At 45.3% G+C, this 57,671-nt stretch carries 50 protein-coding genes and 4 tRNA genes (1 of these 54 cut by a window edge); 24 read left to right on the top strand and 30 right to left on the bottom strand.

The features are described from left to right. From aat to infA, 3 genes are all read left to right on the top strand, one after another. Positions 1–260, top strand: the 3' portion of a protein-coding gene (gene aat, locus DN599_RS03080) for a leucyl/phenylalanyl-tRNA--protein transferase (protein WP_110456172.1). It extends 451 nt beyond the left edge of the window; 260 of the gene's 711 nt are visible here — the last part of the coding sequence; its start codon lies beyond the left edge, outside the window; the stop codon is at positions 258–260. Beyond that, entirely contained in the window at positions 250–972 is a 723-nt protein-coding gene (locus DN599_RS03085; protein WP_110456173.1) for an arginyltransferase, read from the top strand. The genes aat and DN599_RS03085 overlap by 11 nt, the downstream gene beginning before the upstream one ends. Before the next feature lie 114 nt (positions 973–1,086). After that, a complete protein-coding gene (infA, locus tag DN599_RS03090) occupies positions 1,087–1,305 on the top strand; it encodes a translation initiation factor IF-1 (RefSeq protein ID WP_005500725.1) in 219 nt (72 codons plus the stop codon). 183 nt (positions 1,306–1,488) lie between these two features. Here infA and clpA read toward each other — a convergent pair whose 3' ends face one another. Next, a complete protein-coding gene (clpA, locus tag DN599_RS03095) occupies positions 1,489–3,744 on the bottom strand; it encodes an ATP-dependent Clp protease ATP-binding subunit ClpA (protein WP_110456174.1) in 2,256 nt (751 codons plus the stop codon). A gap of 34 nt (positions 3,745–3,778) precedes the next feature. Beyond that, the gene (gene clpS, locus DN599_RS03100; protein WP_110456175.1) at positions 3,779–4,087 is read right to left on the bottom strand and encodes an ATP-dependent Clp protease adapter ClpS; all 309 of its coding nucleotides are present in this window, start codon (positions 4,085–4,087) and stop codon (positions 3,779–3,781) included. Between the two features lie 244 nt (positions 4,088–4,331). Between clpS and cspD the strand changes: the two genes are divergently transcribed. After that, entirely contained in the window at positions 4,332–4,538 is a 207-nt protein-coding gene (gene cspD, locus DN599_RS03105) for a cold shock domain-containing protein CspD (RefSeq protein WP_028764803.1), read from the top strand. A gap of 110 nt (positions 4,539–4,648) precedes the next feature. Here the strand turns inward: cspD and DN599_RS03110 are convergent, their stop codons facing one another. Further along, complete coding sequence (locus tag DN599_RS03110) at positions 4,649–6,868, bottom strand: NADP-dependent isocitrate dehydrogenase (RefSeq protein ID WP_110456176.1); 2,220 nt, start codon at positions 6,866–6,868, stop codon at positions 4,649–4,651. 435 nt (positions 6,869–7,303) lie between these two features. Here DN599_RS03110 and DN599_RS03115 point away from each other — a divergent pair, with 435 nt between their 5' ends. From DN599_RS03115 to DN599_RS03140, 6 genes are all read left to right on the top strand, one after another. Next, complete coding sequence (locus DN599_RS03115; RefSeq protein WP_110456774.1) at positions 7,304–7,918, top strand: pseudouridine synthase; 615 nt, start codon at positions 7,304–7,306, stop codon at positions 7,916–7,918. Positions 7,919–7,946: 28 nt separating this feature from the next. Next, positions 7,947–8,396, top strand: a complete 450-nt coding sequence (locus tag DN599_RS03120) for an NUDIX hydrolase (RefSeq protein WP_110456177.1) — start codon at positions 7,947–7,949, stop codon at positions 8,394–8,396. Positions 8,397–8,576: 180 nt separating this feature from the next. Next, positions 8,577–9,692: a tRNA 2-thiouridine(34) synthase MnmA gene (mnmA, locus tag DN599_RS03125; protein WP_110456178.1), complete on the top strand. Its 1,116-nt coding sequence runs from the start codon at positions 8,577–8,579 to the stop codon at positions 9,690–9,692. A gap of 3 nt (positions 9,693–9,695) precedes the next feature. Continuing rightward, positions 9,696–10,313 (top strand): high frequency lysogenization protein HflD, encoded by a 618-nt coding sequence (gene hflD / locus DN599_RS03130; protein ID WP_110456179.1) that lies wholly within the window; start codon positions 9,696–9,698, stop codon positions 10,311–10,313. A gap of 32 nt (positions 10,314–10,345) precedes the next feature. Continuing rightward, positions 10,346–11,716, top strand: coding sequence for an adenylosuccinate lyase (gene purB, locus DN599_RS03135; RefSeq protein WP_110456180.1), 1,371 nt, complete (start codon positions 10,346–10,348; stop codon positions 11,714–11,716). Between the two features lie 148 nt (positions 11,717–11,864). Further along, positions 11,865–12,992 carry a ribosomal protein uL16 3-hydroxylase gene (locus tag DN599_RS03140; RefSeq protein WP_110456181.1) on the top strand — a complete coding sequence of 376 codons (1,128 nt, stop codon included), beginning with the start codon at positions 11,865–11,867 and terminating at the stop codon, positions 12,990–12,992. Between the two features lie 88 nt (positions 12,993–13,080). Here DN599_RS03140 and DN599_RS03145 read toward each other — a convergent pair whose 3' ends face one another. Further along, the gene (locus DN599_RS03145) at positions 13,081–13,530 is read right to left on the bottom strand and encodes a DUF4826 family protein (protein WP_110456182.1); all 450 of its coding nucleotides are present in this window, start codon (positions 13,528–13,530) and stop codon (positions 13,081–13,083) included. Positions 13,531–13,843: 313 nt separating this feature from the next. Here DN599_RS03145 and DN599_RS03150 point away from each other — a divergent pair, with 313 nt between their 5' ends. Continuing rightward, entirely contained in the window at positions 13,844–14,881 is a 1,038-nt protein-coding gene (locus DN599_RS03150) for a Glu/Leu/Phe/Val dehydrogenase dimerization domain-containing protein (protein ID WP_110456183.1), read from the top strand. 311 nt (positions 14,882–15,192) lie between these two features. Next, entirely contained in the window at positions 15,193–15,537 is a 345-nt protein-coding gene (locus tag DN599_RS03155; protein WP_110456184.1) for a hypothetical protein, read from the top strand. Positions 15,538–15,695: 158 nt separating this feature from the next. On the opposite strand, the gene DN599_RS03160 is transcribed toward DN599_RS03155, so the two are convergent. From DN599_RS03160 to ppsA, 5 genes are all read right to left on the bottom strand, one after another. Further along, positions 15,696–16,127 carry a PliI family lysozyme inhibitor of I-type lysozyme gene (locus tag DN599_RS03160; protein WP_110456185.1) on the bottom strand — a complete coding sequence of 144 codons (432 nt, stop codon included), beginning with the start codon at positions 16,125–16,127 and terminating at the stop codon, positions 15,696–15,698. A 69-nt stretch (positions 16,128–16,196) separates the two neighbouring features. Then, positions 16,197–16,613: a MarR family winged helix-turn-helix transcriptional regulator gene (locus tag DN599_RS03165; protein ID WP_110456186.1), complete on the bottom strand. Its 417-nt coding sequence runs from the start codon at positions 16,611–16,613 to the stop codon at positions 16,197–16,199. 142 nt (positions 16,614–16,755) lie between these two features. Then, positions 16,756–17,205: a DUF1285 domain-containing protein gene (locus DN599_RS03170; protein ID WP_110456187.1), complete on the bottom strand. Its 450-nt coding sequence runs from the start codon at positions 17,203–17,205 to the stop codon at positions 16,756–16,758. A gap of 9 nt (positions 17,206–17,214) precedes the next feature. Then, positions 17,215–20,259 carry a D-2-hydroxyglutarate dehydrogenase YdiJ gene (gene ydiJ, locus DN599_RS03175; protein WP_110456775.1) on the bottom strand — a complete coding sequence of 1,015 codons (3,045 nt, stop codon included), beginning with the start codon at positions 20,257–20,259 and terminating at the stop codon, positions 17,215–17,217. 103 nt (positions 20,260–20,362) lie between these two features. Next, positions 20,363–22,732, bottom strand: a complete 2,370-nt coding sequence (ppsA, locus tag DN599_RS03180; RefSeq protein ID WP_110456188.1) for a phosphoenolpyruvate synthase — start codon at positions 22,730–22,732, stop codon at positions 20,363–20,365. Between the two features lie 126 nt (positions 22,733–22,858). Between ppsA and ppsR the strand changes: the two genes are divergently transcribed. The 4 genes from ppsR to DN599_RS03200 all read left to right on the top strand — a co-directional run bounded on the left by ppsR (position 22,859) and on the right by DN599_RS03200 (position 26,386). Continuing rightward, complete coding sequence (gene ppsR, locus DN599_RS03185) at positions 22,859–23,671, top strand: posphoenolpyruvate synthetase regulatory kinase/phosphorylase PpsR (RefSeq protein ID WP_110456189.1); 813 nt, start codon at positions 22,859–22,861, stop codon at positions 23,669–23,671. Between the two features lie 177 nt (positions 23,672–23,848). After that, positions 23,849–24,916 carry a 3-deoxy-7-phosphoheptulonate synthase gene (locus tag DN599_RS03190; protein ID WP_110456190.1) on the top strand — a complete coding sequence of 356 codons (1,068 nt, stop codon included), beginning with the start codon at positions 23,849–23,851 and terminating at the stop codon, positions 24,914–24,916. Between the two features lie 164 nt (positions 24,917–25,080). After that, complete coding sequence (locus DN599_RS03195; protein ID WP_110456191.1) at positions 25,081–25,509, top strand: acyl-CoA thioesterase; 429 nt, start codon at positions 25,081–25,083, stop codon at positions 25,507–25,509. A gap of 217 nt (positions 25,510–25,726) precedes the next feature. After that, positions 25,727–26,386, top strand: coding sequence for a response regulator transcription factor (locus tag DN599_RS03200; protein WP_110456192.1), 660 nt, complete (start codon positions 25,727–25,729; stop codon positions 26,384–26,386). 340 nt (positions 26,387–26,726) lie between these two features. On the opposite strand, the gene fghA is transcribed toward DN599_RS03200, so the two are convergent. Together fghA and DN599_RS03210 are read right to left on the bottom strand one after the other, a co-directional pair. Beyond that, the gene (gene fghA / locus DN599_RS03205; RefSeq protein ID WP_110456193.1) at positions 26,727–27,569 is read right to left on the bottom strand and encodes an S-formylglutathione hydrolase; all 843 of its coding nucleotides are present in this window, start codon (positions 27,567–27,569) and stop codon (positions 26,727–26,729) included. Positions 27,570–27,683: 114 nt separating this feature from the next. Then, on the bottom strand, positions 27,684–28,814 hold the full coding sequence (locus tag DN599_RS03210) for an S-(hydroxymethyl)glutathione dehydrogenase/class III alcohol dehydrogenase (RefSeq protein WP_110456194.1): 1,131 nt from the start codon (positions 28,812–28,814) through the stop codon (positions 27,684–27,686). Positions 28,815–28,990: 176 nt separating this feature from the next. Here DN599_RS03210 and DN599_RS03215 point away from each other — a divergent pair, with 176 nt between their 5' ends. Further along, a complete protein-coding gene (locus DN599_RS03215; protein ID WP_110456195.1) occupies positions 28,991–29,860 on the top strand; it encodes a LysR family transcriptional regulator in 870 nt (289 codons plus the stop codon). Positions 29,861–30,178: 318 nt separating this feature from the next. Here the strand turns inward: DN599_RS03215 and DN599_RS03220 are convergent, their stop codons facing one another. Continuing rightward, a complete protein-coding gene (locus DN599_RS03220) occupies positions 30,179–30,712 on the bottom strand; it encodes a protein tyrosine phosphatase family protein (protein WP_110456196.1) in 534 nt (177 codons plus the stop codon). 490 nt (positions 30,713–31,202) lie between these two features. Here DN599_RS03220 and DN599_RS03225 point away from each other — a divergent pair, with 490 nt between their 5' ends. The 3 genes from DN599_RS03225 (at position 31,203) to DN599_RS03230 (ending at position 34,026) form a co-directional block, all read left to right on the top strand. After that, a complete protein-coding gene (locus DN599_RS03225; RefSeq protein ID WP_110456197.1) occupies positions 31,203–33,251 on the top strand; it encodes an Ig-like domain-containing protein in 2,049 nt (682 codons plus the stop codon). A gap of 239 nt (positions 33,252–33,490) precedes the next feature. After that, on the top strand, positions 33,491–33,649 hold the full coding sequence (locus DN599_RS18610; protein WP_162599138.1) for a hypothetical protein: 159 nt from the start codon (positions 33,491–33,493) through the stop codon (positions 33,647–33,649). 8 nt (positions 33,650–33,657) lie between these two features. Next, entirely contained in the window at positions 33,658–34,026 is a 369-nt protein-coding gene (locus tag DN599_RS03230; RefSeq protein WP_162599139.1) for an outer membrane protein, read from the top strand. 152 nt (positions 34,027–34,178) lie between these two features. Here DN599_RS03230 and DN599_RS03235 read toward each other — a convergent pair whose 3' ends face one another. From DN599_RS03235 to DN599_RS03245, 3 genes are all read right to left on the bottom strand, one after another. After that, positions 34,179–35,468 carry an NAD(P)/FAD-dependent oxidoreductase gene (locus tag DN599_RS03235; RefSeq protein ID WP_110456199.1) on the bottom strand — a complete coding sequence of 430 codons (1,290 nt, stop codon included), beginning with the start codon at positions 35,466–35,468 and terminating at the stop codon, positions 34,179–34,181. A gap of 190 nt (positions 35,469–35,658) precedes the next feature. Then, the gene (locus DN599_RS03240; RefSeq protein WP_110456200.1) at positions 35,659–36,270 is read right to left on the bottom strand and encodes a fumarylacetoacetate hydrolase family protein; all 612 of its coding nucleotides are present in this window, start codon (positions 36,268–36,270) and stop codon (positions 35,659–35,661) included. A 56-nt stretch (positions 36,271–36,326) separates the two neighbouring features. Next, on the bottom strand, positions 36,327–39,749 hold the full coding sequence (locus tag DN599_RS03245) for a hybrid sensor histidine kinase/response regulator (RefSeq protein WP_110456201.1): 3,423 nt from the start codon (positions 39,747–39,749) through the stop codon (positions 36,327–36,329). Positions 39,750–39,927: 178 nt separating this feature from the next. Between DN599_RS03245 and acs the strand changes: the two genes are divergently transcribed. The 3 genes from acs to DN599_RS03260 all read left to right on the top strand — a co-directional run bounded on the left by acs (position 39,928) and on the right by DN599_RS03260 (position 44,116). Beyond that, on the top strand, positions 39,928–41,880 hold the full coding sequence (gene acs, locus DN599_RS03250) for an acetate--CoA ligase (protein ID WP_110456202.1): 1,953 nt from the start codon (positions 39,928–39,930) through the stop codon (positions 41,878–41,880). Positions 41,881–42,053: 173 nt separating this feature from the next. After that, entirely contained in the window at positions 42,054–43,793 is a 1,740-nt protein-coding gene (radD, locus tag DN599_RS03255) for a DNA repair helicase RadD (RefSeq protein ID WP_110456203.1), read from the top strand. Positions 43,794–43,858: 65 nt separating this feature from the next. Next, positions 43,859–44,116 (top strand): GrxA family glutaredoxin, encoded by a 258-nt coding sequence (locus DN599_RS03260; RefSeq protein ID WP_110456204.1) that lies wholly within the window; start codon positions 43,859–43,861, stop codon positions 44,114–44,116. Between the two features lie 691 nt (positions 44,117–44,807). Here DN599_RS03260 and DN599_RS03265 read toward each other — a convergent pair. From DN599_RS03265 to DN599_RS03325, 13 genes are all read right to left on the bottom strand, one after another. Beyond that, positions 44,808–44,883: transfer RNA gene (locus tag DN599_RS03265), tRNA-Lys, on the bottom strand. A 277-nt stretch (positions 44,884–45,160) separates the two neighbouring features. After that, positions 45,161–45,236: transfer RNA gene (locus DN599_RS03270), tRNA-Lys, on the bottom strand. A 171-nt stretch (positions 45,237–45,407) separates the two neighbouring features. After that, positions 45,408–45,483 (bottom strand) — tRNA-Lys (locus tag DN599_RS03275). A 37-nt stretch (positions 45,484–45,520) separates the two neighbouring features. Continuing rightward, positions 45,521–45,596 (bottom strand) — tRNA-Lys (locus tag DN599_RS03280). 252 nt (positions 45,597–45,848) lie between these two features. Further along, on the bottom strand, positions 45,849–46,568 hold the full coding sequence (gene ybgF, locus DN599_RS03285) for a tol-pal system protein YbgF (protein ID WP_110456205.1): 720 nt from the start codon (positions 46,566–46,568) through the stop codon (positions 45,849–45,851). A 24-nt stretch (positions 46,569–46,592) separates the two neighbouring features. Next, the gene (gene pal, locus DN599_RS03290; protein WP_110456206.1) at positions 46,593–47,135 is read right to left on the bottom strand and encodes a peptidoglycan-associated lipoprotein Pal; all 543 of its coding nucleotides are present in this window, start codon (positions 47,133–47,135) and stop codon (positions 46,593–46,595) included. Between the two features lie 32 nt (positions 47,136–47,167). Further along, positions 47,168–48,493: a Tol-Pal system beta propeller repeat protein TolB gene (tolB, locus tag DN599_RS03295; protein ID WP_110456207.1), complete on the bottom strand. Its 1,326-nt coding sequence runs from the start codon at positions 48,491–48,493 to the stop codon at positions 47,168–47,170. A 9-nt stretch (positions 48,494–48,502) separates the two neighbouring features. Further along, positions 48,503–49,438, bottom strand: coding sequence for a cell envelope integrity protein TolA (gene tolA, locus DN599_RS03300; RefSeq protein WP_110456208.1), 936 nt, complete (start codon positions 49,436–49,438; stop codon positions 48,503–48,505). A 3-nt stretch (positions 49,439–49,441) separates the two neighbouring features. Further along, entirely contained in the window at positions 49,442–49,876 is a 435-nt protein-coding gene (gene tolR / locus DN599_RS03305) for a protein TolR (protein WP_110456209.1), read from the bottom strand. After that, positions 49,876–50,565 (bottom strand): protein TolQ, encoded by a 690-nt coding sequence (tolQ, locus tag DN599_RS03310; RefSeq protein WP_110456210.1) that lies wholly within the window; start codon positions 50,563–50,565, stop codon positions 49,876–49,878. Before tolQ ends, tolR begins: the two co-directional genes overlap by 1 nt. After that, positions 50,555–50,953 carry a tol-pal system-associated acyl-CoA thioesterase gene (gene ybgC / locus DN599_RS03315; RefSeq protein ID WP_110456211.1) on the bottom strand — a complete coding sequence of 133 codons (399 nt, stop codon included), beginning with the start codon at positions 50,951–50,953 and terminating at the stop codon, positions 50,555–50,557. The genes tolQ and ybgC overlap by 11 nt, the downstream gene beginning before the upstream one ends. A gap of 168 nt (positions 50,954–51,121) precedes the next feature. Further along, on the bottom strand, positions 51,122–53,275 hold the full coding sequence (locus DN599_RS03320) for a prolyl oligopeptidase family serine peptidase (protein WP_110456212.1): 2,154 nt from the start codon (positions 53,273–53,275) through the stop codon (positions 51,122–51,124). A 591-nt stretch (positions 53,276–53,866) separates the two neighbouring features. After that, positions 53,867–54,700: a flagellar protein MotY gene (locus DN599_RS03325; RefSeq protein ID WP_373317413.1), complete on the bottom strand. Its 834-nt coding sequence runs from the start codon at positions 54,698–54,700 to the stop codon at positions 53,867–53,869. Positions 54,701–54,891: 191 nt separating this feature from the next. Between DN599_RS03325 and rnt the strand changes: the two genes are divergently transcribed. Further along, positions 54,892–55,596 (top strand): ribonuclease T, encoded by a 705-nt coding sequence (gene rnt, locus DN599_RS03330; RefSeq protein ID WP_110456214.1) that lies wholly within the window; start codon positions 54,892–54,894, stop codon positions 55,594–55,596. A gap of 117 nt (positions 55,597–55,713) precedes the next feature. On the opposite strand, the gene DN599_RS03335 is transcribed toward rnt, so the two are convergent. Both DN599_RS03335 and DN599_RS03340 read right to left on the bottom strand, forming a co-directional pair. Then, on the bottom strand, positions 55,714–56,730 hold the full coding sequence (locus tag DN599_RS03335) for a DUF3137 domain-containing protein (protein WP_110456215.1): 1,017 nt from the start codon (positions 56,728–56,730) through the stop codon (positions 55,714–55,716). A 151-nt stretch (positions 56,731–56,881) separates the two neighbouring features. Further along, entirely contained in the window at positions 56,882–57,487 is a 606-nt protein-coding gene (locus DN599_RS03340; RefSeq protein ID WP_110456216.1) for a peroxiredoxin, read from the bottom strand. Between the last annotated feature and the right edge of the window lie 184 nt (positions 57,488–57,671).

Here is a 57,671-nt window from a genome sequence, read left to right on the forward strand (position 1 = left end):
CTATCGGCCAAGTCTTTTGTGGCGAGTCGATGTTTCATCTGCAGAGCAATGCTTCAAAGGCGGCCATGATGATGCTACATCAACACCTTTTAGCTCACCAATTTAAGCTAATCGACGCCCAAGTAGTCAACCCACACTTGGTGTCACTTGGTGCTAAAGCTCTTAAACGCAGTGATTTTATCAACTTGTTAAAACGCTTTCGGGATACCGAAGTCGACCCACTAACTTGGCAACCAAAACAGGTGCACCTTGACCTCTAAATCCGACACCATTCAAGTGGGCCTGACCAATACGTTTGCCTGCAGTTATTTACCCGAGCGGCAAGAACAATTAATGGTGCTGCAAGAGGATAGCTTTAATATCAACCTATTTGAGCAACTACTTGGACTGGGGTTTCGCCGCAGTGGTGATACTTTGTATAAACCCCATTGCCCACATTGCTCAGCCTGCATGCCAATTCGCATCCCAGTTAAGCAGTTTAGCCTGTCGAGACGGCAAAAACGGACCTTAAAAAATAACCGCGATCTCAGTTGGACAATCGTCACCACTACCACTGACGAACACTACCAGCTATATCACGATTATATAGCGCAGCGGCACAGTGACGGCCCCATGTACCCGCCATCGAGGGAGCAATATGATCATTTTATTCATTGCGCTTGGCATCAACCTCTGTTGATTGAAGTTCATCATAATCACACGCTTATCGGCGTTGCTGTCACCGATATCCTGCCAAACAGCCTGTCGGCAATTTACAGTTTTTTCTCACCCGATGAAGACAAACGTTCCTTGGGTGCCTTAATGATCCTAATCCAATGTCGCTTAGCTAAGTTAATGAACAAAGAGTTTGTCTATTTAGGTTATCAAATAGATGAGTCACGAAAGATGAATTACAAAAAAGCTTACCAACCTTATGAGATATTGACCGCAACGGGTTGGCAGCAAAGTGGATCTTGTCATACAAAACCGTAAAATAACGGTCAATTGTTATTTACTAGGATAACGAAGCACCTCTTTACAGCAGACCGATTTTGCGGCATGATACGCCCGTTTTTAATATTTGAAGGCTAACAGGATAACTGATTAATGGCGAAAGAAGACAACATTGAAATGCAGGGCACTATTCTTGAAACCTTGCCAAATACAATGTTTCGAGTAGAGCTAGAGAATGGTCACGTAGTAACGGCCCATATCTCAGGCAAAATGCGTAAAAACTACATTCGTATTCTTACGGGTGACAAGGTCACAGTTCAGCTGACCCCTTATGATTTGAGCAAAGGGCGCATCGTCTTCCGTTCACGCTAAAGTTAGCTAACGAGTTATTAAAAGCCGGCAAAGCCGGTTTTTTGGTTTACTAGATTTAGTTTCATATTGTAGTTTTACACAACTAAAGTCAGTGGACTCTGCATTATCTATGCATATTTTACCGAACGATAGATAGCAAAAAGGCTGCAATTGCAGCCTTTTTTAATGGATGGTTAATCCACTTTAGTGGGTCACTTTTTCGAGGCGCTCAACCTTGATAGTCAACTTATCACCATCAACATCTACCCGAGCAGTTCCCCCCTTCTCTAGCTGGCCGAATAAGATTTCATCGGCAAGTGGCCGCTTGATAAGTTCTGTGACCACACGCGCCATTGGGCGAGCCCCCATCGATTTATCATAGCCTTTTTCAGCCAGTAAGGTTCTGGCTTCATCGCTCACTTCCAGTGTGACAGCTTTGTCGTCTAGCTGGGCTTGCAGCTCAACTAAGAACTTATCGACCACTTTAGCGATAACCGTCATATCTAAGTGATTAAACCAAATAATCTCATCTAAGCGATTTCTAAACTCAGGTGAGAACACGCGATTGATCTCTGACAGTGCATCTTGACTATGATCTTGTTGCTTAAAGCCAATGGATTTACGCACCGTCTCCTGCACACCGGCGTTAGTGGTCATCACCAAGGTTACATGCCTAAAGTCAGCTTTGCGGCCATTATTATCGGTTAGGGTGCCGTGATCCATCACCTGTAACAGCAAGTTATACACATCGGGATGTGCTTTTTCTATCTCATCAAGCAAGACTACGCAGTGAGGATTTTTGATCACAGCATCGGTTAACAAGCCCCCTTGATCGTAACCCACATACCCTGGAGGCGCACCGATGAGCCGCGACACTGTATGGCTCTCCATATATTCGGACATATCAAAGCGCACTAGGTTAAGCCCTAAACATGCCGCGAGTTGACTGGTCACCTCGGTTTTACCCACCCCGGTCGGACCGGCAAATAGGAAGCTACCAACAGGTTTGCCTTCGCCGCTAAGCCCACTTCGAGACAAGCGGATAGCTGCACTCAGGGCTTCAATAGCCTTGTCTTGGCCAAACACCACCATCTTCAGGTTGCGTTCAAGGTTTTTGAGCATATCCTTGTCAGTGGCCGATACGGACTTCTCAGGGATACGTGCAATTTTAGCGATGATCGCCTCAATCTCACTTTGACCTATGGTTTTTTTACGTTTGCTCGCAGGCAACATCGCCATTCTGGCGCCTGCTTCGTCGATCACATCAATGGCTTTATCGGGTAGGTGCCTGTCGTTAATGTGCTTATCAGACAAGCGCGCCGCCACGCTCAGTGCAGCTAAGGTATAGCGCACCCCATGATGCTCTTCATATTTTGACTTAAGCCCTTGCAAAATCTTAGTGGTTTCAGCCACCGAAGGCTCATTAATGTCCACTTTTTGGAAACGTCTGGCCAGTGCGCGATCTTTCTCAAAAATACTCTGATATTCTTGAAACGTGGTCGAGCCCATACAGCGTAAGTTACCGCTTGAGAGCAGAGGTTTTAGTAAGTTTGAGGCATCCATCACACCACCAGATGCCGCGCCAGCTCCTATGATGGTATGAATTTCATCGATAAACAAAATCGCATGTTCATCTTGCGTCAACTCTTTTAATAACCCTTTAAATCGCTTCTCGAAATCGCCTCTATACTTTGTGCCCGCAAGTAAGGCGCCTAGATCGAGCGAGTATACCGTCGCACTCGCCATCACTTCGGGTACCTGTTCATTAACGATACGATAGGCTAACCCTTCGGCGATGGCTGTTTTACCAACGCCCGCCTCGCCGACCAATAACGGATTATTTTTGCGGCGGCGACATAAAATCTGAATCGAGCGTTCGATCTCTTCTGTTCGCCCAATCAGGGGATCGATATTCCCTTTACGCGCTTCTTCGTTAAGATTAGCGGTAAATTGGGTTAACTTGCTGCGCTCTTCAGTTTCTGCATGTTCTTCTGCCTGCTCTGGCTCCTGAGCATTGTCCATATCGTCTCTACCAACCCCATGAGAGATGTAATTGACCACATCTAAACGGGTCACTTCGCTGTTACGCAAGAGATAGACGGCTTGCGACTCTTGCTCACTGAAGATGGCCACCAGCACATTGGCGCCTGTGACTTCGTTTCGACCAGAGGATTGCACATGAAACACAGCACGTTGCAGTACGCGTTGAAAACCGAGTGTCGGTTGAGTTTCTCGCTCGTCTGCAGGATCGGAGATGACCGGCGTGGTTTGTTCGATGAAGCTAGACACCTCTTCTCTGAGTTTATCGAGGTTAGCGCCACAGGCCAATAACGCCTCTTGTGCAGCCGGATTATCGATTAAAGCCAGTAACAGATGCTCTACGGTCATATATTCGTGACGTGCGTCTCTGGCTTGTTGAAACGCCAGATTCAGTGTCACTTCAAGATCTTTATTTAGCATAAGCACCCCCTAAATTAATCACACACTTCGAGATTCAGGCTTTCTCTAATGAACACAGTAACGGATGTTGGTTTTGTCTTGCAAACTGGTTTACTTGAGCAACCTTAGTTTCTGCAATACCAAACGGAAAAATGCCACAGATCCCCTTACCTTGGTGATGTATCGCTAACATAATATCTGTGGCTTCTTGTTCGTTTTTTCTGAAAAAGAGTTGTAAAACCTCAATCACAAAATCCATTGGGGTGTAATCATCATTATTTAAAATGACTTTATACATTGATGGCGGTGAGATCTCAGCTTCAACACGCTCTTCAATGTGTTCGATATTTCCTGCTTTACCCATCTTTAAATATTAGCCTCTAGTTTTGGCTTCTACCAAATGTTGATATTTTACTTTCACTCACCATAACAGTCATCCGACCAATAGCCCAATGATCACTATTTTTTACCTATATGTTGATTTATTGTTAAATTAATCTTGACATCCGCTTTTACTGATTACATTCTGTTCATTGAGCGGTGAATTCTCCCCGCATCATTAGTTTTACTATCTTACTGGTCAGTAAACAACAGAAGGAAGTGGAAGTATGGCAAACGGAACTGTTAAATGGTTCAACAACGCCAAAGGATTCGGGTTTATCTGCCCTGAAGCTGGTGGTGAAGACGTCTTCGCACACTATTCTACCATCGAAATGGAAGGCTATCGAACTCTAAAAGCAGGCCAACCCGTCCAATTCGAGGTCGAACAAGGGCCAAAAGGGATGCACGCATCGGCAATATCACCGACTAAATAAGCGGGTGATACAACAAAAAAAGGCAGGATATTCCTGCCTTTTTTATTGGCTAATTAGGTCGACAAAAAGGGAAGCCTATTGGCTTCCCTTTGCTCACCACAATGACTGTCTTAGCTTAATAAACTATTTAACGTCGCACTAGGGCGCATGGCTGCCTCGGCTTTGGCCGCATCTAAGCGGTAATAGCCGCCTAAATCCACTGGCGCGCCTTGAGCCGCATTTAACTCGGCAACAATTTTAGCTTCATTGTCACTTAATGCTTGAGCCAATGGAGTAAAGTAAGCCTTGATGTCAGCATCGTTATCTTGAGTTGCTAACGCCTTAGCCCAATACAGCGCAAGATAGAAATGGCTGCCACGGTTGTCTAACTCACCCACACGGCGTGAAGGCGAGCGATTTTCATCTAAGAATTGACCGATAGCAATATCGAGTGCATCGGCTAACACTTGCGCCTTAGGGTTATTGTAGTTCTGGCTTAAGTGCTCTAATGATGCCGCTAATGCCAAAAACTCGCCTAATGAATCCCAGCGCAGATGCCCCTCTTTTTCGACCTGTTGCACATGCTTAGGAGCACTACCACCCGCCCCCGTTTCAAACAGTCCACCGCCGCTCATTAACGGTACGATAGACAACATTTTAGCACTGGTGCCAAGTTCTAAAATGGGGAAAAGATCGGTGAGGTAATCACGCAGTACGTTACCAGTGACCGAGATGGTGTCTAGGCCAGCTTTAATACGCTTGAGTGAAAAACGAGTCGCTTCAATCGGCGACATAATGTGGATCTCAAGCCCATCGGTATCATGCTCTGCAAGATATTTGTTCACCTTGGCAATAAGCTGCGCATCATGGGCACGAGCTGCGTCCAACCAAAATACCGCTGGCGTCGCTGATAAACGAGCACGGTTAACAGCCAATTTCACCCAATCGCGAATAGGCGCATCTTTAACCTGACACATTCTCCACACATCACCGGCTTCCACTGTATGCGCCAGTAACACATGACCGTCGGTATCAACTACCTTAACCACACCATCGGCTTGAATTTCGAAAGTTTTATCGTGGCTACCATACTCTTCAGCTTTTTGAGCCATCAAGCCAACGTTGGGGACACTGCCCATAGTGGTTGGATCGAATGCGCCATGTTCTTTACAAAATTGAATGGTCTCTTGATATACACCGGCATAACAGCGATCTGGGATCAGCGCCTTGGTGTCTTTAAGCTTACCATCGGGGCCCCACATTTGGCCTGAAGAACGAATAGCAGCTGGCATAGAGGCATCGATAATCACATCACTTGGCACATGTAAGTTAGTGATACCACGGTCAGAATCAACCATAGCCAATGCGGGACGCTGGGCATAAATTGCGGCGATATCTGCCTCTATTTCAGCTTGTTTTTCAGCTGGGAGTGTCGCGATTTTGGCATACACATCACCAAAACCGTTATTCACATCAACCCCAATCTCTTCAAACAACTCACCGTATTTAGCAAACAGCTCTTTGTAGTAAACCTTGACTGCATGACCGAATAAAATCGGATCAGACACTTTCATCATGGTGGCTTTAAGGTGCAACGATAACAGTACGTCCTCTTCTTTTGCCGCCTCAATTTCACGTTCAAGATAAGTGACCAATGCTTTCTTGTTCATGGTTGACGCATCAACCACTTCACCGGCCTGTAACGCTAAACCTGACTTAAGAACCTTGTGCGAGCCATCGACACCTTCGAACACGATATCCACAGAAGTAGCGGCTTCAAGGGTCACTGATTGTTCTGTACCATAAAAATCGCCCCCCTCCATATGAGCAACGTGTGACTTAGAGTCACGGCTCCATGCACCCATTGAATGAGGATTTTTCTTGGCATAATTTTTAACTGATGTGGGTGCACGGCGATCTGAGTTGCCTTCACGTAGCACAGGGTTTACGGCACTCCCCTTAATCTTGTCGTAACGGGTTTTGATTTCAACTTCGGTGTCATTTTTAGGTTCATCAGGATAATTAGGTAGCGCATACCCTTTATCTTGTAGCTCTTTGATACAGGCTTTTAACTGTGGGATCGAGGCACTGATATTAGGCAATTTGATGATATTGGCTTCAGGCTTAGTGGCTAATTCACCCAACTCTGCTAGTGCATCGGATATCTGTTGCTCAGGTGTCAAATAATCAGGGAAGTTGGCAATGATACGGCCTGATAATGAAATATCACGGGTTTCGACACCGACACCCGCCGCAGCGGTAAAGTTTTTAATAATAGGTAGTAGAGATAAAGTAGCTAATGCGGGGGCTTCATCGGTCTCGGTATAGATAATCGTTGGATTGTCGTTCATGTTATGTCCTACGTTTTAGTAAAATAAAGCGTTAATAAATCAAGTGACTGTTCTATGTTCTATGTTCTATGTTCTATTTTTTCATATGACGAGAGTCAAACTCGTCATGAGTACGCAGATAACCTAGGTAGAGGAGCCAATCAACTTCACCACATAAACCCGAATGGCGCATGGGCTTTCGCAGCGAGCCGAGTCAATGCAACACCACTCGCACCAACCTCTCAAAAAGCAACTACGTTTTGCTATCGATCACATTTTAATGGCCGACATCATAAATCATTCACCACAATATTCAAATTCCACTAATGGCGAATGCACAGTACAATGTCACGAATCGAATACACTACGCCAGAAGTTTTCCTTGTGAGTTCATCAAAATCAGTAAAAGCCAAACCTTATCCTCGTCGCGGCCAATCCGCACTATCGCCAACCAAGATGGCAACGGGTAAAGCAGCGGCTAGCTCAAAATTTAAAAGAGCCAAAAAAACCAGTAAGCCACGGGCAGAAAACCCAGTTATCGTACTGTTTAATAAGCCATTTGATGTATTGTGCCAGTTTACAGATGAGCAAGGCCGCCAAACCCTTAAGGATTTCATTCCCATAAAAGAGGTCTACGCCGCAGGTCGATTAGATAGAGACAGTGAAGGGCTACTGCTACTGACCAATGACGGCCAACTGCAGGCGAGCATCACCGAACCTAAAAAGCAAACTTACAAAACCTATTGGGTGCAAGTAGAAGGCGCCCCTACCGCAGAGGCATTACAAGCACTGCGTCAAGGGGTGCAATTAAAAGATGGCTTAACCCTACCCGCTAAGGTTGAAATCATGACTGCGCCTGATGTCTGGCCTCGACATCCGCCCATTAGAGAGCGGCAAAACATCCCGACGACCTGGCTCAGCATTGAGATCTGCGAGGGGCGTAATCGGCAAGTCAGGCGCATGACCGCCCATGTAGGTTACCCGACACTCAGATTAATTCGTTATAAAATAGGCCAATGGAGCCTAGATGGAATTGCTAACGGTGAATATAAAGTGCTGCCACAAACCTAAGCCTGTTGATAACGACTAAAGGACCGCGATGTATCGTTATAAACCTAATGTCACCGTTGCCTGTATCATAAAGTGCAAGGATAAATATTTGATGGTCGAAGAGTCTATCGATGGCCAGCTGCGTTATAACCAGCCCGCGGGCCATCTTGAAGCTCATGAAAGCCTACTCGAAGCTTGCCAACGAGAGGTACAAGAGGAAACTGGGCTCAAGGTGACCCCGCAATCTTTAATTGGCGTTTATCAATTTCAGGCAAGTTCTGAACTCGCCTTCCTGCGTTTTACCTATTTCTGCCAACTCGATAGCCAACGTACGCCGCATCCCCAAGATAGCACCATCAATCGCGCCTTATGGCTGAGTCTTGCAGAGATCCAAGCACTTAATCACCAGCTGCGTAGCCCATTAGTTCTCCAATGTATTGAAGATCAGCTACAAGGAAAACAATTTTCGACTGACGTGGTTAATTGTCAGTTTCTCTAGTTAGCTACCGCGCATAATGCGTGATAGAATATGCCCCCGCATATACGGCGTTGAGTGTGCATTTGTGGCTCCTGATCTCTTGTTTATCAAGATGCGGTTGAGCGCAACGACACTCGACAGTAAAGCGGCATTAACCGCTGCGCCGTAGCAACACAATTTTTTAAACGGTTTTTAGGATCTATGGCACTAATCGAACCCAATCCAAACGCAAAAAAAGTCATCGTCGGTATGTCTGGTGGTGTTGATTCATCTGTTTCAGCTTATTTGCTGCTTAAACAGGGCTATCAAGTCGAAGGCCTGTTTATGAAAAACTGGGAAGAGGATGATACCGACGAATATTGCGCTGCCGCCGATGACCTAAAAGATGCACAAGCAGTATGCGATAAGCTGGGCATCACCTTGCATACGGTCAACTTTGCCGCAGAATACTGGGATAATGTATTTGAGTACTTTTTAGCCGAATACAAGGCTGGCCGTACCCCAAACCCGGATATCATGTGCAATAAAGAGATTAAATTCAAAGCGTTTTTAGAATTTGCCGATGAAATTTTAGACGCCGACTATATCGCCATGGGCCATTATGTGCGCCGCAGCGATGCCTCAGGCCAAAGCCAAATGCTACGTGGTGTCGACAGCAATAAAGATCAAAGCTACTTCCTCTATACCTTAAGCCATGAGCAAATTGCTCGCTCGCTGTTCCCAGTCGGTGAGTTGCAAAAAAGTGAAGTACGCGACATCGCTAAAGAGATGGGGCTTATCACCCATGACAAAAAAGACAGCACTGGAATCTGCTTTATCGGCGAGCGCAAATTTACCGACTTCTTGCAAACCTTCCTGCCTGCACAGCCCGGTAAAATCGAGACAGCTGAAGGTGAAGTGATTGGCGAGCACCAAGGCTTGATGTACCACACCTTAGGCCAGCGTAAAGGCTTGGGTATTGGCGGCATGAAAAACAGTGGCGACGATCCTTGGTATGTGGTTGATAAAGATCTCGAGCGTAATGTGTTAATTGTCGGTCAAGGCGGTCAACACCCAAGATTGATGTCGGTTGGCTTCTATGCCGATCAGCTGCATTGGGTTGACAGAAAAGGCCCACAAGATGGTGCCAAGATCACCGTCAAAACCCGCTATCGTCAGCGCGATGTAGCTTGTAGCCTCACCTATGAAGGTGAAGATCGCATTAAAGTGATTTTTGATGAACCCGTTGCCGCAGTGACTCCTGGGCAGTCGGCCGTATTTTATGACGGTGAAGTCTGCCTCGGCGGCGGTATCATAGATTCGTTAATAAGAGAGTAAAACGTGAGTGAGCCTATTTTCGATCGGACCATGGCTTTTGCCGGCATTTTGCAAGCCATTTCGCTAGTTCAGCGAGTGGCTCGCCATGGTCAAGCAGACAATGATGCCATCGCGGCCAGCCTTAATAGTATTTTGGTTACCAATCCTGACAGTACTAGCGAGGTCTATGCCGATAAAGTGGCTCTCAACCAAGGCTATCAGTTGATCCTCAATCAACTGGGTGATGACAAGCAAAAAGATGTCGAGATCACCCGTTATTTAATCGGCATTTTGGCCCTTGAGCGCAAACTGGCACGCTCATCGAATGCCATGGGCATGCTGGCTGAGCGCATCAATCAGGTGCACCGCCAGCTGCACCACTTCTCGATAAAAGACGATCAAGTGATTGGTAACTTTGCCGGTATTTATAGCGATATTATCAGTGATTTGGGGCCAAAAATTCAGATCTCCGGCAATCCTGAGTTTCTGAAACAGCCACTCGTTCAGCAAAAAATTCGTGCCCTGCTGCTCGCCGCCATTCGCAGCGCAGTATTATGGCGCCAACTGGGAGGCAAGCGCAGACACCTTGTCTTCTCGCGTAAAGCAATAGTTGATACAGCAAAGAAAAGCCTCACCCTATAAATAATAAGCTAAGTTCATTAAAGGAGCTTCTAATGGAACTTTCCGCACTAACTGCTATCTCTCCGGTAGACGGTCGTTATGGTAGTAAAACCGCCTCATTACGAGGGATTTTCAGCGAGTACGGCCTGACCAAATACCGTGTTCAAGTCGAAATAAACTGGCTAAAGCTGCTTTCTAGCTGTCCAGAAATTGAAGAAGTTCCACCATTTAGCGAAGCGGCATTAGCACTGCTCGATCAAATCAAAGATAACTTCAGTGAAGAGGACGCGCTACGGGTCAAGGCCATTGAAGCCACCACCAACCATGACGTCAAAGCGGTTGAGTACTTTATCAAAGAGAAAATCGCCGATAACGCCGAATTAGTCGCTATCGATGAGTTTGTACACTTTGCCTGTACCTCTGAAGATATTAACAATCTGTCGCATGGTTTAATGTTAACCGATGCTCGCGAGCAGGTGCTTGTACCTTACTGTCAGCAAATCGTCGATAGTATCAAAAAGCTAGCAGCTGAATATCGCTCAGTCCCATTGATGTCACGTACCCACGGTCAACCTGCGTCACCTTCGACTCTGGGTAAAGAGATGGCTAACGTTGCCGTACGTCTTGAACGCCAACTTAAACAAATTCAAGCTGTTGAGATCATGGGTAAAATCAATGGTGCAGTGGGTAACTATAACGCCCACCTATCGGCTTACCCCGAAGTGGATTGGCACACGCTGTCACAGCGTTTTGTGACCAGCCTTGGCCTTAACTGGAACCCATACACCACCCAGATTGAGCCACACGATTATATCGCTGAACTGTTCGATGCTGTTGCGCGTTTTAACACGGTCCTGATTGACTTTGACCGCGACATTTGGGGTTACATTGCCTTAGGTCACTTTAAACAAAAAACCATTGCTGGCGAAATTGGTTCATCAACCATGCCGCATAAAGTTAACCCTATCGACTTTGAAAACTCAGAGGGTAACTTAGGTATTGCTAATGCCATCATGGCGCACCTTGCAGCAAAACTACCAGTATCAAGATGGCAACGTGATCTGACTGACTCTACGGTTCTGCGTAACCTAGGTGTCGGCATGGCGCATGCGCTGATAGCTTACCAAGCAACCTTAAAAGGGATCAGCAAGCTTGAAGTTAACGAAACCCACCTGCGTGACGAGCTTAATCAAAACTGGGAAGTACTAGCAGAGCCGGTACAAACAGTGATGCGCCGCTACGGTATTGAAAAGCCATACGAAAAGCTCAAAGAGCTAACCCGTGGTAAACGTATCGATGGTGAGCAGCTCGCACAATTTATTGATAATCTCGAGCTACCAGCAGAAGTTAAAGTTGAGCTGAAAAAAATGACGCCAGCTAACTACATTGGCCGCGCCGAAACTTTTGTCGACGAACTAAAGTAAGCGACTAACATTAGCGTTTATAAAGGCGGTGAGCTAATGCTTACCGCCTTTATTGTTTTAAGCCCTTTCGATACACACTAGTCGCTATACTGGACTGTTATTGAATAGGCTATTTTATTGCCTCTCCTTCAACTAAGGTTATTACGCCATGTATACACTCAATTTCGATCTGCAAGATTTTCTCAACCACTACTGGCAGAAACAACCATTAGTGATTAAAGCCGCCTTTAAGGATTTTAACGATCCTATTTCGGCTGATGAGCTGGCTGGATTGGCCTGTGAAGAGGAGATTGCTTCTCGCATTATTTTAACCAAACCCGATAATTGGGAAATCATTCAAGGCCCTATCGAAGATTACGCCCCCTTTGGCGAAGATAACTGGCAGCTGTTGGTACAAGCAGTTAATCACTGGTATCCAGACGCACAACCGCTAGTCGAGGCATTTAGATTCATTCCTGACTGGCGCTTTGATGACTTAATGGTGTCATTTGCCACTCCAGGGGGTGGCGTTGGCCCACATATTGATAATTATGATGTGTTCTTATTGCAGGGCGAAGGCAAGCGCCGCTGGAAAGTGGGCCCGCAAGGCACTTATTCCCCCAGAGGTGGCGATACTCACACGGCTCTTATCGATGATTTTGAGCCCATTATTGATGTGGTTCTCGAAGCGGGGGATATGCTCTATATTCCACCCGGTTTTCCGCACCGTGGAGAAACGCTTGAAACGGCACTGAGTTACTCTATCGGTTTTCGAGCCCCAAGCCAGCAAGAGTTAATCAGTGGTATTGCCGATCACCTGATCGACACCAATAGTGGTAATAAACGCTTTACCTCTAACCAAGAGCCTAACAGTCCAGGGTTATTGCCCACAGCGCAACAGACCCAAATGCTGGCACTACTAAGCGAACTCTTAACCCAGCCAGAACATTATCAGCAAGTGTTAGGACAACTACTGAGCCAAAATCGCTTTGAGCTGGATATATGCGATCCCGATGGCCAGCATACTAATGATGAGCTGATCGAAGCCTTACAAGATGGTGCAACGATCCAGCGAATTGGCGGGCTAAAAGTGATCCGTTTAGAAGATGACAATCAACTAAGGTTATTCATTAATGGTGAGATCTATCGATTCGATAGCATTGAGCTCAGCATCCTAGATACCCTAGCCAACCAGTTTAGCTTCGATAACGACACCGCATTAGCGCTATGTAAACAAACGACGGTAGCCGATTATTTTATCTGGTTACTGGATCAAGGTTACGCATACCTCGCCTAGTGGACTTAGATCACTGCTATATAGGCACAAAAAAGCCGTTTGCTCTTTATTAGGCTAAACGGCTTTTTATCGTTTCGCGTTTAAAACGCTATGCGCTTTGCCATAATTTATCATCGTTATGGATCTGATATAGACTCTCAGCACGGGAGATCAACAACTGTGCAAATTTAGCTTGAGTTGGATCTTTTGTCGCACCAGAATTTTTCAAGTTTTCCGCTTTTAACTGCCATATCATCGAAAAATGACGGATCGCATCACGCGCCGATGTGGCCACCTTTACGTCCACATAATCTGACGGTAAATCGCCCGACATCACCCAAAAAGTTTGTGGCTTAGGTTGCTTAGACTCCATCTTCCACACCGCTAAATAAGGTGCAAGGTAGCGACTCTCGGCAGCGATCACCTTACTGGGGATCACCCCTTTTTCGGCTAAAAAACGATTGGCTTTTTGAAAGTGTTCCCTAATCCACTGCTGGGTAAGTGCTTCTTGCTCTTGTTCACTCAAAGGTTGAGTTTGATCGACTGCTTGTTCCGTCATACTGCTTCCTATTGTTGTTATAATATTGGCGTCATTGTCTGTGCATCGGCTATCTACACCGGTAGGCTAAACCTTATAGCCACTGGCGATGAGATCACTACCATTATCTTGATATCAGGTAAAAATAACCGCCAAGCTTACGTTAACGTAAAGTGGAAAGCTAAATTGCCACCTACATCACGATAATAACTCATCTTTAGCTTTGTTGAGAGTATCGCTAAATGTTATCGTTCTGCAATAAATATAACAAGCCGCCGAAGTCGCCTATTTGTTGTACCTCGGCGTTTTAATTCCCAAGTGGAGAACACCTAAAGTGGCAGTATTCAATCATATCTCATTTGACGATCATGAACAGATCGTATTTTGTCATGACAAAGAAAGTGGCTTACGCGCCATTATTGCAATTCATAACACTAACCTTGGCCCTGCAGTCGGTGGCTGTAGAATGTGGAATTATGAGTCAGACGATGAAGCCTTAACAGACGTTTTGCGTCTATCACGCGGTATGACTTATAAAAATGCACTGGCTGGATTAGCCATGGGTGGCGGAAAAGCGGTTATCATCGCCGATCCAAAAATGGAAAACCGTGAAGCCTTGTTCAGAGCCTTTGGTCGTTGTGTTCACAGCTTAGGCGGCAAATACTACTCGGCTGAAGATGTCGGTGTATCGACGGCCGATATTATGATTGCTCACCAAGAAACGCCTTTTGTGGCTGGCCTAGAGGGCCAAAGTGGCGATCCATCACCTCATACGGCGCTAGGCACCTATTTAGGCATTAAAGCTGCGGTTAAGCATCAGCGTGGTATCGACAGTCTTAAAGGGCTTAAAATTGCAGTACAAGGCGTTGGACACGTTGGCTATTACCTGTGTCGTCACCTGCATCAAGAGGGCGCTGAGCTTATCGTAACCGACATTCATCAATCATCATTGGACAAAGTAGCGACTGAATTTGGCGCAACGGTTGTGGCGCCGCAAGATATCTATCACCAAGATGTCGATGTTTATGCCCCATGTGCCCTTGGCGCAACCATTAACGACACCACTATCCCCTTGTTAAAAGCCAGCATCGTAGCCGGTTGCGCCAATAACCAACTTGCTGAAGCGCGCCATGGTGAGAAGTTGAAAGAGTTAGGCATTCTCTATGCACCTGATTATGTCATCAACGCAGGTGGCATCATCAACGTATCGTTTGAGAAAGACTATGATCAGGCACAGTCGACCGCTAAAGTGGAAGAGATTTACAACACGCTACTGAAAGTCTTTGAGTTATCTGATGCGCAAAATCGTACCACCGCAGACGTGGCTGACGAACTAGCACGCGCGATTATCAATGGTAATAACATTAGCTAGCCTTATGCTAACCTCTTATTCATCTGAGTAAGAGCACAATCGTATTGTGATTATGCCACCGCTCATGTCGGTGGCTTTTTTTAGCATTTATGCCATCCCATCTTAATAGCAGCAATTGCGTTTACGTGATTTTTGGAGGTTAAAATCCCCCTCACTCCTGACATTCACTTAGCCCAAATACCATTACACAAAATTTATGTTTGCCAGCAATGAGATAAGTTTTATCCACCGAATATTCATATAAGCGTACTGGAAAATGTCATATACCTCTGCTTGAATTAAAAGCTCATTATGAGTGTCGGGAGACCACTATGATCAGTTTCAAATACGACTTTACTCAAGATGTTGTGGAGTTACAGGCCAGCGATTGGTGTGGCCTTGAGCAGGTATTTGTTAACGGTAAGCGTGTATCTCGCAAGCTTAATTTTGGCCCCAAGAGCGAACACCAAATCAAATTACACGATGGAAAACCCTGTAAGTTTCAACTTTTTATTGACCCAAATAGCGAGCAGATGATTTGCCGCATCTACAAACACAATCGACTCATCACCAGTATCAAGCAAGGAAAACAGAACTTGCTACAAAGTCGGCAGCTGCTGCAAGGTCTGGTTTTTTTTATTGCAGTTTGTAGTCTAGGAATGTTACTGCTGGTATAAGGCCTACACTCTTGATTTGCTCTGAATGGGCAAACGACATTGCAAAATTAAATTTGCAGGCCAAGTTATTCAATACAATCCACCGCAATTTAACGACAACGCCCTAGTTAATAATTGATGGCTGTTGGCTAATTCACTATAACGAATCAGCCAAGGATTTAACACAATGATAATTGTTCACCATTCACACACACATATTGGCGTGTGTGGTAATCACCACTGCCTGCAGTCACCATGGTCACCGCCAGTTTTTGTTGCTTAGGGCCATTTTCAATCAAGAGTGAATTAAGCACACTGCCATTTCGGGCAAATGAGACTGAGGTAACAAAATCTCCTATCTCAAGGTTGCGGTACAAGGCAACATTAACACTGCCAATAGAGCGAGGCTCTAACGCACCTTCGGCGACGACCAAGCTGTAGCCATTAGCCAGAGAGAATGACTTGGCGTAGATTGTGGACATAGAGGAATCAGATATCTGCGGTTGTGTATCTTGCACTAGTTGAGGTGCTGACATATTGCTATTGGTACTAACCGAGCAGCCTGACATAGCAATAACCGACAAGACAATAAGCGGCAATTTGGTACGCATAACCATTATCCTCGACGAATTAATAGGTAAATCTCATAAACATAGAGTTGTTCGCTTTTAAGTTCGCGCTTACGAAAGACGGTTAATTTTATTCAATAAATGAATAAACTGCTCCGACTCAGCCTCACTTAAATTAGCCAAGAAGCGCTCATTTATCCATTCAGCTTCACGCGTTAAATCTTGTTCTAAAGCTTTAGCACTGTCGGTGAGAAATATTTGAAACGCTCGGCGATTATCGGCTTCTTGATGGCGGGTGATTAACCCTTGCACCTGCAACTGATCGAGCAGTCGAGTCATGGTGTAATTAGCGACATCACAGCGTTTTGACAGCTCAGTCTGAGTGATACCCTCTTCTTGCCATAAGGCAAACAGCACCGGCCAGAGTTTGATATCTAAATCATAGCGCTTGAGCCGCTCATCGAGCGCCTTTTGTAGACTGATATTTAGGTGAGATACCAAGTATCCCAAACTTTCATAATGTTTCAATCAGCACCTCCCGCATCAAGAGCCTACTATTAATACTACCACTTGGCTTTAAAGAAACTAGCTTTAGGCACAACTAAATAAGTAAGTAAAACCATTCGCGTTATCAAATAATCACTTAGCTAGCTTGCATAGAGTAGGTTCTTTAACCTAACTCAGTATCATCGACTAGAAACTGTTCAATAAAGCGGTAATAACAAGCCCGCCCCAATTTTGCCGATAAGCCTTTGGGGAGTAATACGAAGATATCTTGTGCTTGGATCTCAAAGCAATGGCGACTGTCGAGCATAAACTGGGTATCTAGCGAGGTGGTGACCTGCAACTGACCCGACCCAATCTCTTGATAATCAACAATCAGTAGTGGATAAGCCTCAACCTCGACACGCACTTTTTCCACCGGCGTTATTAAAAAATAATCGCCCTCAAGCCGCTGTAAGATGCTGCTAAATAAACGACTAAACTTATCTGGTAATAAGCCTTGCTGATAAAACCACTCACCTTGGGCATTGATAAAAAACAGCGGCGTGTCATCGCACACGCTCACGCCCTGAGTCAGTTGGTGTAATTGGCTATCCGCTGCAGTAATATCACTCATGACTAAATATCACTCATGACTAAGCAAGGTTAATAAGGCCTGCAGCGGATGTTTAGGTTTAAAGCCACCAAACCGTTTCACTTGGCTACGACAGGAATAACCAGAAACCAGCACCTGCTCTGGCGGTAACTGTTTAATGGCGCCATCCCAAGACATATCAAATAAGGCTTTAGAGCGGGTGTGATTTTCACTTTCATGGCCATAAGTCCCAGCCATGCCACAACAGCCTAAATTAACGGTATTGAGTGTGGCACCAAAGCGTTTAAAAATCGCCTGCCATTCATTGCCGGTATTGGGTTTAGCGGTCGATTCGGTGCAGTGACTAAACCAGGTAAACACCTTATCGGCCGGCGCCAACGGAGGGAGCGTCTGGACAATATCCAGTAACCACTCATTGACCAGTTGCACATTGAAATCGCCGCGGTTATCACCGAGCACCTCTTTATATTCATCACGATAACAGAGCACCATAGCCGGATCGACCCCAATCATCGGCATCCCCAGTGCAAAAATGTCATTTAAGAAATCAGCACTCGATTGCGCCGTTTTAGCAAACTTATCCAAAAAGCCCTTTATATGTATTGGCTTACCATTAGGCTTAAAAGGCAATAATATCGGTTTAAATTCGAGTTTCTCGATAAGTTTCACTAAGTGATAAACGGTATCGGCTTCGTAAAAACTGTTAAAAGGGTCTTGTACCACCAACACATAACGGCTGCGCTCATCTTGAGGGATCTGCTGTAGCGCCTCTAGATTATAACCTCGGCAGCTGTGGTTCTCTAATTTTTGCTTCAAAGTGGGAACGGATAATGCTGGCGCATCGACATAGCCAAGGGACTTTTTTATCACCCATTGGCTAACCGGGTGTTGCGATACCGCATTGGTGACTCTTGGCATCATTGCCATTAGCGGCAGAGAGTCTTCTATCCCAGCGACTAAATAATCCTTAGCTGGACGCAGATAACGTTGATAATAGATATTGAAAAATTGCGCTCGAAACTTGGGCACATCGACTTTGACGGGGCACTGAGAGGAGCATGCCTTACAGGCTAAACAGCCTTTTAATGATTCCATCACTTCATGAGAATAATCATATTCTTTATCTATCTTTATGGTATTTTGCACACGTTGTAGCCAGCCTAGCGGCTTGGCTTTAGCTAAGGCTTCGACATCGACGCCCTCAGCTTCTAATAGCCGTAGCCATTCACGCATCAGCCCTGCGCGACCTTTGGGCGATTGCACACGATCGCCCGTGACTTTAAATGAAGGGCACATAGGCGAATAGACACTGTAATTAAAACACAAGCCATTACCGTTACAGTTCATCACATCAGGAAAAGCTTCCCGTGTGGTCACTGGAATTTGCCTGTCGAACGCCCCACGTTTTGCACTGTCGACATTGTATCGCAGCGGTCCACTGTTTTTAGGCGCCACCAGCTTACCGGGATTAAGCTTATTGAGTGGATCGAATAAGCCCTTCACATCCTCTAGCAGACCAAACAAAGTCTCGCCAAATACCGCTGGACCATATTCACCGCGCACCCCTTTACCATGTTCACCCCACATCAAGCCGCCATACTTAAGGGTAAGCGCGGCCACTTCATCAGACACGGTTCTCAGTAAGCGCTCGTCATTGGGGTCGCACATATCAAGCGCAGGACGCACATGCAGCACCCCAGCATCCACATGACCGAACATGCCATATTGCAGCTGGTGGCTGTCAAGCAGCGCCCTAAACTCCATAATGTAATCGGCGAGTTTTTCTGGCGGCACCGCGGTATCTTCGGCGAAGGCGATAGGCTTACGACTGCCTTTGGTGGCTCCGAGCAAACCCACCGCTTTCTTGCGCATGGCATAAATGGTGTTGATGGATCCTTTATCCGCCGTCACTTGATAACCTAACAAGCCATCTTTTTGCTGAGCTATCTGAGTATCGAGCACCTCACATAGCAAGTTCACTTTATGCTCGACCTCATCGGTTTCGCCTGCAAACTCCACCATGTTTAGGCCGTCGATAATCTTACCTGGAATATCGTCGATTAATGATGAAACCGAATGCCAGATAATGTCTTGCTTAGCTAAGTTAAGAACTTTTGAGTCGACCGTTTCAACCACTGTGGCATTGGCTTTGACTAAGTCGGGAGCATGACGCAGCGCCGATTGAAACGAGTCATATTTAATATTGACCATCATACGGGTTGTCGGCAATGGCGTGATATCCAATTTAGCTTCGGTTATCACCGCCAGCGTACCTTCTGAGCCGGTCAATATACGCGATAAGTTGAACTCATCTAGGGCGTCATTCCAGACATTTTTTAAATCATAACCGGTTAAGAAACGATTGAGCTTGGGAAAACGCGCCTCCACTTCAGCGCGATGATCTCGGGTCATCTTGGCAATATCACGTTGCAGCACTTGGCCTAAATCAGCGGTTCCCTCTTGCTCAAGAGCCTGCAGTTGAGCGTAAGTCAATGGGCCCGTGTCCAGTACGCTGCCATCATATAGCACGCTTGAAAGCGCCAATACATGATCGGAGGTTTTACCATAAACGAGCGAGCCAGCACCTGATGCATCTGTGTTGATCATGCCGCCCAACGTGGCGCGGTTTGAGGTTGATAAGTCAGGACTAAAAAAATAACCATGAGGCCGCAGCGCATCATTTAGCGCATCTTTTACCACCCCGGCCTCGACCCTCACCCAGCCTTGCTCGGCATTCACCTCGAGCACTCGATTCATATAACGCGACAAGTCCAGAATTAAACCATGGGTTAATGACTGACCATTGGTGCCTGTTCCGCCGCCACGGGCACTGAACACCACCTTGGTAAAGGCAGGCTTAGTGGCCAATTTTAATGCAATACGCACATCGGTTTGATTGCGTGGATAGAGCACAGCTTGGGGCAAGAATTGATAGACAGAGTTATCTGTAGCCTGAGCGAGTCGCGCGCTATAGCGCTTATCAATATCGCCAGTAAAACCGCTTTCGGCTAACGCATCGAGAAAATCGCAATATACGGGCTCTAGCGTTTGTTGATGAGATAACTTAGGTAGCATGCTGGTTTCTGCTTTGTCGTCTTTAAAGAGTGCTGCCATTATAAACAAAAAAAGCCGCTAAAAAGCGGCTTTTTTCAATTAGCTTATTCTATTTTAAGAATAATTAACCGTGAGCTTCACCTAGGTATAACCAAGTGTCGATAACGGTATCTGGGTTTAGTGATACGGTATCTATGCCCTGCTCAACTAACCATGCAGCAAAGTCTGCGTGATCTGATGGTCCTTGACCACAAATCCCCACATAAGCGCCTTTGGCTTTAGCCGACTTAATTGCCATAGCCAGTAAGACTTTAACCGCTGTATTACGCTCATCAAACAGATGACTGATGATGCCAGAATCTCGGTCAAGACCTAGGGTTAGCTGAGTTAAATCGTTTGAGCCAATAGAGAAACCATCGAAGTACTCAAGGAACTGATCGGCCAACAAGGCATTAGAAGGTAACTCACACATCATGATGACACGTAGACCATCTTTACCGCGCTCAAGGCCTTGCTCTTTCAGTAGCTCAATCACTTGTGCCGCTTCTTCAAGGGTACGTACGAATGGGATCATGATCTCAACGTTTGTCAGACCCATCTCACCGCGCACACGCTTAATAGCTTCACATTCTAGGGCGAAACAGTCACGGAACGCTTCAGAAATATAACGGCTTGCACCACGGAAGCCCAACATTGGGTTCTCTTCTTCTGGCTCGTAACGGTCACCGCCGACTAAGTTTGCGTACTCGTTAGACTTAAAGTCTGACATACGTACAATCACTTTCTTCGGATGGAAAGCCGATGCGATAGTCGCAATACCTTCAACCAGACGTGCCACATAATATTCAACAGGTGATTCATAACCTGCGATCATCTCGTGGATCTCTTGTTGCAGTTCAGCAGTTTGGTCGTTGAATTCGAGCAAGGCTTTCGGGTGAATACCGATCATGCGGTTGATGATGAACTCAAGACGCGCAAGGCCCACACCTTCGTTAGGCAGGCGAGCAAAGTCGAATGCTCTATCAGGGTTACCTACGTTCATCATGATCTTCATTGGCAGTTCAGGCATAGAATCGACGCGCGATGACATCACTTCGAAGTCTTGAATTCCTTGATAAATAAAGCCGGTATCACCCTCAGCACAAGATACTGTAACCTCTTGACCATGCTTAATTTTATCTGTGATATCGCCACAACCCACAACCGCAGGAACGCCAAGTTCACGGGCGATAATCGCCGCATGGCAAGTACGGCCACCACGGTTAGTAACGATAGCACTTGCGCGCTTCATGATAGGTTCCCAATCTGGGTCTGTCATGTCGGTAACCAACACGTCGCCTTCTTGGATTTGGTCCATATCTTCAATAGAAGACAGTACCTTAGCAATACCATTACCAATCTTATGGCCAATGGCACGACCTTCACCAATCACATCACCATGGGTTTTAAGGTGGTAGCGCTCAATGAGCTGCACATCTTCGCGTGAACGCACGGTTTCAGGGCGTGCCTGAACGATATAAAGTTTGCCGTCGTTACCATCTTTTGCCCACTCGATATCCATTGGACGACCGTAGTGCTGCTCGATGACCATGGCTTGCTTAGCAAGTTCCATCACTTCTTCGTCATTGATAGAGAATTGACGACGCTTATCAGCAGCCACATCTTCAATCTTAACTTGTTTACCGTGACTTAAGTCATCAGAGTAAACCATCTGAATAAGCTTGCTGCCAATATTACGACGAACAACCGCCTTGTGACCGGCAGTTAAACTTGGCTTGTGTACGTAAAACTCATCTGGGTTCACCGCACCTTGTACGACCATTTCACCTAGGCCAAAAGATGAGGTAATAAATACCACATCATTGTTACCCGACTCGGTATCCATGGTAAACATCACACCTGATGCAGCAGTATCGGAGCGAACCATACGCTGTACACCGGCTGAAAGTGCTACGCCTTTATGATCGTAACCTTGATGTACACGGTATGAGATAGCTCGGTCGTTAAACAGTGAAGCAAAAACGTGCTTAATCGCTACCAGTACTGATTCATATCCCTTAACATTAAGGAAAGTCTCTTGCTGGCCGGCAAATGAAGCATCTGGCATATCTTCGGCTGTCGCTGAAGAGCGAACGGCGAAAGACGCGTCTTTGGTTTCTGAGGAAAGCTTGTCGTACGATTCACGTACAACCTGCTCAAATTCGCTATGGAATGGGGTGTCGATAACCCACTGTCTGATCTGTGCACCGGCTGTAGCGAGTGCATTCACGTCATCTACATCTAGAGAATCTAGAGTGTCGTATATCTTCTGGTTAAGTCCGCTTTGTTCAAGAAATTCATTGAACGCAAAAGAGGTGGTCGCAAAGCCACCAGGCACTTGAACACCTGCATTTGCTAGATTGCTGATCATCTCTCCAAGTGAGGCGTTTTTACCGCCAACCTTGTTGACATCACCCATGCCTAATTCTTGATACCAGAGTACATATTGCTGCACAGTTCTATCTCCGCAAGTTTATTTCAGTGTGGCCCTTTCACACGAGGGCAGCGGCAGTTTACACTCCACAGCAAGCAGCGTAAATGTATAATTTTATTTGTAATTTTATTACTACAAGAGGTCAGGATGTCACGTAAAGTCTTTTATATCTCAGATGGGACGGCGATCACAGCCGAAGTGTTTGGTCATGCGGTTTTGTCGCAATTTCCAATGGAGTTTGAAGCACTTACAATTCCGTTTGTGGAGACGGTTCAAAAAGCACAGGCGGTTAAGAAGCAAATAAATGATTGTTTTATTACAACAGGCGAACGACCATTAGTATTCCATTCTATCGTCAAAGCTGAAATTCGTGACATCATCTACAGTAGCGAATGTATCGATTATGATTTTTTGAATACCTTCGTCGCCCCACTCGAAGAACAGTTAGGCATCAAGGCAAGCCCTGTGCTGCATCGCACTCACGGTAAAGCCAACCACAGTTATGAAGCGCGCATCGACGCCATTAATTTCGCCATGGAAAACGATGACGGCCAAACCCTAAAACATATCGACAAAGCCGACATTGTTTTACTCGGGGTATCGCGCTGCGGTAAAACACCCAGTAGCCTTTATCTGTCGATGCAGTTTGGTATCAAGGCCGCTAACTACCCATTTATTGAAGATGATATGGATAACCTTAAGCTGCCAGATATCCTCAAAAAGAATAAGCACAAACTATTTGGTCTAACCATAGATCCGGTGCGTCTACATGAGATCCGCCAAAGCCGTATGGAAAATAGTCGCTACTCTTCACTCAGGCAATGCCGTATCGAAGTAAAAGAGGTAGAGATGATGTACAAACGTGAGCGCATCCCCTTTGTTAACACCACCAATCATTCGGTTGAAGAGATTGCGACTAAGATCTTAGAGCTCACCGGACTGGAACGACATATGTTTTAAATAAGCACCATCAAGCTGGATTTTATCCAGTAGAAATGGGCGATTTTATCAATTGCACTGCACACTTGCCGACAATTAGCGAATATTTTCATGATTTAGGCACTGTGCAGCCTGCAACTATTAGTTATAATCCGAGACAATAAGGCGAAATGCCAAGACAAACGCTCGGTATATTGAATGACCACTAAAACAGACGAACTACGCACCATATTATTATGTAAAGCCATTTCACCTGCTAAACTCGCATCTGAATATCCGCTGACTCAAGACGCTGCCGACTACCTTGTACAACAACGACGTGAAGTCGAAGCGATTCTCACCGGAGAAGATCAGCGACTGCTAGTGATCATCGGCCCTTGCTCTATTCACGATACTGATGCCGCTATTGACTACGCTAAGCGTCTCGCCGTGATGCATCAAGAATTAAAAGATGATCTCTGCATCCTGATGCGCGTTTATTTTGAAAAGCCGCGCACCACCGTCGGTTGGAAAGGACTGATTTCAGACCCAGATCTCGACGGTAGCTTTAACGCCAATAAAGGCCTACGCCTTGCGCGTCATCTGCTACAACAGATCACCGAACTTAAATTGCCTATCGCCACCGAATTTTTAGACATGGTTAACGGCCAATACATAGCTGACCTTATCACTTGGGGCGCTGTGGGTGCTCGCACCACCGAAAGCCAAATTCACCGTGAGATGGCCTCGGCACTCTCTTGCCCTGTTGGCTTTAAAAACGGTACAGACGGTAACATCAATATCGCGATCGACGCAGTGCGCGCCGCAAAAGAGCCGCATATCTTCTACTCGCCCGATAAAGATGGCGCCATGGCGGTATACCGTACTAGCGGTAATCCATTTGGACACATTATTTTACGCGGCGGTAAGCAACCAAACTACCATGCCGAAGACGTCAATGCCGCAGCCAAACAACTGGCGAGTGTTGGGTTATCACACCGCATGGTGATTGACTTCAGCCACGGCAATAGTCAAAAACAACATTTACAACAATTGGTTGTTGCTAAAGATATTATTTCGCAACTAGAGCAAGGCTCTACCGCCATTGCGGGCATTATGGCTGAAAGCTTTATTGAAGAAGGCAGCCAAAAAGTGATCCCAGATCAACCTCTGTGTTATGGCAAAAGCATTACAGATGCCTGCCTTAACTGGCAAGACTCCGAGCAGTTACTACGTGACTTAGCAAAAGCGGCACGTGCACGGATGAACAAGTTGGCAAGTGCCTAACCCCTCCACGTCTTAACAATAATGCCCCAGTTTTACCCCGATAAAGGCTTCAAGCATGAAGCCTTTTTTACCTTCACTGGATGAACTTAAACACCAACAACCACTCGCCGCGTAACTCGATTACGTGACAGTGGATTTTTCCTGCATAACCTCAAGGTTGCCGTATGCCCCTAACTCACACTCAATCGCCTTATTCTGAGGCGATGTTAGCTCGAATTGAACAATCTGAAGCCCGTGTCATCAAAGCGATTTTTCCGTCAATCACCAACCACCACAACACCCTTTTTGGTGGCGAAGCGTTGGCGTGGATGGATGAAACTGCATTTATCGCGGCGACGCGTTTTTGCCGTAAACCTCTGGTCACGGTCAGCTCTGACAGAATCGACTTTAATAAAGCTATCCCCGCTGGTACCTTAGCCGAAATCATTGCCAAGGTGATCCATGTGGGTAACACCTCATTAAAGGTGGAAGTGAATATTTTTGTCGAAGATATGTATCAAGATTTGCGTGAGCACGCGATTCGTGGCGTATTTACGTTCGTTGCGGTCGATGATGATAGAAAACCTACCCAAGTTTGGCCGCCGCACACTTAAACGATAATAGCCTATAGAGGTGTAAATAATTAGCACCTCTATCATATTTTGCCCCTATTTTGGCATTAATACTGCCACATCATACTAGACAAAAGTCTAACAAATAGAATAATTAAACAAAAAACCAACATCTTCAGCATAAAATCCATAGAATAATACGCAGGTTATCTGTTACATTGAATTCACCTTCAAATGCAACAAAGATAATCAAAAAGCAATGAAGCTAGAAAATTTGAACATTATCATCGCCGATGATCACCCTCTATTTCGTAATGCCTTGCGACAAGCATTGAGTGGCGCCTTTACGCAAACCAATTGGTTTGAAGCCGACAGTGCTGACGCCTTACAACAGCTATTAGAAACGAGTACTAGAGCCTACGACATTGTACTGCTGGACTTACAAATGCCTGGCTCCCATGGCTACTCCACCCTGATCCATCTGCGCACTCACTTCCCAGAGCTGCCCGTCGCGGTGATTTCAGCCCATGAAGATGCCATGACGATTAGCCGCGCAGTGCATTACGGAAGTGCGGGCTTTATCCCTAAATCAGCCTCCATGGAAACCCTCGCTGAAGCCCTCACTACAGTGTTGTATGGTGATATCTGGCTGCCAGACAATATTGAGCTACAGCAAATTAATGAAGATGCAACCGATCAAATGGCTGCCAAACTGGCCGACTTAACACCGCAGCAATATAAGGTATTGCAGATGTTTGCCGAAGGGCTGTTAAATAAGCAAATTGCCTATGATTTAGGGGTATCTGAAGCGACCATTAAAGCGCATGCCACCGCCATTTTTAGAAAACTCGGGGTCAGAAATCGCACCCAAGCGGTGATTTCATTGCAACAGCTGGAGATGGACCGCGTCGAGATATAGTGTAAGAAAACAGCGGTGAAACGAGCGCTGATGTTGACCTGACCCTTGGTTTACCATCCATATCAAGCAGCACTGGCCTAAATCGCTGTTCTCACTCTCTGTCTGAGCTTAATAGCCGCCCTATGAACCTATGAACCTGTGAACCTGTGAAGTAGTGTCGATTCATCGCTCTTGGCTACTAACACTATGGCTAATAACACTATACCAATTCAACAACTAAGCCGAACAGATGTTCGGCTTAGTTGCTTATCGACTCGATAGGCTTGCAAACTGTCTTGTAAAAACCTTAAGCAAATAACTTAGATTTAAGTGCTATGGTGACAGGCTAAAACCACACAGATTAAGCCGTCAAGTGCTTAAAATGAAACTTCAAGTGCGCCTCAATAAAGCTCGCGATAAAGTAATAGCTATGATCATAGCCAGCTTGCATGTGTAAGGTTAACGGATACTGCTTGGCACTGGCCACATCGATTAGCGCCTGCGGTTTTAATTGCTCATCAAGGAAGCTATCGCTAGTCCCTTGATCGACCAGAATCGGTAACTTTGCCGTGGTATTTTTAAGCAGTTCACACGCATCATACTGCAACCACTCATCGCGATTTTTCCCCAAATAGTGCTCAAAAGCCTTTTGTCCCCATGGACAATTAATGGGATTCACTATCGGACTAAATGCTGAAATTGACTGATAGCGCTCTGGGTTACGCAAACCAATCGTTAACGCACCATGCCCGCCCATTGAGTGACCCGCAATCGCGCGTTTGGTATTAACCGGAAAATGCTGCTCGATTAACTCAGGTAATTCATTAACCACATAATCATACATCTGATAATGCGACTTCCACGGCGCTTGCGTGGCATTAAGGTAAAACCCTGCCCCTAGGCCTAAGTCATAACTGCCATCGGGAGCATCGGCAACCCCAACGCCCCGAGGGCTGGTATCTGGCGCGACAATCGCCACCCCAAGCTCAGCAGCCATGCGCATTGCGCCTGCCTTTTGCATGAAGTTTTCATCAGTGCAGGTCAAGCCTGATAGCCAATAAAGTACTGGTACTTTTTGTTCGCTGGCCTGAGGCGGCAAGTAAATCGCAAAACGCATCGCACAATTAAGGCTAGAGGATTGATGTTGATACTGTTTATGCCAACCCTCAAAACTTTTATTACTGCTAATATTTTCTATGGTCATCATTTATCCTCACCCTGTGCGGCGCAGGCAAAAGCGCTCACCTGCGCTACACAGTAGATTGATGCTAGTTGGTTTTTGCTAATAGGTTTTTGCTAATCCGTCTATGCTTTGCCACTATTTATCGAAATGCACCACAGAGCGGATACTCTTACCTTCATGCATCAAATCAAAGGCATTGTTAATCTCTTCAAGTGGCATGGTGTGAGTAATAAAGTCACTTAACTTGAACTCACCACGTAGATATTTTTCAACGATTTCTGGTAGTTCAGAGCGTCCTTTAACACCGCCAAACGCGCTGCCACGCCATACACGGCCGGTCACTAATTGGAACGGACGAGTCGAAATCTCTTGCCCTGCACCAGCAACGCCAATAATGACAGATTCGCCCCAGCCTTTATGGCAACACTCTAACGCTGAGCGCATCACATCGACATTACCGATACACTCAAAGGAGTAATCAACGCCGCCATCGGTTAGCTCAACAATTACCTCTTGGATAGGCTTGTCATATTCCTTAGGATTAATGCAATCTGTCGCGCCCAGTTGACGCGCCAACTCAAACTTACTGTCATTAATATCGATAGCGATAATACGTGAAGCGCCAGCCATGGTTGCGCCGATAATCGCCGACAAACCTATGCCACCAATACCAAAAATCGCCACGCTCGCACCCGGCTCTACTTTGGCAGTGTTAAGCACTGCGCCCATACCGGTTGTCACACCACAGCCGAGTAAACACACCTCTTCGAGCGGCGCTTCAGGGTTCACTTTAGCCAATGAGATCTCTGGTAATACGGTATATTCAGAGAAAGTAGAACACCCCATATAATGGAAAATAGGCTCGCCATCTTTATAAAAACGCGTGGTGCCATCTGGCATTAAGCCTTTACCTTGGGTTTCTCGGATTTTTTGACACAGGTTGGTTTTGCCCGACTTACAAAACTTACACTCACCACACTCTGGGGTATAAAGCGGAATAACATGGTCGCCCACTTTAACGCTGGTGACACCTTCGCCAACCATCTCAACGATGCCGCCACCTTCATGGCCTAAAATCGCCGGAAATACCCCTTCAGGATCATCCCCCGATAGCGTAAATGCATCAGTATGACACACGCCAGTCGCCACAATCTTAACTAAGACTTCACCCGCCTTAGGTAACATCACATCCACCTCTTCAACTGACAAAGGTTGACCCGGTCCCCAAGCGATGGCCGCTTTCGACTTAATAAACTTATCTGACATAGTAATAACTCCCTTGGATGATGTGGATGCGCCACATACAATTTAGTTGCTTTCTTCGCAACGGGTATGACAATCGAACCAGTTTATGACTGGCCTTACAATGGCAACCATTGTATTTATTTCTTGAGCAATGATAATCTAGCAAATCAACAAATGATTTTTACGAGATAGTAATAATGCAACCTTGGGAAGGGGTCAGCGAATTTGTCGCCGTGGCCGAAACTGAAAGCTTTACCGCCGCAGCTAAGCGCCTAGGGATCTCTACCGCCCAAGTCAGCAGGCAGATCAGCGCCATCGAACACAGACTCGACACCAAATTGCTCTACCGCACCACCCGTAAAGTGTCACTCACCGAAGAAGGGATGCTCTACTATCAACATTGCCGACAGGTGCTCGACGCTTTAGATGAAGCCGAACGTGCACTAAGCAGCTTAAAAGGTACGCCTCAAGGTTGCCTTAAACTGACCGCTCCAGTTGCTTACGGTGAAAAATATATTCTGCCTATCGTCAATGACTTTATGCTCAACTACCCCAGTGTCGAGATGGATGTCGAACTGACCAATCGCCAGGTTAACTTAATCGATGCGGGGATAGATTTAGCCATTCGTATCGGCAAGCTAGCCGACTCAAGCTTAATGGCCAAACGTATCAGTCAGCGAAAAAACTTTGTTTGCGCCTCCCCCACTTACCTAAAACGCTATGGCGAACCCCATAGCCTGTCGGAGTTGAGTCAGCACAACTGTTTAATCGGCAACTATGATTACTGGCGCTTTATCGACCAAGGCCGAGAGAGACAGGTAAAGATTAATGGCCGGTTGCGATGCAACACAGGTCACGGCCTGCGTGATGCTGCGCTTAAGGGAATAGGCATAGCACAACTGCCCAACTATTACATTAGCCAAGATCTCGAGGCTGGCACCTTAATACCACTGTTAACCGCCTACCAAGAACCCAACGAAGGTGTGTGGGCGCTCTACCCGCAAAACCGTCATCTTTCGCCTAAGGTGCGGTTAATGGTAGATTTTTTGGCAGAACAACTCCCCTGACAGAGCGCCTTGTTGGGATTTTGGGGGTGGGTGTTTGTTTTATTTTTCACTGTTCTATGAATAGCTCATGCGCTCAAAGCGAAGCAGATGATGTGCTATATCTTGGTTTATGCGTTGTCTACATTAACCCATAAATCGCATGTTTGAGCTTAGTATGAGTGTCTTGATTGTCACACGGATTAAAGATGACACATCACTGATACTAGTATGCCCAATAACCTGAGTGATTGGGCATAGATATTTCTAGTTAAACTGAGAACAGACAATTGGTCCTTAGTCACTGCACTTAAGATAAGTACATAGAAGAAGCAGTAAGAGTTAAAGATTGTACTTAGCTTTCACCTGTTCGATTAGTTCTGCCCATTGAGAATACTTTTGCAAACTTTGCTGCAGATCGCCCCATTCCACCATAGTGTCCTCCATAGAGACCTTATTACCAATACGTAACTGATCCAGATAGGCAAAAGCAGATGCTCGATAATTAGCCATACAGTGGATCATGATCTCTTTATCACGGTGCTTATCCATCACCTCGAAGAAAGCCTCTACCGTCTCAACCTTGGGGTTCATCCAATCGACAGGAATGTAGACATATTCCATACCCGCATCGGTAACCAATTTGGCTTCATTCGCGTGAGCATCCTTTTGTTCATTAGGCATCAAATTAATCACCAACTGAACACCGGCTTTACTCAAAGTATTAAATTGTGTTTCTGTCGGTAAACCAGCGGTTAAGATCTTAGGGTTGAGCTGCTGATAATCTTTGATCTCATTTAACTCTGGTAGCGGGGTAATGTCAGCATGGGTAAATCCCGTAAACATTAATAGAGAGAGTAACGCTGATTTTTTCATTTTTTTAATTCTGGATTTCATTTGCTAAATAAGGCATTCAATTAAGGGTATTAGTTCACTAAGATTTTGAAATAGTTGAGCTAACACACAATAAAAGGATATTTGCATTCAAGATCACCATTAAATCCTTACCGTTAAACTTGTACTACCACTCGCTCGTTAAAAAATATTCCACCAGCAAGTTCATGTGTCCATTGGCGAAAACTCCATCATGCGCTAATAAATCACACCTCTCACCATTAAGGAGACTCTTCATCTCCAAGCCAGAAACTGAAAGCGGCAGGGTTATTCACCTTTTATCAAATTGGTATGTCTTATTATTGCCTAAATGACCTATCGTCACCTATCAAGTAAAAAAACCAGCCATGAAGTGCGTTAGCAATTCCTGAAATAAAAGATATATTTTTCACTCTTCATGAAAAATTGCTGAGTATCACCTATACATAATAGTGGCTCACTTGGATGTACTTACCTTGATATGGAGATTAATATGCCCACACTACACAAAATACTTATTGCACTGGTATGTACCATGCTGCTCATAGCTTGTGGTGGCGGTGATGATAATGCAACCCCAGTTTGCCCTAACAATGTACCGTGTGATTTACTCGCAGGTAACAATGACACAGTAACGGATCCTCAGTCGGAATATGAAGTAACCCTAACTATCGTTGATGCCGCCGGTAAGCCACTATCGTCAATAACCTCTGTTTCTTCAGCAAGATTAATCGCGACAATAAATGGCATTAACGAGCCCGTTATTGTGACATTTAATAGTACCATCGGCGAAATCCCTATTAAAACGGCAGTCACCAATGATATGTATCAAGCCAGCGTTGATATATTTTCAGGAACTGAGCTTGGCGCAGGTACAGTAACGGCATCGCTTGTTAGTGGCGAAGAAGACACGGCGATTATCGTTATCGGCGCCACCAACCTCACCATGGGCAGCGGCGATCCACTACAAGCTGGAATTGCAGCATTAGGCACTAATACCCTTTCGGCAGGAGGGACTACCAATGTATCAGTCATGGTGCTCAATGAAGATGGACAACCTTTTAACGAACCCGCTGAAGTATTATTCACATCAAATTGTAGCAACGCATCGACACCATTAGCACAGTTAGACTCCCCAGTGACACTGGTTAATGGACAGGCTAGCAGTACCTATACCGCAAATGGCTGCTCAGGCCAAGATAAGATCAATGTGGTAGTTAATACAGGCAGTCAAGTTCTGACGGCCTCGGCAACGGTCATGATTCAACCCGCAGCAGCAGGAAGTATCCGCTTTATTGATGCACAACCCGAATTAATCGCCATTAAAACCACTGGTGGGCAAGAAACATCAACTGTGACTTTTCAGGTATTCGATATAACAGGTAAACCTGTCGCTAACAAGTCGGTGCGTTTCAGGTTAAATACCGAAATGGGTAATCTTTTTTTAAGTAATGACGAAGCCGTTAGTGATGCAAAGGGATTCGTCAAAACTGTCGTTAACTCAGGCTCAGTCGCCACATCGGTAAGGGTGCTTGCACAGGCGGATAGCGAAATAGATAATAGTGAACTTATCACACAATCTAGCAAACTTGTGATTTCTACAGGGATACCGGATCAAAATAGTTTTACCCTACGGCCTAATACCTTTAACCCAGGCACCTGTGAAAGTGTCGAAATCACAGCAGCATTGGCCGATGCTTTCAATAATTTTCCCGCCGATGGTACGGCAGTGATATTCACCACGGAAGGAGGGGCTATCGACGGTACTTGCTTTACGGTTGATGGACAATGCAGCGTCGAGTGGAGGCACTTAAATCCTATCCCCAGTGACGGCCGCTCAACCATTACCGCTACAGCCATAGGTGAAGAGTCTTTCGCCGATACCAATGGTAATGGCCGCTTTGATCTTGCTGAATTTAATGCCTATTGGACAACTGGGATTGATAATCGCATCTTCGACATGGATGAGGCTTTCACCGACTATAACGAAAATGGTAAATATGATCCCGATGCGTTAGAGGAGTTATTTGACTTAAACAATGATGGCGAACATACCAAACGCGATGGCGTTTATAACGGTGTATTATGCGCGCTTCCACCCCATATAGGCTGCGCAGATGGCGTAAACACATCAAAATCTATCAACATCAGAGATGAAGTCGTCATCATTATGTCTACAGATGTAGCCCAATATAATAACCTTACCATTACCGACAGCGATGGCAACGATGATGGCAATCAAACACTGGATATAGTCGATGATAAGTCTGGGCAGATCACACTAAATATTACGAACAGTTTAGGTAATCAAATGCCTGCTGGCACCATAGTCAAGTTCACTAGCACCATTGGTGAATTCGTTAGCCAAAATAGCTTTATTTGGCCTAATACATCGGCTTTAGGTGGCCAAACATACGGCGTAATCATCCAGGGGGAAAAAATGGATGCCACAGGATACCTCACAGTGACATTATCCAACGCTTGTGGTTTCGATGCTACATTACTCAATATCCCTATCATCACAACCACCAGCAGCAATTGATGATATAAGCGAATCAAGCCATCACGATTGAGATGGCTTGATGTAATGGCTACAAGTTGATTGGTATTTAATGATTTATGACAGATCAACACAATGAACTCATACAAGTCGAATCTATAGGAGCCGAATTTCCCACGCCAACCATGTGACATATTTCACATTAAACGAATATCAATTGGAGCTTCATCATAATTGAACAAAGCTAGTATTTGAGTTTAAACATTTTCTAGGATGGAAAAATGAATATACATAATGGATATAAAACACTACTGCTTTCTCTCATCTGCTTAACAGCTCACGCTAACGACGATTACATTCAACGTGGTTATATTGGTTTAGGGTATGCCTATGTCGATACCAATGTTGATGTAGTCGGTGTCGCGACAATGGATTACTAGGCGGGATCGTGGGCTATCAATTTCATCGTAATTTTGGCGTTGAATTTAGAGGCTACGCCAATATTGATGACTATGAATTTATGGGCGTTAGCGTTGAAGTCGAAAACAGTTTAAGCCTATTAGCAAAAGGAATGTTACCGGTACATGAGCACTTTAATATATATGGACTCGTGGGCTATGGCAGTGTCAAAGGCGCCATTGCTGATGCCTCACAAACAGAAAGTGTCTTACAGTTTGGTGTAGGTATGGGCATTAATAATGGCTCGCCATTAGAGCTCCAAATTGAGTGGTTAAGATTATTCGATGACAGTTTTACTTTTGACGGTGTTAATTTTGAAGGTGATAGTATTAATATTAATCTTATTTATCACATGTAATCGTTTTTAACACGACACCTTATGCAAGAACCTTTACAAGCGTCATGGGGTAAGCATATTATGATTTATTAGGTTAATGTACACCTAAACCATAATATGCTTTACTCACAGAGCGATGAAGCAACATTCTAAAGAGTGAAATTCGCACTGAGTTAGCGGAAATTCTCCATCATGCGATAGTACAGCATGCCGATTGCCATACCTTGATTACCCAACCACTCGCCGACGGGTAAACGGATCTGTTTCATATTGGCAAATAGATCAAACTCTTTGTGTTGACCAATCACAGCAGCGGCCATGATCTCGCCCATGATGTGAGAGGTCGCCACGCCATGACCAGAATAACCTTGGCAGTAAAATACATTGTTAGACACTTTACCCAGCTGGGGAATGCGGTTGACCACAATACCCGCCATACCGGTCCAATCAAACTCAATTTCAACCCCCTTAAGCTGCGGGAAGGTGCGCTCAAGCGCCGGGCGAAGCTCTGCCGCCACATCTTTTGAATCGCGACCAGAATAATTGGTACCACCACCAAACATTAAGCGGTTATCGGCGGTCATGCGGTAGTAATCGAGTACAAAACGGCTGTCATACACGGCTAAGTCGTGAGGGTTTAGTTGCTTAGCAAGTGCGGGATCAAGCTTAATCGTAGCGCAGTTACCCAGAGAGGCAGGAAACAGCAAACCACTTAATTTTCTACGCGCCAATTTATGGTAAGCATTACCAGCGAGTACCACGCTATTGGCTGTAATTTGCCCTTGTGCCGTTTTCACCACGGGCCGATCGCCGTCAATAATATCCAACACAGCTGAGTGCTCAAAGATCAGTGCACCATTAGCCTCGGCCGCTCTCGCCTCACCAATACACAGATTGACCGAATGCAGATGCATATTGCGCTTATTAAGTAACCCCCCATGATACAGCGGCGTGTCGAGGTACTCGGGAATATCGGATTTTGATAACAGTTTAAGCTCATCGCCCATGCCGCGGCACACACCTTCATCAAAGGTCGCCTGCATCTCGCTCATGTGGGCGGGCTTATAGGCGGTATGCAGATGACCAAACTTCAAATCACAATCGATACCATATTTAGCTACCCGGTTTTTAATGATCTCGTGACCACGCCAGCGCAGGTTCCACACAAAATCCTCCGCTTCACTGCCAATTTGATTGCGCAGCTGCTTCGTCATCGCCGCGTCGCCAGATAAGCTGCCAGTGACCTGGCCACCATTACGCCCGGTTGCGCCCCAACCGATTTTATTTGCCTCAACAATGGCGACTTTGTAGCCTTGCTCCGACAACTCAACTGCGGTGGCAACGCCAGTAAAACCGCCACCAATAATGACGACATCAACATCGAGTTCGTCTTGTAATGGTTGATAATCGGTTTCTTGGTTTATGGTGGCGTTATAGTAGGAATTACAGCGCGCTAATGACATGAAGGCTCCCTAAGTTGCTCGGTTAAAGCTTTGTTTTATATTTTTTACAAAGGTGTGTGTTATTTGAGTATATAGAAGTTCAAACACGGGTCAACAACAAAGAAATGAATCAAACGCATCGTTAAAATGAGATGCGTTATTTAAGATAAGAGTTATAAAATCATCAAGCTAAGACAGAATCAAAAAAAGGTTATTGAGCCTGCCAACGACACTCAATACGGGTACAGCCTTCAGATTGCAGCTGTAGCGTGAACACCTCTTCAGCGTTAATCACCCCAACCCCTTTTGGCGTACCTGTCATCACAATATCGCCATCATTGAGCGTCATAAACTCGCTTATTTCACGATAGATGGTATCGGGTTTATGGATCATCAAACCAATATCACCTTGTTGACGCAGTGTCCCATCCACATGCAGGGTAAAGGCAAGTTGTTGGCTATTGGGGGCAATACTCACGAACGCGCTAAACAGCGCCGAGCCATCGAATCCCTTGGCACGCTCCCAAGGTAAGCCTTTTGCTTTTAACTCACTTTGCAATTGCCTTTTAGTGAGATCAAGCCCCAGCCCCACGGCAGAAAAACCGCCACCTGCCACCATAAAGCAGAGTTCAGCTTCATAGTGTAGCGGTTCTTGATGATAACTCCTCAGCACCGAAGATATCGCCGAATTGGGTTTAACAAACAGCACCATCTGCTCGGGAACCTCATTATTAAGTTCGGCAATATGCTCGGCATAATTACGACCCACACAAACAATCTTACTAGGGATGATGGACTTGCCATCACATATTACGTGATTCAAACGAGGCTCCTAATTTTTCACAATGAACTTTGTACCAAACAAATAGTACTAGTGAGCTATTTGACTAAACTCGAGATCAGCGCTCGCAGCGCTGCCGGTTTTATCATCTTCGCCATGTAGTGATAGCCCCGCAGCTGCACGTCGTCGACTATCTCTTTACGAGTATTGGCGGTGATCAAAATCCCCGGCAAGTGCTCACCATATAAAGCACGGATCCCATCCATGGCATCGACCCCATTTTGGTCGTTATCTAGGTGATAATCCGCCAAGACAATATCCGGCGCGACCCCCTTAAGCCCTAGCTTAATACGGGCATCGGCCAGATCGCTGGCGCAAATGACATCACATTGCCAACGACTCAGTAAACTTTCCAGCCCAGCTAAAATCGCCTCTTCGTTGTCGATACACAGTACTTTTACTCCTGCCAATGGCTGCATGATCAAATTAGAACGTTTAGGGGCTGCCACATGGGTGGCATCACCTAACGGCACGGTTATCGAAAACATCGAGCCTTGGCCCAATGTCGATACCACCTTGATATCATGTTCAAGCACTCGCGCAATTCTATCGGCAATCGCGAGACCCAAACCTAAGCCACTGACGCTGTTGCTCTGAGGATTATCGAGTCGTTTAAATTCTTTAAAAATTTCACTCAGCTCATTGTCATCAATACCACAACCGGTATCGTTCACTTGTATCTCGAGTCCGCCGGGTCGATGACGACAACCAAACAACACGCGATTCCCCTTAGCATAACGGTAAGCATTGGTTAAAAAGTTTTGTAATACACGGCGTAACAGGCTCAAATCAGAATGAATGATGGCACTACTGGGGACCATGGCAAACTGTATCGAATAATCTTTGGCCATGGCGTCAAACTCCACCGCCAATCCTTCGAGTAATTCAGACACAGAAAAATCGCGTAACTTGACATCCACCATGCCCGAATCCAACTTGGAAATATCCAGTAGATCGGTAAGCAACTCACCCGCTATTTTAAGCGAGCTATTAACATGGGACAGTGTGGTGCGCCCCTCATGATCCAAATTAGGATACTGAGCCAGCGAAGCGGTAAACAGGCGCGCCGCGTTTAATGGCTGCATGAGATCATGACCCACCGCCGCCAAAAAGCGGCTTTTCGATGCATTGGCGTTTTCCTCTTGCGCCTTAGCCTCGAGCAACTGGCTATTAAGCATTGCCAACTCATAGGTTCGCTCGTTGACCCGGGCTTCGAGCGTTTCGTTTACCTCTTGCAGCGCCTTGGCCTGCGCTCGATATTGGGTAATATCGGTAAAAGTCATCACAAAGCCGCCGCTGGGCATGGGGTTGCCCTGAATTTTAATGACTTTACCGTCTTTACGCTCACGCTCAGACACATGCGCTGTCCCATTGCGCATATGTTGTACCCGTTTGGCCACTTGCGACTCAATATCGCCCTCGCCGCAAAAACCTCGCTCGGCATTAAAGCGCACCACATCGGCGATTGGCATGCCCTGCTGTAAAAAGTCTGCTGGGTAATCATACAACTCGGCATATTTGTAGTTCCAGGCCACCAAGTTAAGCTCTTTATCAACCACGCTCATCCCTTCATAGGCATGTTCGATGGCCCCGCGTAACATATCTTGGCTTAAAATGATTTTTGACGAGGCATCATCGACGAGACTAAACACCTCATCGAGGGCCAAGTCGCGCCCTTGCAGTACCGAATCCATCACCAACGATGCACTCGAGCCACCCAAGACGCCCGCCAACATATGTTCGGTGTGGGCAATCAACTCGGGAGAGGCAACCTTATGCCAACTGTCACTGCGCACCGCCGTTTCAGAAAAGCGCGAAAAACTCTCATACGCTCGAGTGGGACTGACAAAGCGACTAGCCAAAATCAACAAATCTTGCTGTGAGATAGGAGAAGCTTTGCGCCCCGTACTATTTTTAAGTTGACCGGGAGTCACAAATGCACTGGCTTGAATACGCTCCGCGACGCCAGCTCTAAACCAGATAGATCCAAGCACATAACACGCTAAGTTTGCCAGCAAGGCGGTCAGCACATCGCGGTCATTAGGATTGATCGATTCGAGCAGGGCAAAGTCACCACTAAAGACCCCATCAACCCCACCCATACCTTGCAACAAAATATAGCACCACAAGCCAAAGCCGACGATTAAGCCCAAGTAAACCCCACTGCGATTACCGTGCTTCCAATACATCCCCCCAATAAGCGCAGGGCCGAGCTGAGCAAAGGCGCCAAAGGACAACATCCCAAGTGCCGATAATGAGTCACTGTCCATCAAGGCTAAGTAACTACAATAACCGAGCAATAAAATAAAGATAATGGCGATACGCCGTGCATTGAGTAAAAACTGAGAAAATTGACTGAAGTTTTTTTGTCGAATTTTACCCGAACGTAATAATAGCGGCACGAGCCATTCGTTACTCACCATCACGCTGATGGTCACCACAGCGACAATCAGCATACCGGTAGCCGCCGATAAGGTGCCTAATAGAGCAATGACTGCGACAATCGGTTGCTCGAGCACCAGTGGTAAATTAATCACATAAGTATCGGCAGAGACACTGTCGCCCAGCACCAACTTGCCAGCCAACGCCAGCGGCCCGACAAACAGGCCAAATAACACTAAATATAATGGAAACAACCACCGCGCTTTGAGCAAGGTTTTTTCATCGGCACATTCGACCATCATCACGTGAAATTGGCGCGGCATACATAAAAAAGCCGCCATGCCAACCACGAGTTGCGGCATCATCTGCTCGATACGCAGGTTAGGATGATGGATCAAATCGGCGGTCTTAGCTTGTTGCCAAATATCGGTAAAACCATCAAAAAAACCGAAGCTAATCACCACCCCCACTAATAAGAAGGCGCCAAGTTTAACCAGCGACTCAAAGGCAATTGCCACCATGAGTCCAGGGTTATGTTCAGTAGCGTCCAGCTTACGGGTGCCAAATAAAATGGCAAAAATAGCCAACAGCACGGTGACAATTAACGACACACCTGCACCATCATAAAGTGCATCTTCAGGTTGGAACAGGTTTAAGCTAAACACCATCGCTTTTAACTGCAGTGCGATATACGGCATGATGCCGAACAAGGCAATCAGGGTAACGATAGCGGCAATGGTTTGCGACTTGCCATAACGTGCGGCAATAAAATCAGCCACTGAGGTAATATTTTGCGCCTTGGAGACAATCACCATCTTACGCAATAGGCCAAAGCCTAAGGTAAACACCAAAATCGGCCCTAAAAAAATAGGCAGGAAAGACCACATATCTTGTGCGGCCTGGCCCACTGTGCCCAGAAAGCTCCATGACGAACAATAGACCGCGAGGCTGAGGCCGTAAATCCAGTTCTGCATTTTTTTGGTGATACGACCAAACCAACGCTCTGCCGCCCAAGCCAATAAAAACAGCAATGACACGTATAAAATGGCGATAACACCGACAATTAGGGTCAGATTCATCGATTTTCCAGTTCTTTTAATTATTCTGCAGCAAATACTAGCGTAATTATGGCGAGAATATAATCACAACAGATTAAAATTAAAGGATATTTTTTTACTAGACCAAGGTCTAATGGAGTGAAAGTGCCGAAGCAATCCATACTTTGCCCACGCACAATAAGATACTAAAGGAAGTCAGATGAGCAACCAGTCTCTCTATAAAGTTCCAAGCGAAATCGCTAACCACGCCAACATTAACGAAGAACAATATAAAAAAATGTATCAGGAATCAGTAGTTAATCCTGAAGGTTTTTGGAGAGAGCATGGTCAGCGTATCGATTGGATAAAGCCATACACTAAAATTAAGAAAACCTCTTTTGACGATCATAACCTGTCAATTAACTGGTTTTATGACGGCACACTTAACGCATCAGCCAACTGCCTTGACCGTCATCTAGCGCAAAATGCCGATAAAGTGGCCATCATCTGGGAAGGCGATGACGCCGCCGAGCAACGCCAATTAACTTATGGCGAACTTCATAAAGAAGTGTGTAAATTTGCTAACGCACTACGCGGCCAAGGCGTGCGTCGTGGCGATGTGGTCACTGTTTATATGCCTATGGTGCCCGAAGCGGCTGTCGTCATGCTAGCCTGTGCGCGCATCGGAGCGGTGCACTCTGTGGTATTTGGCGGTTTCTCGCCCGACTCAATCGCGTCACGTGTCATTGACGGTAAATCCAAAGTGATTGTCACCGCCGATGAAGGACTTCGCGGCGGACGAGCCATTCCACTTAAAGCCAACATAGATGAAGCCCTGTCTCATCCTGATGTGACCTGCGTCGAAAAAGTGATTGTCTATGAGCGCACTGGCAGTGATATTAATTGGGTGGAAGGCCGAGATATAAAGTGGCAATCGGTAATGGAAACGGCGTCTGAGCATTGCCTTCCTGAAGAGATGGGCGCTGAGGATCCCCTGTTTTTACTCTATACCTCAGGCTCTACTGGTAACCCAAAAGGTGTGTTACATACCACTGGTGGTTACATGGTATATGCTTCAATGACACACGAGTATGTATTTGACTATAAAGATGGTGAAGTCTATTGGTGTACCGCGGATGTGGGCTGGATCACCGGTCACTCCTATATGGTCTACGGCCCGTTAGCTAACGGCGCTACTGTACTTATTCATGAGGGGATACCAAACTACCCAAGCCCAGCTCGACTCGGTGAGATGATTGACCGCCATAAGGTCAATATTCTTTACACTGCGCCGACGCTCATTCGTGCCTTGATGGCCGAAGGTAAAGAGCAGTTTGCCGCATTTGATGGCAGCTCATTGCGCATTATGGGATCTGTGGGTGAGCCGATTAACCCAGAGGCATGGCGCTGGTACCATGAAGTCATTGGTCATGAGCGCTGCCCTATTGTCGACACTTGGTGGCAAACCGAAACCGGCGGCATCTTGATCAGCCCACTGCCGGGCGCGACCGACACTAAACCAGGTTCAGCAACCCGACCATTTTTCGGCGTACAGCCTGCGCTAGTGGATAACATGGGCAATATTATCGACGGCGCTGCCGAAGGTAACTTAGTGATACTAGACTCATGGCCAGGACAGATGCGCACTGTCTATGGCGACCACGATCGCTTTGCCTTGACCTATTTTAAAACGTTCCGCGGCATGTATTTTACCGGTGACGGTGCCCGTCGTGACGAAGATGGCTACTACTGGATAACGGGGCGTGTCGATGATGTGATCAACGTATCGGGTCATCGTTTGGGCACTGCAGAAGTGGAGAGCGCGCTCGTGGCGCATGAGTTAGTCGCTGAGGCCGCAGTGGTGGGTTACCCACACGACATTAAAGGCCAAGGGATTTATGCCTATGTGACACTCACTAAAGGCTCAGCGCCCAGTGAAGAGTTACGCCAAGCCTTACGTCAGTGGGTTCGTAAAGAGATTGGCGCCTTAGCCACTCCAGACTTAATTCAATGGGCTGACGGCTTACCTAAGACACGTTCGGGTAAGATCATGCGCCGCTTCTTACGTAAAATTGCGGCTAACGAAGTGACTAATTTAGGTGATTCATCCACCTTGGCCGATCCTGCGGTTATCGATACCTTAATTGAAAGCCGCTTAAATCGCAGTGAATAACCATAGCTTAGTTATCAGCTATGGCCCATTTCACGCTAAGTCATGACTGACCTAACTAGCCCCTCCTTGAGGGGCTTTTTTTATCAGCTATAGAACGTCGCGGGTCGACTCAACCTTGGCACATTGCTATCCTGTTGGCTTTGAAGCCTCAGCGATAGCGACATAAGCACAGCGTGAAATTACGAGATTATCAACAGCAAGCCGTCGACGCCGCGGTGAGCCATTTTAAGCGCAGCCAAGACGCGGCGGTATTAGTCCTCCCCACAGGTGCTGGCAAGAGTATTGTAATAGCCGAGCTAGCGCGCATTGCTCGCGGGCGCGTTCTTATCCTCACCCATGTTAAAGAGTTAGTGGCCCAAAATGCCGAGAAAGTTGGCCTATTAACCCAAGAGGCCAGCATCTACTCGGCCGGATTAAAACAAAAATCGACGGCCAATAAGACCGTTGTCGCCAGTATTCAATCTGCCGTAAAAAATCCGGCACAGTTTAATGAGCCCTATTCACTGGTGATCATCGACGAATGTCACCGTGTTACTGCCGATAAAGATAGCCAATATCAACAGCTGCTAACCCACCTGAGAGCACAAAATGCTCAATTGAAACTGTTAGGCCTAACCGCGACCCCCTATCGGCTCGACTCTGGCTGGATCTATCGTCACCATTATCACGGTAAAATGGGAAATGATGATAAGCCCGCTTTTGAGCAGTGTATTTTTGAACTGCCAATGCGGCCGTTAATCAAACAAGGGTTTTTAACCCCCCCAAAACTGTTTGATGGTTTATCCGCTCAATATGACTTTAGCGAGCTCCAAGCCAGCGACAGTGGTGAGTACCGTGAAAAAGAGGTCAATGCCTTACTCCATGTATCAGGGCGAGCGACTCAAGCTATCGTGACTCAGATAATGCAGTTATCACAACACAAGCAAGGCACCATTATTTTCGCTGCAACGATTAGGCATGCCGAGGAGATAATGACATTATTAACAGATGAACCCGCGGGGCTCATCACGGCAGCGACAACAGCACAAGATCGCGATAGGATCATCGAGCAGTTCAAACTGCGGCAGTTAAAATACTTAGTTAATGTTGCGGTGCTTACCACAGGCTTTGACGCCCCCCATGTTGATCTCATTGCCATTTTACGACCCACCGCATCGGTGAGCTTATTTCAGCAAATGGTTGGGCGTGGGCTGCGAATTTGTGAGGGGAAAACTGATTGCTTGGTGATTGACTATGCCGCTAACGGTTTCGACCTCTTTTTTCCTGAGGTTGGCCAAGTCAAACCCAACAGCAAAAGCGTCCCTGTACAAGTACATTGCCCTGTGTGCCACTTTGCCAATATCTTCTGGGGCTTAGTCGACGATGATGGTGATTTAGTTGAGCATTTTGGTCGTCGATGCCAAGCCGTAGTCGAGACTGAGCAAGGCAAGGTGCAATGTGATTTTCGTTTTCGGTCAAAATCTTGTCCTAACTGCGGCGAAGAGAACGATATCGCAGCCAAAATCTGCCAACACTGCGATCACATGCTAGTGGATCCTGATAAACGCTTAAAAGAGGTGTTACAACAAAAGCATCACCACCTGTTTCGCTGCCAAGAGATGCTATTAGAGTCGCACAACAATAAGCTCAGGGTGCGTTACCTCGATATTGACGGCAATGACTTTAATTGCGATTTCAAGTTCGACACTCCCGCACAAATTAGGGCCTTTTACGCCATATTTGTGCACCAACATACGCGTACTCCTGGTTGTAAGCCACCTAAGTTCACCACCATTGAGCAGGTTATTGCTGCCAGAGACACCTTCAGAGCACCAGATCTATTACTGCTCAAAAAAGGCAAAAATGGCTGGGACTTACTGGAGCGATTTTTCGACTATCAAGGACGATTTCACACCGAAAAACGCTTTGCCTGACACAGAATATGCAATCGACTCGCAGCTATGGTATAAAGTCTCGAATTATTTTTTCAGGAGCTTATATGTTTGTTGTAATTTTTGGCCGTCCAGGCTGTCCATACTGCGTTAGAGCCGTTCAGTTATCAGAGCAACTTGTTGAAGCTCGTGATGATTTTAAATTCAAGTATGTAGATATTCATGCAGAAGGGATCAGCAAAGCCGATCTTGAAAAAACCGTTGGAAAACCAGTGGAAACCGTGCCGCAGATCTTTGTTGATCAGGTTCATATCGGCGGCTGCACTGAATTTGAACAGTACGTGCGCGAGAACAATTTACTGTAATTATCTATGGCTAATCGATAATCCTTTATCGATTAAGCAATAAAAAGGAGGCTTAGGCCTCCTTTTTATTTAATTCAGGTTTTAAGCTACCGACAAATGCACCATCAAAATCAAACATATTCCTGCGTAGAAGCTTAAGCCAGCCCTTAAAGACCATAAGCTAAAAAATTGTCGTTCTAGTGACATCAAAAAACACATGACTATATTGCCTATTGGTGAATTGATATGAATGTATTTTATCGAAATATGTAGACGGGATTTGTCACAGGTACATGAAAATTGAAAATATAGTATATTATTTCAATAAGTTACAGGCAAACATAAACTTAAAGAATAGCGCTTAGAAAACACTAGTGATTTAGGATCTTGATTTAGAAGATAGATATGATATGGAACTAAGGAATACTGATTTTCAGATAAAGTAGTGGGTCGTGAAGAATTCGAACCGTCGATCAATATGGAGTAAAAAGTAAAGCCAACAGCCTCTTTGCATTAACTGCATCGACTGAGCTAACAACTTTTGTTCAATCTCACTATTTAGCTACTTGTAGAGAAAGTGGTGGGTCGTGAAGGATTCGAACCTTCAACCAATGTGGAGTATAAGTAAAGCCAACAGCCTCTTTGCATTAACTGCATCGACTGAGCTAACCACTTTTGTTCCATCTCACTGTTAAGCTACTTGTAGAGAAAGTGGTGGGTCGTGAAGGATTCGAACCTTCGACCAATTGGTTAAAAGCCAACTGCTCTACCGACTGAGCTAACGACCCATCTGAGTGATGATAATGTAAATTAACCGCCATCAATGGTTAACAGCCAACTGCCCTATCTCTATTCTAAAACTCTATTCTAAAATAGTGACTGAGCTAACGGCCCATCTTATTGGCCTACTTGTTTAGCCACTTGTAGAGAAAGTGATGGGTCGTGAAGGATTCGAACCTTCGACCAATGTGGAGTAAAAAGCAAAGCCAACTGCCTCTTTNCATTAACTGCATCGACTGAGCTAACNACTTTTATTNCATCTCACTGTTTAGCCACTGTAAGAAGTGGTGGGTCGTGAAGGATTCGAACCTTCGACCAATTGGTTAAAAGCCAACTGCTCTACCGACTGAGCTAACGACCCATCTTATAGACCTACTTGTTTAGCCACTTGTAGAGAAAGTGGTGGGTCGTGAAGGATTCGAACCTTCGACCAATGTGGAGTAAAAAGCAAAGCCAACTGCCTCTTTGCATTAACTGCATCGACTGAGCTAACNACTTTTATTNCATCTCACTGTTTAGCCACTGTAAGAAGTGGTGGGTCGTGAAGGATTCGAACCTTCGACCAATTGGTTAAAAGCCAACTGCTCTACCGACTGAGCTAACGACCCATCTGGTATCTACTTGTTTAGCCACTTGTAGAGAAAGTGGTGGGTCGTGAAGGATTCGAACCTTCGACCAATTGGTTAAAAGCCAACTGCTCTACCGACTGAGCTAACGACCCATCTGAGTGATGATAATGTAAATTAACCCTCATCAATGGTTAACAGCCAACTGTCTTTTGCTATAAACATAGCGACTAAACGAATGACCCATTTTTTACAGCTAAATCTTATTGATTTAGCGCCCTTGCGACTATGCCGCTTTGAGGGCGCCTATAATACCTTTTTCATCTTCTCATGCAAGTGCAAATTTATCATTTCTTTTCGTTTGCATGAAAAACAAACTAAGGGTATGTTTTTTAGTTAAATAGAGATTAAATACCCGCCAACTGCTGTGTAGCGATTCTTGCAGCTGCACTATTAGCGTATTCGTTGATCACTTGTTGATAGTAACGCTTGGCTGTGGCATTGTCAGACTGCTTTTGTGCAATCATCCCTAGCTTAACCAGACTGTCACCACGCTTATTTGAATCTTTAAACTGTTTAACTACGGTATCAAATGCTTGAGTCGCCTCAGCAAATTCACCTTTATTATATAACAATTGTCCGAGCCAATAGTTCGCGTTAGCCGCGTACGTAGAGCTCGGATACTGTTTTATAAAATTTCTAAATGCAGGGATTGCTTCATCATATTGACGCTGTTTAAGCACCAGATTAACCGCTTGCTCATAACTGGCCGTTTCGCCTAATGATGATGTGGTTTCAGAGGCTACAGGAGTGGCCGTATTTGCCACCGATTTAGCACTGCTGAGCTTTGCAATATCATCATAAAGCTGACGTTGACGCTGTAATATCTGATTTATCTGATAGCTTTGCTGTTCAGTCAACCCGCGCAGATCTAATACTTCTTGTTGCAAGGTATCGAGTCGTTGCTGCGTTTCAAACTCGGCAGCCTGTTTTGCCTTGAGCATACGCTCTAAACGAGCCACTCTATCATTAGAAGCACCACCAGCAATATCTTCAACCGGTGCTGGTGCGGCAACCGCCACACCAACACTCATCAGAATTGCCGCGGTTAGTACGGCATGTTTCATATGTATCCCTGTTAATATCAGTTATTAGTAAACTAATACCGCACGACGGTTTTTGCCAAATCCAGCATCGGTACGAGAAAAATCAAGTGGCTTCTCTTCACCGTAACTCACAATACTCATTTGACTTGGTGAAACACCCATGCTTTGTAAGTATTTAGCAACCGCTTTAGCCCGGCGCTCACCTAGGGCGATATTATACTCAGGCGTACCACGCTCATCGGCATGACCTTCAATCATAACGCGCACATTTGGATGTTCAACTAAGTATTCGCCGTGAGCATTAAGCACCTCAGAAAACTCTGAAGAAACCGAGCTTCTATCAAAATCGAAATAGATGATGTGTTCTTTACGTAACTCTTGATACTTAAGACGTTGCTGCTCTTCAGGAGTTAAAATGGGTGCTACACCGCCGGTTTCAACACCACCGGCTGTCATTTCGCTACCGTTATTACTACCGCCCATTGAGCTACTTGCATCTGTTTCTGATTCAGATGTGGTACTACATGCACTCATTGCCATAACGGGAACTGCAACCAACATAGCCTTAAAAAGCTTATTAAAATTCATTTTACATCCTTAATCTTTTTTCGAGATTGATATTATAAAAAAGGTGACCAAGCAGGAGATTTTACTTCCCCTTGACCGACTGGCAGTCTTGCCTTAAACCGGCCATCCATAGAGACCGCCGCTAAAACTTGTTGTCCTTGATAGGTTGTACCGTAAATGACCATAGTGCCATTTGGTGCAACGCTGGGTGACTCATCTAAACGCGTTGAAGTCAGTACTTGCATAAAGCGCGTTTCTAAATCCATTCGAGCAATATTAAACTTACCATTAGTACGGTTAACAAACACCATGCTGCGACCATCTGGAGAAATAGATCCACCTAAATTCCATTCACCTTCAAAAGTTAACCTTGAAACTTTACCCGAAGCCAGTGTCACTTGATAGATCTGTGGACGTCCACCTCGTTCAGAGGTGAAAATTATCGATTGCCCATCTGGCGTCCATGACGCTTCAGTATCAATAGCATAATGATTGGTAATACGTTTAATCGCTTTAGTCGCGATATCAACCACATAAATTTCAGGCTGACCATCTTTTGACAAGGTAAGCGCTAACTTTTTGCCGTCGGGCGAAAACGAAGGTGCACCATTAATTCCTGAGAAACTCGTCACCTTAGTGCGTGACTGAGTATAAATGTCTTGCACAAACACTTCAGCTTTCTTATTTTCAAAACTGACATAAGCTAGCTTGCGCCCGTCAGGAGACCATGAAGGCGACATTAATGGCTCTGGTGAGCGCAGTAACATCTGTTCATTGTATCCATCATAATCGGCAATCATTAGCTTGTAAGGCGATTTATCTTGATGGTCGACCACAACATAAGCAATACGCGTTAAAAACGCTCCACGGATCCCGGTCAACTTTTCATAGACGATATCGCTAATACGGTGGCCATATTGTCTAAACTGGGCTGCACTTATCACGGTTTCACGGCTGTCGATAACATAGTCGGCAGCCGATGAAGGGCCGCCTGACTGCATTTGGGCTTTAACCAGATCGATGAGTTCGAAATTGACTAAATATTGATCTGCCCCGTAAGGTTTTACTGAGCCCAGCACAACGGCTTCTGCCCCAACATTGGACCAAAGCTTGGCATTAAAGTTTGCCGCAGTACTGATGTTACGCTGAGGTAGGCCAAGTTCATCCAAAGGTTTAAATGTGCCACTGCGAGTCAGATCCGACATCACCACATCCGATATTTGTGAAGGCATAGGCGTCGTACCTTGCCAAACAAACGGCACCACTGCGATAGGACGCGCGGCATCAACCCCTTCGGTGATCACTATATCCAGTGCAGCCTTAACAGGTGCTGTGCAGATCAGCAGCCCTAAAATAAGCCATTTTGTCAAAATCTTCATGAAGCCCCTTTAATTAAATTCCGGTTGAACGGTTAAATTAATCTCTTTTAACTTGTTATACACGTCAGCCTCTGGCGATACAGGTAAGCGCCCCGCCTTATTAATGGCAGCTTTCGTCGCACGGCAAACCACAGGATCGCCCGATAAGATTTCATTACCGGTCACAAACCCATCTTTTGCTAAGCGAATAAAGATACGGCAACTTTTACCACGCATCGACTCATCCACCACTAAGTTGCGCTGAATGGTCGCCCGGATCATCGAAGTGTATCGTTGTACCTCGGTTGTCACCTGCTTATTGCGTGTTTGTGATAATGCCGCTTGCTCAGCCGCTAAGGCTTCTTCCATCATGCGCTCTTGCTCTAAACGTGCTTGTTCTTCGGCTTTACGTTTACGCTCGGCTTCCTCTTTACGTTTACGTTCCTCAGCCGCCTTCTTTGCTGCGGCCTCTTCCTGTTTACGCTTAGCCTCAGCCTTGGCTGCCGCGGCTTCTGCTGCCTTACGTTCATCTTCTTTTTGCTTACGCAACGCTTCAGCCTGTGCAGCTTTCTCTTTTTCTTGCTGCTCTTTCAACTTAGCCGCTTTTGCGGCTGCCGCTGCATTTTGAGTTTCTATCTCTTTTTGTTTGCGCTCTTTTTCTAGCTGCTTAATTTTGGCTTGCTCACGCTCTCTCGCTTGGGTCGCTTCTCTGGCGCGGCGCTCTAATTCATCTTGACGTGCCTTCTCTTTGCGCTCAGCAGCCTGCTGCTCTGCCTTGATTTTTTGCACCTGTTGGTTCACTTTTTGCTGATCAACCACCACAGCTTGCACGGCTGGTGCGCTAGCCTGGGGCATAACTTTAGGTTTCTCATCAAAATCAACGCCCATCGCCACAACGATGATCACGCCAATGTGGATACTGGCGGAAATAACAAGCGGTAAAGTAAAATCTGATTTAGCTGCCACCCACTACTCCTCAGGCGAATCTGTCATCAAACCCACTGATGGCACACCCGCTTTTTGCAACGACACCATCAATTGAATCACTTTTTCATAAGGAATATGCCTATCGGCTTTGACCACAACAGGCCGTTCAGGTTCGAGCAAAATAATAGCAGCAACCCGAGTCGCTACCTCTTCGAGCTCTAATACTTCCTTGGTGCTGCTACTGCCCACATCGAGGTAGTAATCGCCATTGGCGTCAATAGATGCAACCACAGGTGGCTTGCTGTCTGCGGGCAAGGTTTCGGCTTGCCCTTGTGGTAAGTCAACTTTAACCCCTTGGGTAACAATCGGCGCCGTGACCATAAAAATAATCAACAAGACCAACATCACGTCGATATAAGGGACAACGTTGATCTCAGCGACAGGTCGGCGTCGTTTACGCTGATAACCTTGTTGCATTAGATCTCTTCCTTCTCGCTATAAGCTTGACGGTGCAAAATACTGGAAAACTCTTCCATAAAGTTAGCGTACGACATCTCAATTTTATCCACCTGAGTCGAAAAACGGTTGTACGCAATAACCGCAGGAATGGCGGCAAACAGGCCCATTGCGGTCGCAATCAAGGCCTCGGCAATCCCTGGCGCAACCATTGCGAGCGTCGCGTTTTCAACCGCGCCTAGAGCGATAAAGGAGTTCATGATGCCCCATACAGTTCCAAACAAACCAATATAGGGACTGGTTGATCCTATGGTGGCTAATAAGGGTAAGTGAGTCTCTAGCTTTTCAAGTTCGCGCGACAATGCCACACGCATGGCACGATAACTGCCGTCCATCACAGCACTGGGCACTTTACCATTAAGGTTATTTAACCGAGCATACTCTTTAAAACCACTATAAAATAGCGCCTCTAAACCGCTATTGTTGTCTTGGCGAGCAGACAGCTCTTTATAGAGTTTATTTAAATCGACACCAGACCAAAACTTATCTTCAAATTTAAGCGCGTGTTGCCTAGCCGAAGCCAGTAAACGCCGACGTTGAATAATCACTGCCCAGGAAATCACCGATAACGCTAACAGCGTCAACATGACAAACTTAACTAATAAACTGGCTTGTAAAAACAGCCCGATAAAGGAAATATCAGCTTCCACTCTTAAACTCCTGAACAATGTTATGCGGAATAGCTCTTGGTCTCATACGTGACAAGGCAATGCAGGCAACCAGAATATGGCCTTCGCAGTATAACTTACCTGATGCATCAAGCAGTTGTTGACGAAATAGCAAAGAGGCCTTTTTCAATTCCATCACTTCCGTTTCGACCACCAGTTCCTGCTCAAAACGAGCGGCTACCTTAAAGTCTAATTCCGCCTTTTTAACGACAAAAGCAATATCTTCGGCGAGTAATTGAGTCTGTTTCACGCCAATTTTTTTAAGCCACTCGGTGCGAGCGCGCTCGAAAAAGTTGAGGTAGTTTGAGTGATAAACCACTCCCCCAGCATCGGTATCTTCGTAATAAACAGAAATGGGCCAACGAAACATAAACAATGATTGCCAAACATTAGCTAAAATAGAGGCCTACTATACCTACAGCGTGGACAATTGTGAATGGTTCAGGCACGAACTGTGAGCAGTTACTTCATAAAATTTTGTTAATAAAAAAGGGAAGTTATTCACTTCCCTTTTAATACTGAGTTAATGGTTAGTCGGTTAACCACCAATCTTAGCGGGTATGGTTAAACCAAAACTGTGCCATAGAAAACTGTAGATATCAGCAAATTCATCAATCTTCATTGCCGTTGGCTTGCCTGCACCGTGACCGGCTTTCGATTCGATACGCATGATGATCGGCGCATCGCCAGTTTGACGATCTTGCAGCAGCGCACCAAATTTGAAGCTATGCAGTGGTACGACGCGATCATCATGATCGGCTGTCATTACCATGGTAGCCGGATATTCACGCTCTGTAATATTATGGTAAGGCGAATAAGCAAGCAGCGCAGGGAACTGCTCAGCTACATCGGCAGAGCCATATTCACTAGTCCACGCCCATCCAATAGTAAACTTGTGGAATCTCAGCATATCTAAAACACCGACTGCAGGTAGCACAGCGGCAAACAGATCAGGGCGTTGAGTTAATACAGCTCCCATCAACAAACCACCGTTACTGCGACCATAAGCACCTAATTTAGTGCTGTTAGTATAATGGTTGTCGATAAGGTACTGCGCTGCAGCATAATAATCATCAAACACATTTTGTTTCTTATCAAACATGCCCGCTTGATGCCAGCTTTCGCCGTATTCGGCACCACCACGAAGATTAGGCACAGCATATATACCGCCCATATCCATCCACGCAATATTGGCTGGACTAAAGCGCGGGGTTAACGAAATGGAAAATCCACCATAGGCATACAATAAGGTTGGGTTATTACCATCAAGTGTTAATCCCTTCTTATAAGAGACCATCATAGGAACACGGGTGCCATCTTTACTGTTGTAAAACACTTGCTCTGACACATAGTCATTAGGATTGAATGAGACTTTGGGTTTAGCGTACAGACTAGATTGACCCGTTTTAAAATCAAACTTATAAGTAGTCTGTGGCTGCACATAACTATTAAAAGTGTAATAGAAATAGTCTTTGCTACGCTTACCATAAGGGCCGGCAATTTTACCTTTACCAGGTAAATCTACATCTTGGCGTTTAACGCCATCCATGCTGAAAATAGATAGCTGACCTAATACGTCATGCAGGTAACTGACAACCAAGTGGTCATTAATAATGGCCACGCTCGCGATAGGATCGCTTGATTCAGCAATCACCGTCTTCCAATGGGTTTTAGCTGGGCGATTAACATCAATCGCAATCACTTTGCCATTTGGCGCATCTAAATCGGTCTTAAAATAAAAGACTGATTTATCATTACCCAAAAAGCTGTATTCGGCTTCAAGCTCAACAATTAATTCAACCACTGGGGCATTTTGTTCGGTTAACGACTTATAGAAGAAACGATTACGACTGTCGGTACCCTGAGAGATAGAGATCAACAGATAATCGCCCTGCTCTGAGACTTCGGCACCAAAGCCCCAATCTTTATTCTGTGGGCGCTCATAAATCAACACATCTTGAGATTGATCTGTACCCAGTTTGTGGTAATAGACTTTTTGGTTAAAATTGACATCGGCAAGTAAGTTACCACCCGCTGGTGCATCATAGCGAGAGTAGTACACTCCTTGGTTATCTTTACTCCATTGTGCACTAGAAAATTTAATCCAATTGAGCTCATCAACTAATTTTTTACCACTAATGACATCAATAAATTGCCACTGTTGCCAGTCCGAACCTGATTTGGACACTCCATAGGCAATCGTTTTACCATCACCACTAACAGACACACCACTTAATGCCACGGTACCATCGGTTGAAAAGCCATTAGGATCGAGGGCAACCTTTTCTTGGCCTTGTTTATCTTTAACATACAACACCGACTGCGCCTGTAGGCCATCGTTGCGATAATAGAAGGTGTAATCGCCATGCTCAGATGGAGCGGTCACTTTTTCATAATTCCACAGCTCAGTAATACGCTCGACAATAGCCTGTTTATTTTCGAGTTGAGCCAGATAATCATGACCGGCCTGCTGCTGCTGTTTAACCCAGGCTTGGGTTGCTTCAGTGTCTTCTTCAAGATAACGATAGGGATCGGCCACTTGAACGCCATGAAGGGTCTCGACCACGCCTTGAGGCGAAGCCGTCGTTAGCGTGTCATCAGTTTGAGATGCATTATACTGACAGCCGCTGAGCATCAGCCCAAACCCCGCTATCAAAAGGTGTTGTTTTGATAAAATCGTTTTAAGACTCATCTGTTGCCATCCTGGATATCTAGTTATTATTTATCATGAAAATTGTGAGCAAAAGCTCATAACCACGTACTATACAAGTAAAATTACACAGTGCAATAATATTAAGACAATCAACAACAATGCTATTACTGCGGATTGTTAATAAAAAACTAACATGGATAAGCTCTGTAAAACGTAAAAATATGCACTGATTATGCTTAATCAATCGAATACTAACAAGATTGGTGCATTCAGCAAAAACTACCCCAGGTTAAGCATTAGAAATACTAATTTAAACTAGCAATTTTTCTCGCTTGCTGCTTTGAAAGGCTAATCCTATAATTCGCCTCGTTTTCAGGAAGTGTCTACCCCATGTAGATTTGAAAACAAGAACTCTAAACTTGTGTGGTGATTCACGTGAGTTTTTCCCTGGTTCTTATGCTTGACTTCCTTCCTTCAATTTGTTGATTGCAATTTATTATTTGCGGCCCACTTAAGTATATTAAGTGGGCTTTTTTTTACCTATATTTTTGCCTGTAATAATACAGCACAAATTTGTGGCAATAAAAAACCCAGCATTAGCTGGGTTTATCTGAATTTCAGCCGCTAGATCTATAGTGGCTTACTCAACCTTATCACTACCCTGCGGTTACGCGCACGTTCTTCAATAGTGTCATTAGATGCCACATGACGACGCTCACCATGGCCTTCGGTATAAATACGATCTTGTGGTATACCTGCCGATAGAAACAGATCTTTAACTGAATTGGCCCGTGTTTCTGATACCTTAGCATTGATAGATCGGCCGCCATAGCTATCGGTATAGGCATCGATAAGCACTAACTCTACATCAGGATCATAAGACAGATATTGCTGCACTTTAGCAATTTGCGCCTTAGAGTACCTAGTTAACTCATTACCACCAAACTCATAGGTTAATACAGTGAAAGCGATATCTTCAAAACTGTAAGGTAATAGATTGGCTAAACATGCGCGAAAATCGGTATATTTACGTGCAAAATTGGCTGCTGAAAGCCCGACAGCCACTTTACTGGAACGATTATACCAATCGGCATAATAAAATGTGGGCTGCATGCCGCGCTCTAATTCATTCAACATCGACCAAGCCGCATGTTTAGGCACTTCACCGCTAAAGTACTTTTGATAGGTGAGATCGGTTATCGGTTTCGACAACACCCCAGGGCGCCATGAAGGCGCCATACTCATCAGTGTTGCGTGCGTGACCTCATCAGGTTTAACCCACATATCCAGTGTGAAATTCAAATCATGATGTTTACCTGCATAGCTCGTAAATACCGCCTTACCGTATGAAGGGATGTCATGTTCGAGTCGACAGACTATTGGTGTATTGTCGCTGATTCGCCACTGTGACTGCTCCAGAGATGCCACATAATGGCGCAACTCACCATGAGCTGTCAGCGACATCCCCAAGCTCAACCATAATGTAAAAATCAACAGCACCCTAGCAAACATAGACAATCACTCTCATTTATTGCGTTACTTAAGACTATCGGCGTCTTTCGCCATTCCTTTAGCTTATATATTGACCGATCAAACATGACAAGCTCTGGCCAGATACTTCATAATAGCCACTGATTAATTATTTGGATAATTTGATGAGCGATATGTGCGACGCTAATAAACTCAACCACCGTTTTCGGGGGTATTTCCCTGTGGTTATCGATGTAGAAACAGCTGGGTTTAATGCCCAGACCGATGCGTTGCTTGAAATTGCAGTTACTATGCTAAAAATGGATGAGCAGGGTGAGTTAATGCTAGATAAAACTTTGCATTATCATATTGAGCCATTTGAAGGCGCCAATCTTGAACCTGAAGCTTTGGCATTTAACGGTATTGATCCATCTAACCCATTGCGCGGTGCAGTATCCGAAAAAGAAGCCTTTTTAGAAATATTTAAAGAGGTAAAGAAAGCACAAAAAGCATCCGGCTGCCACCGTAGCATCATAGTCGCTCACAATGCCGCCTTTGATCATGGCTTTGTGACTAAGGCGATTGAACGTAATGGATTGAAACGCACACCGTTTCATCCCTTTGCTACCTTTGATACCGCAGCGCTGTCAGGTCTTGCACTTGGGCATACCGTCCTCGCTAGGGCTTGTGTTATCGCTGGGATTGATTTTGATAATAAAGAAGCGCATTCAGCATTGTATGACACTGAGCGTACTGCTGAGCTTTTTTGCCATATAGTCAATAAATGGAAAGCATTAGGCGGCTGGCCCCTTAGCGCTACAGAAAACACCAATGGGCAATCCATTGATAAAACAAATGAAATACAAGTAGATTCAACAGCGTCAAAATAGGTTAATTCAGCCAATCCTGTTAACCGATAACACGCCAATGATAACGTTATCGCGAGGGGATACAACATTATTGTACAAGTATCCCCCTCTTCGTAATTAATCCGTTAAAGCGGCATTCTAGAGGCCTATTCGTTGATCTAACTTTAACGTCTCAATCAATGCGAACACTTCTCCCAACTCTTTAAACAGTTGTTCAATATCATCTTGAAAACTTAGTTCTTGTTTAACATCTAAATTAGATTGAAAATAATTATGTGTACTCGCTATTTTAATCAATAGCTTACCATCTTTAAAGCAAGCTTCCAGTTCAGAATTATAAAACCGTCCTATTGAAAGTAACCGCTCCATAGTCGCTGTATTAAGTAAGTAACGTGCTTCTATCTGGTCGCTACTATAAACTTCAAACTCTCGTTCAAAGCGCACATCCTCGAGCCTAACTCGCGATAAATCACTTTTAAATGCGCCCAGTTTATTACCTAACATACCTCTGTCTTTGCTAACCAGGGTAATGCCAGAAAAACGTTTAGAGATATCAAATTCAATCAATATACCTGTGAAAATATTTTTATATCGGGTTTGATTGTCACTATTAGTACCATCCTTGATATCTAACCCAACCTCGCGCAACAGAAAGTTAATGCCTTGATACTTTCCTTTGAAGGAGTCTTGAAAATAGCCGCGATCATATTTAGGTAAGATGCCGTAATCTTTGTAAGTGTCTAGCTCTGGCAAATTTGGCGGATTGAGTTTAAATTCCTTACCAAAATAACGAATGAGTATGGGGTAAAGTTTGGCAAAAATATCCCTGCTTAACTTAGTTGCTTCGCCATAGGCCCAATAGAAAACACTAGCGATGATTAACAATAGCACTATGGTAGAAATGAAACTTATGGTAAAAAGTTGGCTGTCATCGAGCACTGCTAAGCTATAAAACATCGCACCAAATCCGGCGAGAAACATAGGCATGACTAATTTGCCTAAGGGTTTAGCGATTTTTGCTCGCTCGTTGTATTGCTTGACAGCCGCTATGCGCTTCTTTTCATAGGCCGCGCATTTGGGGGCAATATTGCGCTTGTAGTACTGACTAAAGGGAAGTTTATCCTTTTCAGGGATATCAAACTCCATCGGATCCATTTATCACTCCTTGAATATGTTTTGATACTGCGTCATACCAACTAACCTTACGGTTTTCTCCTCACCCACATCAACGTGCATCATTGGTATAACAAATACACAAAAGCCGCGATGAACGCGGCTTTTTCAGTAACAAGCTATTATCTTAAGATTATAGCGAGTCAGCGTTGTCGGTCAGGTAAGAAGCAACGCCTTCAGGGCTTGCGTCCATACCTTTGTCGCCTTTTTCCCAGCCCGCAGGACAAACATCACCATGTTCTTCATGGAATTGTAGCGCGTCAACCATACGGATCATTTCGTCTACGTTACGACCAAGCGGAAGATCGTTAACCACTTGATGACGAACTTGGCCTTCTTTGTCGATCAAGAAAGAACCACGGAAAGCAACACCGGCTTCTGGATGCTCAACATCATATGCTTTACAGATTTCGTGCTTAACGTCAGCAACTAGAGTGTATTGAACTTGGCCAATACCACCTTTATCTACTGGAGTGTTGCGCCATGCGTTGTGAGTAAACTGAGAATCGATAGAAACACCGATAACTTCTACGCCACGCTTCTTGAACTCATCCATACGATGATCGAAAGCGATCAGTTCAGATGGGCAAACGAAAGTGAAATCAAGTGGGTAGAAGAATACTACAGCTGTCTTACCTTTGATCGCTTCGCTTAGGTTAAAGCTATCTACGATTTCGCCATTACCAAGAACCGCTGCAGCAGTAAAATCAGGAGCCGGACGGCCTACTAATACACTCATTTTATATCTCCATCTATGGATTGAAAAAAGCTTTATAACTATGAACTAAAAAGCATTATAGGCAGTCGACAGCGGGACACAAGCTATTTGGGATCATTGTCACTTTTTTTGAACAATTTGATTTTAGTTGCCCAATAACTGTTCGAGCCCAACACCAGTGTCCACCAAGGGTTCACACTTATGC

It is taken from the genome of Shewanella algidipiscicola, assembly GCF_900380485.1.
GTDB lineage: Bacteria > Pseudomonadota > Gammaproteobacteria > Enterobacterales > Shewanellaceae > Shewanella > Shewanella algidipiscicola.

What these genes read in the sequence shown, in the direction of transcription:
- infA (WP_005500725.1), top strand. Translation starts at nt 1,087, where the DNA reads ATGGCGAAAGAAGACAACATTGAAATGCAGGGCACTATTCTTGAAACC.
- clpA (WP_110456174.1), bottom strand. Translation starts at nt 3,744, where the DNA reads ATGCTAAATAAAGATCTTGAAGTGACACTGAATCTGGCGTTTCAACAA.
- clpS (WP_110456175.1), bottom strand. Translation starts at nt 4,087, where the DNA reads ATGGGTAAAGCAGGAAATATCGAACACATTGAAGAGCGTGTTGAAGCT.
- cspD (WP_028764803.1), top strand. Translation starts at nt 4,332, where the DNA reads ATGGCAAACGGAACTGTTAAATGGTTCAACAACGCCAAAGGATTCGGG.
- DN599_RS03110 (WP_110456176.1), bottom strand. Translation starts at nt 6,868, where the DNA reads ATGAACGACAATCCAACGATTATCTATACCGAGACCGATGAAGCCCCC.
- DN599_RS03115 (WP_110456774.1), top strand. Translation starts at nt 7,304, where the DNA reads ATGGCAACGGGTAAAGCAGCGGCTAGCTCAAAATTTAAAAGAGCCAAA.
- DN599_RS03120 (WP_110456177.1), top strand. Translation starts at nt 7,947, where the DNA reads ATGTATCGTTATAAACCTAATGTCACCGTTGCCTGTATCATAAAGTGC.
- mnmA (WP_110456178.1), top strand. Translation starts at nt 8,577, where the DNA reads ATGGCACTAATCGAACCCAATCCAAACGCAAAAAAAGTCATCGTCGGT.
- purB (WP_110456180.1), top strand. Translation starts at nt 10,346, where the DNA reads ATGGAACTTTCCGCACTAACTGCTATCTCTCCGGTAGACGGTCGTTAT.
- DN599_RS03140 (WP_110456181.1), top strand. Translation starts at nt 11,865, where the DNA reads ATGTATACACTCAATTTCGATCTGCAAGATTTTCTCAACCACTACTGG.
- DN599_RS03145 (WP_110456182.1), bottom strand. Translation starts at nt 13,530, where the DNA reads ATGACGGAACAAGCAGTCGATCAAACTCAACCTTTGAGTGAACAAGAG.
- DN599_RS03155 (WP_110456184.1), top strand. Translation starts at nt 15,193, where the DNA reads ATGATCAGTTTCAAATACGACTTTACTCAAGATGTTGTGGAGTTACAG.
- DN599_RS03160 (WP_110456185.1), bottom strand. Translation starts at nt 16,127, where the DNA reads ATGCGTACCAAATTGCCGCTTATTGTCTTGTCGGTTATTGCTATGTCA.
- DN599_RS03170 (WP_110456187.1), bottom strand. Translation starts at nt 17,205, where the DNA reads ATGAGTGATATTACTGCAGCGGATAGCCAATTACACCAACTGACTCAG.
- ydiJ (WP_110456775.1), bottom strand. Translation starts at nt 20,259, where the DNA reads ATGCTACCTAAGTTATCTCATCAACAAACGCTAGAGCCCGTATATTGC.
- ppsR (WP_110456189.1), top strand. Translation starts at nt 22,859, where the DNA reads ATGTCACGTAAAGTCTTTTATATCTCAGATGGGACGGCGATCACAGCC.
- DN599_RS03190 (WP_110456190.1), top strand. Translation starts at nt 23,849, where the DNA reads ATGACCACTAAAACAGACGAACTACGCACCATATTATTATGTAAAGCC.
- DN599_RS03195 (WP_110456191.1), top strand. Translation starts at nt 25,081, where the DNA reads ATGCCCCTAACTCACACTCAATCGCCTTATTCTGAGGCGATGTTAGCT.
- DN599_RS03200 (WP_110456192.1), top strand. Translation starts at nt 25,727, where the DNA reads ATGAAGCTAGAAAATTTGAACATTATCATCGCCGATGATCACCCTCTA.
- fghA (WP_110456193.1), bottom strand. Translation starts at nt 27,569, where the DNA reads ATGACCATAGAAAATATTAGCAGTAATAAAAGTTTTGAGGGTTGGCAT.
- DN599_RS03210 (WP_110456194.1), bottom strand. Translation starts at nt 28,814, where the DNA reads ATGTCAGATAAGTTTATTAAGTCGAAAGCGGCCATCGCTTGGGGACCG.
- DN599_RS03215 (WP_110456195.1), top strand. Translation starts at nt 28,991, where the DNA reads ATGCAACCTTGGGAAGGGGTCAGCGAATTTGTCGCCGTGGCCGAAACT.
- DN599_RS03220 (WP_110456196.1), bottom strand. Translation starts at nt 30,712, where the DNA reads ATGAAAAAATCAGCGTTACTCTCTCTATTAATGTTTACGGGATTTACC.
- DN599_RS03225 (WP_110456197.1), top strand. Translation starts at nt 31,203, where the DNA reads ATGCCCACACTACACAAAATACTTATTGCACTGGTATGTACCATGCTG.
- DN599_RS18610 (WP_162599138.1), top strand. Translation starts at nt 33,491, where the DNA reads ATGAATATACATAATGGATATAAAACACTACTGCTTTCTCTCATCTGC.
- DN599_RS03235 (WP_110456199.1), bottom strand. Translation starts at nt 35,468, where the DNA reads ATGTCATTAGCGCGCTGTAATTCCTACTATAACGCCACCATAAACCAA.
- DN599_RS03245 (WP_110456201.1), bottom strand. Translation starts at nt 39,749, where the DNA reads ATGAATCTGACCCTAATTGTCGGTGTTATCGCCATTTTATACGTGTCA.
- acs (WP_110456202.1), top strand. Translation starts at nt 39,928, where the DNA reads ATGAGCAACCAGTCTCTCTATAAAGTTCCAAGCGAAATCGCTAACCAC.
- DN599_RS03260 (WP_110456204.1), top strand. Translation starts at nt 43,859, where the DNA reads ATGTTTGTTGTAATTTTTGGCCGTCCAGGCTGTCCATACTGCGTTAGA.
- ybgF (WP_110456205.1), bottom strand. Translation starts at nt 46,568, where the DNA reads ATGAAACATGCCGTACTAACCGCGGCAATTCTGATGAGTGTTGGTGTG.
- pal (WP_110456206.1), bottom strand. Translation starts at nt 47,135, where the DNA reads ATGAATTTTAATAAGCTTTTTAAGGCTATGTTGGTTGCAGTTCCCGTT.
- tolB (WP_110456207.1), bottom strand. Translation starts at nt 48,493, where the DNA reads ATGAAGATTTTGACAAAATGGCTTATTTTAGGGCTGCTGATCTGCACA.
- tolR (WP_110456209.1), bottom strand. Translation starts at nt 49,876, where the DNA reads ATGCAACAAGGTTATCAGCGTAAACGACGCCGACCTGTCGCTGAGATC.
- ybgC (WP_110456211.1), bottom strand. Translation starts at nt 50,953, where the DNA reads ATGTTTCGTTGGCCCATTTCTGTTTATTACGAAGATACCGATGCTGGG.
- DN599_RS03320 (WP_110456212.1), bottom strand. Translation starts at nt 53,275, where the DNA reads ATGAGTCTTAAAACGATTTTATCAAAACAACACCTTTTGATAGCGGGG.
- DN599_RS03325 (WP_373317413.1), bottom strand. Translation starts at nt 54,700, where the DNA reads ATGTCGCTGACAGCTCATGGTGAGTTGCGCCATTATGTGGCATCTCTG.
- rnt (WP_110456214.1), top strand. Translation starts at nt 54,892, where the DNA reads ATGAGCGATATGTGCGACGCTAATAAACTCAACCACCGTTTTCGGGGG.
- DN599_RS03335 (WP_110456215.1), bottom strand. Translation starts at nt 56,730, where the DNA reads ATGGATCCGATGGAGTTTGATATCCCTGAAAAGGATAAACTTCCCTTT.
- DN599_RS03340 (WP_110456216.1), bottom strand. Translation starts at nt 57,487, where the DNA reads ATGAGTGTATTAGTAGGCCGTCCGGCTCCTGATTTTACTGCTGCAGCG.